We start from the raw sequence: 57,671 nt of genomic DNA on the forward strand, positions 1-57,671 counted from the left end.
CATCTGGATAGACCTGCAGGATCTGCTCAACAATGGCAACATGAGCCTGAACGCCCCCATCCGCAACAACGACATCATCTACGTCCCGGAACGCGCAAACGAAATGGTCTATGTCATGGGTGAGGTCAAGTCGCCCGGAGCCATTCAGCTGCATTCGGGAATGAGCGTGCTCAAGGCCGTCATGATGGCCGGCGGCATGTCGCGCAAGGCAAATGGGGAAAAGGTCTTCATCATCCGTCAGCAGGAGGTCAACGGAAGCGTGGTGGAGGTCAACCTGGAGAACCTGATCGAACAGGCCGACTTCAGCAAGAACTACACCCTCATGGCCGACGACATCGTTTACGTCAGCCCAAGCGGCATGGCGAAGTTCAATTACTCGATCGAAGACATCATGCCGGCCCTGCAGATCATCAACCTGGGAACGTCTGCGGTGAACTCCGTCAATTCAACCATTGTCATCCCGGCTCCTTAGCGGCCGGGATCCCCCTCTGCACATGCTGAAAGATCAGGCCACAGGAAAACCCCTGCCGCTGGGCAAACCCAAAAAGGCGTTCGATGTCTTAGGCTTCGTCAGCCGATACGGACTGTTCATCGTCCTGCTCGGCGGATTCCTCTTCGCCATGCTGACGCCGCTGATCTTCGTCGTCAAGAAACCCTACTATGAAGTCCATGCACTCATGCGGGTCGATCCCATTGTACCGACACTCTTCAGCAGCACCGAGCAATCATCCATCGTGTCTTATTATGCACGGTACATGAATACGACCGCCACGGCGATGACGACGATCGACATCCTGGAGAAATCGTTGACGGCGATGGAGCCGGAAAAACGAGAAGCCCTCTTTCCCAAAGGGCTCCCCATGAAAACCTGTGCGGCAATCCTTCAGGGCATCGTAGCGGTCACTCCTGACGGACGCTCACATGTGCTTGACCTGAAGATATCCGGAAGCAAGCCCGACGGCCTTGCCGAATTCCTCAATGCGCTCATGCAGACCTACATGGAGGAAACCCGAAAAAACGACAACAATTCAAGCACAGAAAGGCTCCGGTTTCTCTACGCGCAGAAAAACGTCATCACCAGGGAAATGTCGACAATCCAGAACGATCTCGACAGCCTGACCAGGGATATCGGCACCTCATCGTTTTCAGAACCCTTCAACTTTGCGGCAAAAAGCAGGGACAACCTTCTGTTTACCTACAACAACGCAATGAATGAACGGCTTTCAGCCGAGGCAGAATACGAAGCGATCCTCAGGACAAACACGGAGCTGAAAAAGATCTCGGTCGAGCCGCTGGTCAATGAAATCGTCCTGAACAGCACAGCCCTTGCAAGTACGGACTCCTGGACCTACCAGCAGCTTCAGCAGATGCGGAGCACCACCGACGGCCTGACAGAAGTCAACCCTGAACGGATTTCCGTCGAAGGGAGAATGCAATCGATGAAAGAGTATGCAACGGATCTGCGCAACGACGTGCGCAAAAATGCCCGCCAGGTCATTATCGGCAAACGGGACATCGAGATGGAAAAATCTCTTATCACAGCAAAAAACACCTACGAGACGAACAAGTCCAGAGAAGACACCCTCCGTCTAGCCATGGACAGGACCGGCAAGGAGGCGCAACGGATCTCGATCGGCATACACAAGGGAGAATACCTGACAGCCAGCTGGCAGAATAAATTCGACCTGCTGAACAACATCGAAAAGCGCATTACGGAAATAGAAATCGAAAAAAAAGCCCCGCTACGCATCTCGGTTCTCTCTGAGGCGCGGACCCCGGGTCAGCCGCTCAAGTCGAACATCAACAAAATCACCCTGATGCTGCTGTTCGGCAGTTTTGGCCTGGTCGGCGCCGCCTTTGCCGCATTCGAGGTCTTTGACGAAACAATCCGCAAAAGCGGGGATATCAAGCAGGCGCTCGGTCATCCCCCGATACAGACCATCGTCAACATCAGAACACCGAATGCCGGAGATGAGATGCGCTACAGCATCGCTCCAGACGACTTCCGCGCACATCAGATCGGCAACCTTGCCATCAAGCTCTATCACGAAAAGGAAGTCGCAAACTCACGCATCATCCTCTTCACCGGAACGGACAAGGGGGTCGGCTCCTCTTCAATTACCGTAAGCTGCGCCAAAGCACTCTCGCAGCTTGCCGAAAAAATCCTCATCATTGACGCAGACCTTGAAGCCGCCCCGGTAGCAGAAAGTGCTGAATTCCAGATCATCCTGCCCGGCCTCTGCGATTACCTCTCGGGCAGCCACTCGCTCGAAGAGAGCATCATCACCACGGAGGGAGAGAACATCGATATGATGTATGCCGGCAACCTTACCGGCAAAGCCATTCCGCGACAGAAAATCCGCGAGCTTTTCGAGCAACTGAAGCAGACCTACGACTTCATCTGCGTCGATGGCGCTCCGCTGCTCGAAAGCCACATGACAGAACATCTGGCCATTCATGCCGATATTGTCGCCCTCATTGCCCTCGGAGACAGCTCCAAATTCAGTGACCTGAAAAAATCGGCAGAGCTGCTTGTCATGCTCGGAGTCCCGACGATCGCCCCGATCCTCAATTTCGGCGGCAACCGCAAAACGCTCTCCGTGGTCGAAATGTTCGACAATCCTCCGGCGCTCCTGAAAAAGTTACTTTCCGAGAAAGTCAGACAGTCCATCAAGAAACAGGCTTTCGGGTTGCAACTGATAGACCGGATCCTCAAAAAAGCAGAACAGTTCGAACAGCAAAAAAAATGATGCGCCAAAACGGCAGAGAGCACGGTACGGGCAAGGAGGCCATTTCGGCAACAACCCCCGACTGGGCAAGAGAACAGCCTTCTCGGGGCAGGTATGAACCCGGAAAGTACCTCCTCGCCTCGATCAGGCGCTACCAGCACCTGCAGAGCACAGGCGCCGCTGGGAAACTGCTTTCGAAACTGGCCGTACTGCAGCATCGATTCTGGAGCGCCGTCTGCGGCGCAGACATTCCCATCAATACGAAAATAGGCGGAGGACTTCTCATACCCCATCCCAACGGAATCGTCATCCATCCTGAAACCCTTATCGGCCCGAACTGCCTCATCATGCAGCAGGTCACCATCGGCACGAACGGCAAGAGCCCCCAGGCTCCCGTCATAGAGGGCCATGTCGATATAGGAGCAGGTGCGAAAGTTCTCGGAGCCGTTCGCCTGGGTGCACATTCGCGCATCGGGGCCAATGCTGTTGTCCTCAAGGACATACCGGCAGGCTCAACAGCTGTCGGCATTCCGGCAGTCCCCCTCACTGAAGCCCCCCCCGAATCATGAGCGGCTCAGGAAACATCCTGGTTCCCGTAGCGTTTCTTTCATGGCCGGTGATTGTCATGATCCTCTATAAGAAGCTGGACAAACGACTGGTGCCGGTCATTGCCTACGTTGCGGGCTGGATGTTCCTGCCATGCGCCGCATACGACATTTTCCTCCTGAAGAACACCAAATCCACGGTGATTGCATACGGCGTCCTTGCCGGAGCATGGATGTTCGACCGTGAACGCCTGCTCAACTTCAACTTCAAGTACTTTGACCTTCCGATGCTCCTGTGGTGCACCGCACCGTTCTTCTCATCCATGGCCAACGGGCTGGGCGCCTATGACGGGCTTTCAGCCGTTCTCTATACATCGATACTCTGGGGAATCCCATACTATCTCGGGCGCGTATACTTCAGCGAAGCCGATGTCCTCAAAACCCTGGCCATAACCATTTTCATCGGGGGGGTCGTCTACGTCCCCTTCAGCTGGTTCGAACTCATCATGAGTCCGCAGCTGCATCGTCTCACCTACGGATTCCATCAGCACAATTTCCTCCAGACCCTCAGGGAAGACGGAGGATACCGGCCCATGATCTACATGCAGCACGGGCTCATGGCAGCCATGTGGATGCTCCTGGCATCCCTGCTCGGGACCTGGCTCTATATGACAAAATCGCTGCCGAAAAAAATACTGTTCATCCCTTCGCCGATTCTGCTCGGAGCGGTGATTGTGACGTTCCTCATGTACCAGTCCATGGCATCCATAACGTTTTTTCTCATCGGAACAGCCGCGCTGCTGGCCGGAAAGAAGCTGAAGAGCCCGGCAGTGCTGCTGCTGCTGCTGCTCATCCCCTATCCTCATCTTTACACACGAATCACCGGCATGTGGGACGGAAGGAACCTGACCGGCTACATCGAAAAGAACATCAGTCCAGCAAGAGCCGAATCGCTGCAGTTCCGCTTCACCAACGAAGACTCCCTCATCAAGAGGGCACTGGAGGGATCGTTTTTCGGATGGGGAGGGTACGGACGCGCTAGGGTCCACAATGAAGACGAGCAAGACACCTCCGTTACCGACGGCATGTGGATCATAACGCTCGGGAACCAGGGCATCTACGGACTGATCTGGATGACACTGGGCATCCAGCTCCCCGCGTTGCTCTTTTTGAGGCGGGTCAAGGCTGAACGATGGGCTTCGCCAGAATACGCCGCCCCGGCAGCAATGTCGGTCTTCATAGCAATCACCATGGTTGACAACCTGCTCAATGCGATGGTCAACCCCATCTACATGGTCTTCACCGGAGGGATATTAAGCTTCGTAACAACAGAGCAGCCCCCATATCGGCTGACGGAGGAAAAAGAAATCAACCTGCTCAAGGATATTGACGTCTACATGAGTAAATTTCTTTCCGACCCGAACAGGTCATCAACGAAATTCCTTACCTGAAAATCATTTACAGTCCATGTCCCTACAGAACAAACTCAAGGCCGCATGGCTCGGCGCACTCCTGCTGCTTATCGCCGCAAGCCTCTCGCAAGGCGTCGACAGCAAGAACGCTTTCGGCCTGGACATACTCTTCCATATCGGCATCTACGCCGTCCTTTCGGCCGTTCCGCTGATAGTACTCAGGAAACGTTTCTCGGCGTTCATCGTCACGCTTGCCGTCGCGCCGCTGGGATTTTTCTTTGAAGCCGTCCATGGTTCGATGACGGGCTACGGTTTCAAGATGGTTGATGCGCTCTACAACAACCTGGGGGTTACGATCGGAGTCGTCGCAGGACTCATCATACGCATGAAACAACACCTCGCACATCGCCAGGATACAAGCGCCTGAATCATGCAAAAAAGCACTGCACCGCCGACGGACGGAAAAAAAAAGGCCGTCTATGTTTTGGTCAGCAACCCGGGTGACCATATCCTTGAAATGGCCCTGCTCTCCATCGCCAGCCTGAAAAGGTTCTCGCCGGGTATTGCGGCGGAAGTGCTGCTCGACCCCGCGACCAACGAGTCGCTTAGCGGAGAACGCTACAAAATAAGGGAACTGGCCGACAGACTAACTGTTGTCGACGAGTCTGATCCGAACCCCATGATCGTCAGCAGGAGCATCAAGACCAGGATGCGTGAATTCGTCACGGGAGAGTTCCTCTATCTCGACTCCGATGCCGTTCCGATCGCCCCGCTTGACGACGCATTCACCAAGGACCATGACATCGCCCTCTGCCTTGACGGCAATGTGAGCACCCCTGCTGATTTTGTCTTTCATGAATTCGAAAGCAAAACGTTCAGGGAGATGGGCTGGCCGTTCCCGGTCTACCCCTACTACAACGCAGGCGTCATGTTCGTGAAGGACAACCCCCGGACACATGAGCTTTTCAGGCGCTGGCACGCCATCTGGCAGAGCTGCCGGCAAAGGGGGCTCTTCAAAGACCAGCCGCCGTTCCATAAAGCCATCGAGGAACCGGGACTCGCCATCAAAATACTTCCGCCCCAGTACAATGCCCTCATCTCGATGTACAACGCAGGCGTCTATAAAGCCCGGATCATGCACTACAGCACCATCCGCTTTGAAGAGCGTGACGACACCATATTCCATGGTCTGGTCAAGGAGATCAAAAAAACAGGACATATCGACCTGGAACCGATTGCGAGACTTTCTAAAACCTGGTACCCCTGGACGGAGCCGTTCCTGAAGAAAGCCCTGGCGGCACGAAGCCTGCCGATAGCCTTGCGCGCACTGCAGGCAAAACTATCCGGAGAACGGCCCCGCTTACGACTGTCATAGAGAGAGGACCCGGCCCGGCCGCCTCTCCGTATGCGAGTCAACTTCATTCCGTAACAACGCCCCCGCCCCCTGAAAACCCCTACCGGAGTGCCTCCCCCGACATGCGTCGCCATGGCATGGATTTTGCGATTCAGCCACTGATTTCATCCGGCCCCCATAACAAAAGCAATAACGCAGGCAGAAAGCATGCACCCCCACCCCCCTGATATCGACTGCATTCTGATTGGCGTCAACTGCTCCAAGACGCTGGCTGCGTGCATAGAGTCAATACAAGCGGCCGACTACCCGGCAGAGAAGCTCCGCATCTGCTATGTTGACGGCGGATCAACGGATGACAGCCTGGAAGTGGCCCGCAGGTACGGGGAGGTACAAACGCTGGCGATCACCCCCGAGTTTCCATCGCCCGGGCTCGGAAGAAACACCGGATGGAAACACGGGTCGGCACCGCTGGTCCATTTCTTCGACTCGGACACCGTCATAGAACCACAATGGTTCCGCCAGGCGCTGAAAGCCATCGATGAAGATGGCGTTGGGGCAGTAGCCGGCCTGCGCCGCGAAAAACACCCTGAACACTCCGTCTACAACTGGATAGGCAACCTTGAATGGAACGGACCCGCCGGTGAAAGCGACTGCTTTGGCGGCGATGTGCTCATCAGGCGAGAAGCGCTTGAGGCAACAGGAGGATATGACGAAGAACTTGTCGGTGGAGAAGACCCGGAACTGAGCCGGCGCATCACCCGCGCAGGATGGAAAATCATGCGCCTGGATGAGCCGATGACCCGGCACGACCTTGCCATGACAACAGTCAGCCAATACCTTCGCAGGGCATACCGCTCAGGATACGGGTTCGGCGCCGTGCGCCATCGTGAGGCTCTTGCGGGAAGCGCGTTCTGGCAATACGAGTATCGGAAAATCACCATCAAGGGAGGAGGATTCACGGCCGCACTGATCCTCAGCATGCCGGCGCTGGCCATCAACTCGCCCATAGCCGGCGCTCTGACAGCGCTGCTGCTTCTTGCAGGCTCGACGCTGCTCTTCATGCCCCGCATTCTCAGGGTCGGACAGTTTATGCGCGAACACAAACTCGACAGAAAAGAAGCAAGGAGGTACGCCTGGCACTGCTCCCTTGTCGTTCTTCCCCAACTTGCCGGAGTTCTCAGGTTCCATCTCGGCAGAATATCAGCCAAACCGCTGCGCAACAAACAGAAGCGACTTGCGACGGCACTATCGGATCAGCTGTCATGAAACAACCAACGACCGTCGCCTATCTGTGCAGCGAGTACCCGGCGGTATCGCACACCTTCATCTACAGGGAAATCGAATCGCTCCGCCGTGCAGGCATGAAGATCCACACGGCAACCATCCGCAAGACATCCAACCTTGAGGTCATGACTCCGGAAGAACAGGAAGAGGCGGCCCGAACCTTCACCGTTCTCTCCCAGCCGCTGATGGGGGCCTTCAGGGCCCATGCCGGAACCCTTGCCCGCAATCCTGGAGGCTACATCCGCATGGCGGCAAAAGCTCTCAAGCCGGCATTCAGCGGCCCGTGCAGCCCCGTCAAAGCCGCAGCCTATTTCGTGGAAGCGGGAATCCTGCTGGGATGGTTGCGCGAACGGGGCGTCACACATGTGCACGAACATTTCGCAAACCCCACGGCCTTCGTCGCCCTCCTGATGAAAACCTACGGAGGGATCACCTACAGCATCTCTGTCCACGGCCCAGACATCTTCTATGAGGTCGATTCAGCGATGCTTGAAGAAAAGGTTCTCCATGCCAGCTTCGTCCGCTGCATCAGCCACTACAGCCGCAGCCAGATCATGCGCATCACCCCGGCGGAAATGTGGCACAAACACCATATCGTCCGCTGCGGTGTCGATCCGGAGCGCTGGACGCCGAGGCCGGAGCCCGACAACGAGATACCACACCTGCTCTGCGTTGGAAGGCTGGTTCCGGCAAAGGGACAGCACACCCTGCTCGAGGCCTGCACGATTCTTGAAAAAGAGAACATACCGTTCCGCCTCACCATGGTCGGAGACGGACCCGACAGGAAGTCGCTCGAGAAATTCAGCCGCCAGCATGGCCTCGAGAAAAATATCACCTTCACCGGAGCCCTTGGCCAGGATCAGGTGCGGGAGCACTATGCCGAAGCGGACATCTTCGTTCTGGCCAGTTTTGCCGAAGGAGTTCCCGTTGTCCTTATGGAGGCAATGGCCAGGGAGATCCCGGTCATATCAACCCGTATCACCGGCATTCCCGAACTCATCGAACACGAACGCAACGGCCTGCTTGCCACTCCCGGAGACACTGCGGACCTTGCCCGCCAGATCCGCATCCTGATTGAAAGCCCCGAGCGGAGGAAGAGCTTCGGTGCGGCAGGAAGGAAAACCGTACGCGAGCGCTACAACCAGCACCTCAACAACAGCAAAATGGTCGACCTGCTGACCCAGGCCGCAACCCGATCATGACGATACCCTCACTGCTCCTTGCCGTGCCTGTCATCCTGACAGCCCTGCCGGCACTCTTTCTGCTGGCAACCACCGCTGCATCGTTCTTTTTCCGGAAAAAAAAGCCGGAAACGAACAGGTTCCTCAATATCGGGGTCCTGATCCCCGCGCATAATGAAGGTGATGCGGTCATGAAAACCATTGAAGGCGTATACGGGTGCGACTATCCGGCCAACCGGCTCGAGGTCTTCGTGATTGCCGACAACTGCCAGGACGACACGGCGGAATACGCACGAAAAGCCGGAGCCAGGGTCTTCGAACGTTTCGATGAAGAGAAACGGGGCAAGGGCCAGGCGCTCGACTGGTTCCTCAATGAGCACAAAGAGAGCTTCCGGGATACCGACGCCATCACCATCATCGACGCCGACGTTACCCCCGATATCAATTACCTCCGCGAAATCAGCGCATCGCTGAGCATCCCTCTCGTAAACATCGTGCAGGGCTACAACGGCGTCAACAACCCGTCGGCAGGATGGCGGCCGGCCCTCGTAGACGCAGCCTTCAACGTCTTCAACCACCTTCGCCTCGCAGGCTCATCCGTCCTCACCGGCTCAGCATCGCTGAAAGGCAACGGCATGGCATTCAGGACCCCGATCCTCGAGCGATACGGCTGGCCCTGCCACTCGATCGTCGAAGACCTGGAATTCACCCTTCAGCTCCTGCAGGACGGCATGGCCGTAGAGTACAACCCCGATGCCATTGTCACCAGCGAAATGGTCACAAGCGCAAAAAATGCCGCAAGTCAGCGGAACCGCTGGGAAGGCGGCAGGTTTTCATTGGTGAGAAGCATGACCAAGCCCCTGCTGCAGCGCTTTGCCGAGACCGGAAACCCGAAAATCCTCTATGCATGGGGAGATCTTGCCATCCCACCGCTCGGCCTTCTCATCCTGCTCTTCATACCCGGCACCGTTGCAGGGGCGATACTCGGGGGAGCATGGGCATGGGCCATTGCCGCCAGCTGGCTGACCGTTCTGCTGTACCTGGTCTCGGCCCAGGTACAGCGCCGTGCACCGCTCACCACATGGCTCGCCCTGTTCGGAGCGCCGGTTTACATCCTCTGGAAAGTCCCGATCTACATAGGAATGCTGTTCAAGAAGAAAAACAACCGCGACTGGGTCAGAACGGCAAGGGAAACGCATCCTGACAACGGGATATAACCGAACGATGCAGATCAAGGCAAAAGAAATGCATCTATGGTGGTGCAGGGTTAACCATCAGCATCATCCGGAAATGATGGCTGAACGCCTTCTTTCGGATGAGGAACGAGCACGCTTCAAGCGTTTGCATGCTGCAGGAAAACGAGCCGAGTTCCTCATGAGCCGGGTGCTGGCAAGAACCGCGCTGTCCCACTATCTGAATATCCCCCCTGAAGAGGTGAACTTCAAGAGAACGCCGTTAGGCAAACCGTCTCTCGATCCGCCATGCCATATCGAGTTCAACCTCTCCAACACCTCGAAACTGGCGGTATGCATAATCAGTGCATCAGGACCGGTTGGCATCGATATAGAACCCCTCGGGCGAGGCGGAGAGATCATGGAAATAGCCGATATCTTTTTTTCCGGAACGGAGCGGGAAGAACTCGCAACGCTCGACCCAAGGAGCCAACCCGAGCGGGCACTATCGCTCTGGACCCTGAAAGAGGCCTTCCTCAAAGCCAAGGGGCTCGGCATATACTCCGAAGCAGAAAAAATTGCGTTCCTGTACCGGGGAACAGGGCGCCCCGGACTGGCCGCAAGCCCGGACATTGAGCCGATGCCTGAACGCTGGCACTTCAAGAACATCGATTTCATGGATCACCGCATCGCACTGGCGGCAACGACGCCGTTTCAGGCCTCGTCGGTTCGTTTTGTCGCCTTGAAGCCCCCGGTCGCGATGCCTGCCGCCTCCGAACAACCATCAATCCTGTGAAGAAAATGACTCCGTACGCCATACCCTCCGGCTTGACCGATGACAAACAGGTGCTGGGAGCCATTGGCATCGTGGCCGTCAACGGCATCGATTTCATCAGGAAAGTCTTCCGGGCCTATGAAGGAGGCAAGCCGCTGGTGGTCCTCCACTCCCGCGATGCGGCGTTGCTGCCGGAAGGCGTTGCCATAAGCGAGATTATGGACGCCACCCCCGGCACCGGCTGGTTCGACGAAAAACATGTCCCCAGAAACGACCATGCCGTTGCACAACTCTCCTTCACTTCCGGAACGGAAGGGAAGCCCAAAGGCATCGTCTTGACGCACAAAAACCTTGCGGACGTAATTGAGCGCCTGCAGTCCGTCATGGAAACAGACCACACCATCAGGGAATATGTCGGCGTTCCCGTTTACTACTCGTTCGGTTTTGGCCGGATCAGGCACTGCTCGGCAGTGGGGGGAAGATCATACATCCCTCCCGGGGGGTTCGACCCTTTTGAAATAGCCGCAATGCTCCAGAACGACGAGATCAACGCCATTTCTGCCGTGCCGTCGTTATGGCGCATCCTGCTTGCGAACCCTGACGTGATCGGAGAGCTCGGCAAAAAGGTCCGCTGGATAGAAATCGGAAGCCAGTACATGTCCCGCAGGGAAAAAGAGGCAATGAAGACGTTGTTTCCCAACGCAAGGATTGTCCAGCACTACGGCCTGACTGAAGCATCAAGGACAACGCTTCTGGATATCTCACGAAGCACGGGAAATGTGCTTGAATCGGTCGGCAGGAGCTACGGCAACACTGAATTCCGGCTGGCCGGTGACGGCAGGATCCAGATTCGGGGTCCCCATGTTGCCGTCGGCAGGACACGTGAAAACGGCATTACCCCGATCACTGATGCCGATGGATGGCTGACGACCAACGACCTTGGGGAAATCCGGGACGGAAACCTGTTTTTTCTCGGCCGCGCCGACGACGCAATAAATTGCGGCGGGATCAAGCTCTTTCCCGAACAGATAGAACCCAAACTCCTCTCAACGCTTGAGCGAGAGGGAGGCATCGCCATCACCAGGGTTCCCGATGAGTTGAGAGGCGACGGGATTCTTATCGTCACTGAAAAAGAATGCGGGATTGATGAATCGCGGATACGAACCGAAGCGATGAAAATCCTCAGCCAGCTCCATATTCAGGCCGGCGATTCGCTGCACTTCATGGAAGTCGAGGCACTTCCGCGGACGGAAACGGGAAAGATCCAGCGCAGACGGCTCACCGAACACTTCATGGCCGACAGGGAATCGAACCCATCGCCAGCCCCCCGAGCCGCTCGCGGCGTGGAGAACAGCGCGCTGAACGGGGAGCAGCAGAAAATCATCGCAGTATGGGAAGAGGTCCTGGGCGTTCATCCGATCCCTCTCGATATGACGTTTTTCGATTTGGGAGGCGACTCGCTCTCTTCGCTTAAAATGATGCTCAGGCTTGAAAAAGCAGGAATACCCAGAACCACGGCCCGGGCATTCATCGAAGGAAAAACAATCGCGGATATCACAGGGAGCGAAACAGGAGAAAGCGGAGAACAAAGCGCCGGAGGTGCGGACGAGCGCAATAACATAGCCCTGACAGCCGACTCCATCAACGCGACAAGGGGGCTGCTTGTGCTGTGGCTCATCGCCATCCATTGGTTGCCGGGTGTGTGGGAACGGTTACCGGGCATGTTCGCCGGCATGAACACCCTCCTCTACCCTGCGTACCGCCTCGGGACTCCCGGCTTTGCCCTCGTCTTCGGCCTCAGCGTCGGATTTTACTACTTCCATCAGCTTGATCACAACCCGCAGCTGGCCCGAAAGAACATACGGTTCGCCCTGCAGCTGATCGGCGGAGGCATCCTGCTTCTTGCGGGCATAAGCCTGACGATCCTGTTGACAAGCGGCAAGGAATTTCCGGACAGGCTGCCGACACACCTGTTCTACTCGGTATTGCTGTACTATCTGCTCGCCGTGGCCAGCATCCCGCTGTGGCACAAAGCCATTTCCGGCTTTCAGGACACAATCACGGCAAGCCTTGCTGCTTCGGCCCTGTTTTTTGCGACCGGCATGTTCTTCAGGGTCATGCTGCCTGACACCGAGTCAGTTGCGGGGGTAAACCTGGTCCTCCTGATGCTCAAAGCCAATTACAATTACTTCACCATGACCGGAACAGTTATGCTTGGAGTGAGCGCCGGCATCCATCTGCGGAAACATGCACAATCAGGCGAGATGGAAAAGCGATACGCATCGACAGGCCTGCTGCTCATGCTTTTCGGACTCATTATCTCCCTTGACAGCGGCAATGGGCAAGAATGGTTTTCAATGCTTGTCCCCCATCTCTGGGCGGTTCAGGTCTATTTCGGCCTTACGCTCCTGCTTCTGTCTGCATTCATGCGTGCCCGCCGGCACATGAACAGTCCTTTCGGGAAGCAGCTCAACAGAATGCTCGGCATCATCGGCATTCTCTCCCTGCCTATGTATGTCGGACATGCAATGGTGATTCCAATAAAAGAGTTGCTCCTCAGCCTGAACCTTGGCTACACGCTCTCACTGGCGATACCCATGATCCTCTTCTTCACGGCCGCAGCGGTCATCATGAACCGCCTCTCCCGCGTCTATGGGGGCGCCGAAAGATAACAGCGGAAGCCGGCGGCGGCAAAAACACATGATCACAGAGCAATGAAACAAAGCATTATCTTCATGACCGGATGCATCGATCCGGGAGGTATGCACATGACCGTGCTGAACGATACGGAAAAAAGAAAAGCCCAGTACCTCGAAGCCATCGGGTTTTATCTGAAAAACTCCGGAATCCCTGTCCTGTTCGTTGAAAATTCAGGGAATGACATTTCCGGCGCATTCCCTCGGGAAATCAGAGAGAACAAGCTTGAAATCATTACCTTCCAGGGCAACGATTACGACAAGAAACGTGGCAAGGGATATGGGGAGATGCTGATCATCGAAGAGGCGCTCCACTCTTCCAGACTATTCCGACAGGCGGAATTCATCTTCAAGGTGACCGGCCGCTACAAGGTGCTCAATATCGCCTCATACATCGCAGCCCTGAATCAGGGGCAGAAAACCCCCGACATGATGATCAACCTGGAGCCGGGCCTTGCGCTTGCCGACTCCCGATTTTTCGGCGCAGTTCCCCGTTTTTTCGAAGAGCTGCTCATCAGCTACCGCCCGCAGATCGATGAACAGACCTTCATGTTTTTTGAAAAAGCCCTGGCAAATGCAGTCCATGAAGCGATCATTCTGGGCTTGAACTACATTCCCCTGCCCCACTACCCGAGGCACTCGGCCGAATCCGGTACCGGAGGAGGCGTCTACAACGACTCCTGGAGCAGATGGCTTCTCAAGGAGGCCCTCCTGCAGTGGCAGTACAGGATACAGAATGCCTTCCGTCTCTATGGCTCCTGACCGGACCGCTTCTATTCATGCAACCTCATGAGCACCCATGAACTTTTTTGATCATTTCGACAGAGTCGCCGTCGTCAACCTTCCGGAAAGGACCGACAGAAAAAAAGAAACCCTTGAGGAGTTCCGTCGTGCGGGATGGCAAGTGCCGGACGGCAGCGATGTGTTTTTTCCGGCTGTCCGCCCCGAAACGTCTGACGGGTTTCCGTCGAAAGGCGCAAAAGGCTGTTTTCTCAGCCACCTCGAGATCCTCAAACAGGCAAGGGCTGAACGGCTCGGCGCGATCCTCTTGCTGGAGGATGATATAGCCTTTGCCAGGAACGTTGAGGCCGCGGGCAGGAATATCATGGAACGCCTTGAGGGCAAGAACTGGGATTTCCTATACTTCGGGCACGAACATCCCGATAGTGCAAAGCATCGGCCCGGACTTGAAACCACTACGGACCCGCTTCGACTCACCCATTTCTATGCCGTCAACAGCTCGTGCATGGACCGGTTCATCGACTTTCTTGAAACCGTGCTGCAGCGGCCTGCAGGTCACCCGGACGGGGGGCCGATGCATTACGACGGAGCCATCTCGACGTTCAGGGAGCAGAATCCGGACATTATCACCTATATCAGCTGGCCAACCCTCGGATTCCAGAGAAGTTCGCGCACGGACCTCCTCGAGCCCTCCGTATGGGACCGATGGAAAGTGCTTGCGCCGATTACGGCAATGGCAAGAAAACTAAAAAACGCGCTGTACAGGATCAGCACGTAACGGAAGGGCCGGAAAAGAGGGTATCGACAGAATACAGCAAAAGATCCATGAAAATAAAGATCATAAACAGGGAAAAGATCCACAGAATCCTTGCCATGCTTTCCGGCAAAGAACGGAGAATGAGTTTGGTGATCCTCGCCATGATGCTCTTCAGTGTCGTGCTGGAAACCCTTGGGGTCGGCATGGTCATTCCAGCCCTTGCCCTCTTTACAGAAAAGGATATTGCGACGAAATACCCTTTACTCCAACCCGTTTTCGAGTTTTTCGGCAACCCTGACCAGATAACCGTGGTCATTGGCGGCCTCGGCGTGCTGTTCTTGATTTATTCTGTCAAGGCCTCATTCATGCTTCTCATGCTTTGGCAACAAAACCGATTCCTCTTCTCCATCGGTGAACGACTTTCAAAAAAGCTCTTCAGCATCTACCTCCAGCAACCCTACACATTCCATTTGCAACACAACTCCGCACAGCTGATACGCAATGTGACCAGCGAGGTTGAGGTCTTTGCCAACAATGTGCTGAAACCTATTATGGAGCTGACGATTGAGTCGCTCACCATTCTCTGCATCTTTACCCTGCTGGTTCTCGTCGAACCGTTCGGGACCCTGAACATCATTCTTACCCTTGGATCCGCCAGCCTGCTCTATGTCCTCCTGACGAAGGGCAGGGTTGCCCGATGGGGATCGGCCCGCATGTTCCACGACGGCCTCCGCATGCAGCACTTGCAGCAGGGGCTCGGCGGCATCAAGGACGTCAAGATCCTTGGCAAGGAAAACTACTTCCTCGAACAGTACGGCTACCACAACAGCGCAGGGGCAAGAGTAAGGAAACTGAACACGACCGTGCAGCAGATGCCCCGCCTGTGGCTTGAACTGCTCGCTGTTGCAGGACTGATTGTCCTGGTATTGAGCATGCTCTCGCAAGGACTCTCGATTGAGGCCATCATTCCGAACCTCGGTTTTTTTGCCGTGGCCTCTTTCAGGATGATCCCATCCGTAAACCGCATCCTCATGGCCCTGCAGGCCCTTCAGTACTGCCTGCCGGTCATCGATATCATCGGCAATGATTTTTCCCTGCCGAACCCCCAGCGAAAAGAGGCCGGCAACACGGTCGAGTTCCGTCATGACCTGCGCGCCGAAAGCATCTCATTCACCTATCCGCAAGCCACCCGGCAGACCCTGCACCAGATCAGGCTCACCATCACCAAGGGGGAGTCGGTCGGCTTTATCGGCCCGAGCGGTTCAGGGAAAAGCACCCTTATCGACATCATCCTTGGACTGATTATCCCCGACAGCGGAAGTATAACCGTAGACGGGAGAAACACGGCCGACGATCTGCGTTCATGGCAGAACATGATCGGCTACGTTCCTCAATCCATCTACCTGACAGACAACGATCTGGCGCATAACATCGCCTTCGGCCTTCCCGATGAGGAAATAGAGATGGAAAAGGTTAAAAAAGCCGTTCGCGCCGCCAATCTCGAAACATTCGTCAATGAACTGCCCGAAGGACTTTCAACCTTTGTCGGCGAACGAGGCGTCCGCCTTTCCGGAGGGCAACGGCAGCGTATAGGCATCGCCAGGGCCCTCTACCATGACCCTGAAATCCTTGTACTCGATGAAGCGACCAGTGCCCTGGACACCCTGTCGGAAACTGCGGTCATGGATGCGATAAAAGCCCTCCAGGGCACCAAGACCGTCATGATCGTCGCACACCGTCTGACAACAGTCGAACACTGCGACCGGATCTATCGGCTCGAACAGGGAACCATTGCCGCTGAAGGGTCTCCGGCAATGATGCTCCAAGAGAGCGCACCATAGAAGCAACTCCATCAACGCGCCTACTGAACCACTGCAGCATATGAAAATCAGCGTTCTCCATGCAGGCCTTGCAGAACCGCACGCAGGATGGATTGCCGTCGATGAATTCGGCGGAATCCTTGCAAAGCTGTTCAACGCCGAAATCCTTTCAACAAAAAAAGCCTCCGGCTCCGGACTGCGCGGCCTTTTCAATGGAGGGAAAAGGTACGAAGCGGCAAAAACCGATGGCGGAGACGCCCTGATTGTCATTGCCCGCCAGCCTGGCGGGCTCTCCATGATCAACGGCATCAAGGACTGCCGAAAAAAATTCGACCGGATTTTCGGTGTTGTCACTGACTCATATTTCCATGCCGGATATATGGAAGAGAGTGCCCTCTACGACATGATTACCGTTACAGCACATGAAGACGTAGCGTTCCCGCAGGAGAAGTTCGGCATCAGGGTTGAACAGATGTACCAGGGAGCCGACTGCCTGCAATGGGCGCCACGGTCTGCAAAAAAGAGGGAAATCGACATCATCGGCTTCGGGCGCATCCCAAAAAACTACCATAGCGCGTTCACCCGTACGTTCCATAGCCCTGACTCCCCCTATCTCTACCTGCACTCCCCTCTCGGAAACCTTACCGGGGAGAGCGTACCCATTGAACGAGGGATGCTTTTCAAGCTGCTGCATCGCACGCGCATGTCACTGGCATTCAACCTCTTTGTCGATACCGAAGGAAATCGGCCGCGATCCATGATGGTGACCAGCCGATGGATGGAATCACTGCTGGCGGGCTGTATCGTTGCCGGGAAAAAACCCGTCTCGAGAATGGCCGACGAGATGCTGTTCTGGCCGGAAGTCACCGTAGAGCTGTCGGACAACCCCGGAGAAGCCACAAATGAACTCAAACAGATACTGGCCGACAACGACCGCCTTGAAGTACAGCGCAGGATCAATATGGCAAACATGATCCGGCACCACGACTGGCGCCATAGAATCACCGACTTCTGCACCATGACAGGCCTTCCCCGCCCTGCAACCCTGCCGGACGACATTGAACGACTCGAAGCGCTGGCAGAGCAAACGATGAAAAACTGAACAAAGCCCTCGAATCGGGAACAACAATGCAGCCGCGCCCTTTTGATGCGTTTTTTCCTTGAACAGCAACTGCCTGCCCGCAAGCAAATCGTGCCCATAGCAAACAAGGCCGAGGCAGACGGTGCCGGGCTCATGAAGCGATCCACGACAACGGCATCGGATTCCAGCCAAACCGTTCATAAATCGAATCACTGGCTGAAGGAGATTCGATAAAACAGGCAAAAAAACGGGAAACGCGATGCCTGAACGAATCATTCTCGCAGAATGAAGGCTCAGCAGCTCTTACAATGAGAGAAACCCCCTAAAGGCGGGCAACTCAACGCCAGGGCCACAAAGGATCCGACGTAAGCATTGCTGCATGGCACGCTTCTTGCGATATTGCACTTGCAGGGCGGAACAAGACACGCTGCGCCCGGATAATAACTGACCCCCCCCCAATGGCAATCAACTATCGCGCCGACATAGACGGACTCAGAGCCGTTGCAGTTCTGGCCGTCCTTTTCTTTCATACAGACATCCCTGGCTTTTCCGGCGGCTATGTCGGCGTGGATATATTCTTCGTTATTTCGGGTTACCTCATCACACTCATCCTCCTCAAAGAGATCGACCGGCAGGATTTTTCAATTGCCCGTTTTTATGAGCGGAGAATCAGAAGGATTTTCCCGGCGCTGTTTCCTATGCTGGCCTTCGTTATTCTCGTCGGCTCGTATCTGTTCGATGCAAAGGCATTCAAGGAACTGGGCCAGGGCGTTCAGGCAACCACGCTTTTTGCCTCAAATCTTGATCTGTTCTGGTTCAAATCCGACTATTTCGCCGCCCCTTCATTGCAGAAACCCCTCCTGCACACATGGTCGCTGGCGGTCGAAGAGCAGTTTTACATATTCTTTCCTCTTGTGCTTCTGTTCATTTCGAGATATCTGCAGCGACGCTACCTCCTCTGGATCATACTTGCGAGCCTTCTTTCCCTTGGGGTCAGCATATGGGGCATTCATTACAAACCCTCTCCGACATTCTATCTCATGCCCACGAGAGCATGGGAACTCCTTGCAGGCTCCCTGCTCGCCCTGGGTATTGTTCAACAGGCCCCCTCACCGAGAATAAGCAATGCCCTCTCCCTTTTCGGGATTGCCCTGATTGGCTACAGCATAACCATGTATGATGATTCAACCCTTTTTCCCGGCTATAACGCCATCGCACCGGTCCTTGGCGCCTGCCTGATCATTGTTGCCGGCGGGGGCGCTCAGATGCCTTACCTCAATACCGTTCTGGCTCTTCGCCCGATGGTCTTTATCGGACTGATTTCCTATTCACTCTATCTCTGGCATTGGCCGCTGGTAGCCTTTGGCAAGTATGTCCTGATGAGACCCTTTACCGGATATGAAAGCCTTGGCGTAATTGTCACCTCATTGGTAGTTGCAACGTTTTCATGGAAGTATATCGAGCAGCCGTTCCGCGGGAAACAGATGATGCTGCCAGAAAGGAAACAGCTTTTTGCCGCAGCCGCAGCCGTCATGATTTTTTTTGCCGGTTTCGGGCAGCTTGTTTTCCGTCAGGACGGAATGCCTTATCGGTCGCCGGAAGCGAACAATGCGATGATGGATATAGCAACTGACCCCATCTGGTCTCAATTCGAGGAAAATGAAACGTTTTTGCATGGGTTAAAGGATGGCAATACGCCGAGAACCATCGGGGCAAAGAACGTCAGGCCTTCATTTGCCCTCTGGGGCGATTCCCATGCAGGCGCTCTGGTTGGGGCACTATCGATCAAGGGTGAGGAATTCGGTGTTTCGGGCTACAATCTGGCTCATGGCCATGCATTGCGGCCCCTTCTGGGCATAAAAGGGATGTCGACATATGATTACGGAATCGACGAAACCGAGCAGAACAGAAGCGTCATTGATTTCCTTGGCGCCCACCCCGAAATCAAAGTGGTTATTCTTGCCGGTATATGGGGAAGGCCTTCCGAAATCAGGGATGCAACCGGAGAATATGACGAGTCTGCCTCCTTCGAGGAACTCTTCAGGGCCGGCCTCTTCAGGACGGTAAGCGCACTGGATGCTCTCGGCAAAAAAGTTGTCATCGTAAGGGACGTCCCCCACCTGAAAGATTACCCGAACAAGCTGATCTGGATGAGCGTGAGAATGCATGAGGAGCCTTGTTTCAGGAAAATCGCTTCAGACCGGAACGCCTATGAGGAGATGAACAGATTTCCTGAAATGGTTTTTGCCGAGCTTCAGGAGAAATTCGACATCACCATTATCAGCCCGCAGGAGCTCCTTTTCGACAACGAGGACAAAGCCATAGTGGCACGCGAAGGACAAGTCCTCTATATGGACGTAAGCCACTTATCCACCTATGGATCCGCCACCGTTGCCCCAGCATTCGATGATGTGTTCCAACACATCATCACTCTTGGCATGAATACTGATTCTCGCCTTTCGATGGCCAAATAATGTCGCTGTTGCGGCAAGTGCAATTCATACTGATGACGGCTAGACACGACATTGCCGATCCTGACCTTTCGAGTGAACCCAGTCAGCCGCTAAACCGAAAGAAATTATCGCGACACGGAACAAAAACATGAACGATATGACTGGAACGAGTGGCCGTAGGCAGACATCAAAACGAAACCACTGCCGCAGGCACTCAAGCCTACAACCCGACGTCACTTCCGCAAGGGACCGCCGATTAACCGCAGCACCCCGGATGGGATTTCACAAAAGGCAGCTCGATGCCGCGCCAATCAGAGGAAATCATGGAAGCCCCCTCTCAAAATGAGAGCCCGCCTCCTTCATATTGCCGCCGCACCCATCGCAAGAGAGCCGATACCCCGGGCAAAAAGCCCGTCATTACAGGTAACGTACAAATATGATAACGTGGCACCCTTTATGCATGCAGCCAGTTGAACGGCAACAGTATCGCAGTAAAACATCAGAGACAAACCAGTCGTGCATACCCCCATTAAAGAAAAAGGCCTGAAGCAGTCAACGCTTCTCAACGTCCGAATCGACAGCATCACCGAGGCCCAGCTGCTGAACAATCTTCAGAGCGGGATGCTCGTCACACCGAACATCGATCACCTTGTCCACCTGCAGAAAAACAGAGCGTTTTACGATGCCTATCAGTCAGCCGACTGGGTTGTCTGTGACAGCCGTATCCTATACTTCCTCTCGAAGCTGCTTTCCGTGCCGCTTCCCGAGGCGATTCCCGGCTCGAGCTTCCTCAGCTCGTTCTATATGCACCATAAGAACGACGCCGACTGCAAGATCTTTCTTCTCGGAGCAGCAGAAGGGGTTGCCAGAAAAGCCATGGAGAACATCAACCGGAAAGTCGGAAGAACGATCGTCATCGGAGCCCGTTCTCCTTCATTCGGCTTCGAGAAGAACGAGGCGGAATGCGATGCAATCGTCGAACTCGTCAACCGCTCCGGAGCCACGGTGCTTGTCGTCGGTGCCGGCGGCGTGAAACAGGAGATCTGGCTTGCGCGCTACCGGGACCGCATGCCCGGAGTCAAGCTGTTCATGGCCCTTGGAGCGACCATCGATTTCGAGGCGGGCAATGTCAGCCGCGCCCCCAAAGCAATCAGGAAAATCGGCATGGAGTGGTTCTACAGGCTTTTGATGGAACCAAAAAGAATGTATAAACGATACCTTCTCAATGATCCCGTTTTTTTCCGGCATTTCGCCAGACAGCTAGCGGGAACTTACAGCAACCCGTTTGCCGCGACACAAGCGTAACCCCCCACACGCAATGACACACGAAGCCATCCGGAATGCGATACCGAGGCATATCGCAGGAAAGTTTAACCTCCCGGCCCTCATGGTCGCAGGACTCCTGGCGTTATCGAGTCCGGCCGGGGCATATGCAGACGAAGATTGGACCTATGCCAACCCTTACGGGCTGGATATTGCCGGCGACGTGCAGGACGCCGCTTCAGACGAGGCGTCCGTCACGTTCCAGGAAAACTACCTGCCGACGCTCTCCAGCTGGATCAACAGTAATCTTAAGGAGACCAGCAGCGTCAACGATCTGTCGGGCATCAGCCTCGACCCCTCACAGCTCTACCTTTCGACTGCTTCCGATGTCAGGGTCTATTTCGTCGGTGAAGGAGCCGGCTACTGGAATACGCTCGGCTTCACCACGGATGCCATAGAGAGTGCAATCGGGGATGGCGGGGAAATCATCTTCCCGAACGCCTCGACACAATCCTCATACCTCAACGGCACGGACGATCCGGCAAGGACCTATGACACCCCGCTGCTTCCCGGTGACTTCGTCGACCTCGGGACATTCGACGCAAATACCCAGCTCGATTTCTTCCTCATCGCCCAGGGAGCGCTCCTCAGTTCCACGACGTCGCAGCTCTATTCAACCGACTCGTCGCTGAACCTTGACGGGATTGCGCATGTCATCTCCTACGCCATTGCCGACAGCCCGTACCTCCTGATCGGCTTTGAGGATATGTGGAACGGAGGTGACAAGGACTACAACGACCTGCTCTTCGCAATCGATATCGGAACAGCGAACGTCGCGGCCCTGACAACGGCTCCCGAACCCTCGACCCTGTTCATTCTTGGAACGTTCCTCCTTGCTGTTGCCTATCTGCACAAGAGACAACAGCGACAAACCGCCATATGACGGGCATAACCCCCTATGATCATGGAGACCATCATCACGCGCCCGGACAACGCCAGCCTGCAAACCGACAGAAGGATTATCGGGATTGCGTCTTTCTTCCGCAAAGCGACAAGCGCAGCTGCGGCCGCAGCGATGCTGCTGGCGGCGCCACTCTCCGGAACAGCCTTTGCATGGCCGTTCGATATCGCAGAGTTCGGAAATGACATTCCCGACTACCTCGAAGTACTCAACGACGTAGCACAAACGGAGTACGAAAGCGGCGATCTTGTCAGCATTGATCCTGCCAGACTGCTCATAACCACCGACTACGACAACGGCGGAGCCTACTTCCTCGGTAGAGGCGTCACCAATGCGACTGCGGCGACATTGGAGTACAGCATCGACGGCGCCGCCGCTGAAGAGCTGTTCACAGTCAGCAGCAATGTCTTCTCCAAGGATTATCAGGTGCCTGGGGAGGAGTTCTTCAGCATAAACAACGGCCAGCTCGCTGCCGGATCAGCCCTCGAGTTCATCACATCATACAACGAAGGATTCGATTTTTCCACGATGGCCGGCAACGCCCTTGCCTACGCCATTGCCGACAGCCCCTGGCTCCTCGTCGGATTTGAGACAGGGTTCGGCGATCAATTTGACGATCTGGTTCTTGCCGTCAACATTGGAGTTGAGAACGTGGCGGCATTGACAACCGCGCCCGAACCCTCAACCGTTCTGATTCTCGGCACTTTCCTGCTGATGATCGTCTATCTGCGCAACAGGCAGCTGACCCCGGCCGCCAAGAACAACCGTGCATGAAAAAGAGATGGGCATTTCGGATCATCATTGCCGGGGGCCTGGTCTTGTTGACCGCAGGCCTCCTTTATTTCGGTTTCACCGGCATCAGCGACTTCGTCAGGAAAACACGAAATGAACAGGCATTGAATGAAGCCGGAAACCTGCTGGAGGAGGGCCGGCTGGCACAGGCATTCGACATCATCAGAATGCATGACCGCTCACTTCCCGACACGCAGAAAAAATGGCTCCATCTTGAAATTGAGGCCTTGCATAAACTCGGCAACATCGGCCGCCTCCAGGCCCTGTTCGCAAAAGACCCCAGAGCCTTCGAACAGCATGAAGAGGCATCGATGATGATGTGCCGGGCGCTGCTGGCTAGGGGTGAACTCAAGGAATACCAGGCTCTGCGTCAAACATGGGAAAACCGTAAAAGCCGTCCCGGAATCTGGTTTGCTCTCGATGTCGACGCACTGCTCATCCAGGGAGACCGGGCCGGTGCCATCAAGCTGCTGAAGGAACACTCCCTCGAGGGGGAAGCCGATGCGGCCCGGCTTACCCGGCTCGCCATCCTGACCGCCCCCGGAAACATGCCGGATGCCTGGAGGCTTCTTGAACAGGCATACCGAATAGCCCCCAGAAACCCCGACGTCCGCTCATTCCGCGGCCAGATCCTGGAACGGATGGGCCGTCGCCAGATGGCTCGCGTGGAGTATGTCGCCGCACACCTGGCCATGCCGGAAAACCCGCTCTACCGCGAACAGCTTGCTGAATTCTACCGGCGGGGAGGGCAGCTCAAGCTCGCCCTACAGTCATGGTCGAGAGACCTCAACGACCACTCAGCGGATTTCATCAGGCTGAAAGCGCTCTTCTGGAGCAAGATGGCGGCACCAGCCACGATCGAAAAGGCCGATAAAGCAGACCTGTTCGGACAGCTGACGCCAGTGGTCCTCTATCTGCAAGAGCTTCCCGAAGGCGTATACTGGGACGAAAAGCGGTACAACTCGGAAGTCAACGCCCGTGAGGCGTTTATCGAACAGCGCCAGGAGATCTTCTGGCTCCGTATAGTGCAACTGCTCAAAGACGGCGAAGAAGAAAACGCCTACAACCTGATCCTCTCCCATCCCTTCAAACGCTCATCCTGGAACCCCGATATCGAGCGGGCCATCGAACAGGTTCTCGCCTTCCGCCTCGAACACCCGCAGCCGATCGACATCGACTCGTTTTTTTCCGCCCTGCAAAAAGGCCGCAGGCGCCACCAGCTCTTCACCCAGCTCGAGAGCATGGCCAATGGAGGGAAATCATCCCCCGAGCTCGCCCGCCTCATGAAAAGCCGGGAAGCCTTCGCTGCCGTCTTCATGGCGGGAGGCTGGATTGAAGCCGCCCTGCAGCTGCACGCCATGGAAAAAATACCCGATGATTTCCCCGACTGGGTCGCTTACGGGATGACACAGTCGCTTCGTTTCAACCGGGGAAACAGTGAAGCCCTCGCATTTGCCCGCAAACAGCCCGAAACCGAAAGCCTGAAGCTGCTCTCCGCAGAGCTCATGCTGGCAAACAACGAAGCCGATGCCGGCATTGCCGAACTCGAAACGCTTACCAGCCGAAATTCGGCAATAGGCTATCGGGCCGCCTGGCTGTTGAGCCTTGCTCGACTGGAGAAGAAAGAGCCCCAGAAAGCCAGAGCAGCCCTGGAAAGCCAGCCGGCGCTGAGCCAGAGTACGGCGGGCCGGGAGATCCGTGCACGGATCCTGCTCGCCGAAGGCAAAACCGCCGAGGCGCGTGGCCTTTACGAAAGCATCGCCGATGCGTCGAATGAGGCAAGAGGCTACCTCGCAAAAGTGGCATTCCGTGAACAAGAGTTGGAAAAGGCCAGAAAACTCACCCTGGAACTGCAACGGGAATTTCCCGACAACATGCAGTTGAGGAGAAACCTCATGACCATCGAAAAAGCTGAAGCGGACAGGTCAAAATGAGCAAACGCGATATTCCCGTCATCATGCTTCTGGCCCTGATGGCCGCCTTCATCTGGTTGCGTGACCTCTCCTGGACCGACCAGCCTGCAGACAGCCTGCCGATACTGCTCTCCCTTCCCCTGTTCGTGTGGCTCGGGGCCCCCTGGAAACTGCAGCCAGGCCCCCTCAGGCTTTCATCGAAAGGGCTGATCCTCATCATGACAAGTCTCGTGACCGGAGTGGCAACAGGGTGGAGCCTCATGCTTGCCGTCGGATGGACTGCCCTGCTCTGGATCTGGTTATCGGCCAGGCTTGCGCCTGAAGGGCGACAGCGTGTCCGAAAACTGCTGATCCTGCCACTGATGGCATTCCCGTGGTTGCTCCTTGACGCGCACGCTGTGGGGTGGTGGTTCCGGCTCTCAGGCAGCTGGGCGGCCGGGGAGTTTTTCTCCCTGATCGGCTTCAATGCAGTGCACGAAGGGACACGGGTGCTGGTAGAGGGCCTGCCCATCGATGTCAGTCCCGCCTGTTCCGGCATCAACGCCCTGCAATCGATGCTCATTGCAGGTTCGTCGCTTGCCTACATCATCCTTGGCCACCACCCGGCCTACTGGCTCAACCTTCCCCTCCTCATCGTCATCTCCTGGATTGCCAACACGCTGCGCATCATCACCATCACCTTCGCAGCGCTCGTCGTCTCGCCGGAATTCGCGTCCGGAGTGTTCCACGGGTGGGGCGGCTGGAGCGTCCTGCTCCTCATGTTCGGCCTCAGCTGGGTCCTGTTCACCCTGCAGCGCAACACCCTCATAGAGAAATCCGCTCGGCAATGACACCCGGCCACCGAACAACAGGAGCAAGAGCGGCCATTACGCTCTGGAGCCTCTGGCAGGCCCGCGACCTTCTGGGGGCATGGCAACATTCCGGATACGACCGATACGGATGGCTGGTGCTGCTGGTCTGGTGCGCGCCCCTTTTCATCTTCCGCCTCTCCGGGAAGCCGCAGAACATCGCAGAATCCCAGGACATGCGCATGTTGCCGATAGCGCTGCTGCTCACGCTGGCCGGTCAGATCGGATCACTGCACATACTCCAGCACGCCGGCCTGGCGGTGGCCCTGGCAAGCTGGCTCCCTTTCTCGCCCCTGCAGTTGCTCTGGACGCTCTCCGCGCTGACCTGGATGCCCGCCTACGGCTGGATCGGCAGCAGACTTTTTTACGAGCACATCCTCACGGCAAGAATGCTGCCGGCCGTTATGATATCGGGCGCTTTTGCCCTCATGCTTGCAAACAGAAAAACAAAGACAACGTGAACAAGCGCGAAAACATTATGCTTTGGATGGCACTCGTCGCGGCGATGATTTTCGGAACGGCAGTGGAATGGCACGGCCCGAACGTCTCAAGGAATCAGATTGCGGCACTGCCTTCCGAAGGATATGCGTTTTCGAGCCGCGCCATCCCGCTCTCCCCCGAGGAAACCGAATTCTATGGCCAGGCCAGGGTGATGAAACGGCTCTACCGGTGCAGAAGCGATGCGTTCATCCTCATCGCCCTTGACGGCTCGGCCAACCGTCACGCCGTCCATGATCCGCTCTACTGCCTCAAGGGCAGCGGATGGGAAATCACGGACAGAAGAGCGCTGGCCGTCGATGGCGGAACGGCCGAACGCCTCACGCTCTCCGGTCACGGAGAGCGCAGGCAGGCTGTCTTCTGGTTTTCAGACGGCTTTTCCCGCCATCCCTCCGTTCTCCGCTACTGGCTGCAGACCACGCTCCGCAGAATGACCTTCGGCCGGTCCGGCAACGAACCGGTAATGGTGATCCTCCAGTCGGCAGGCAATGAACCGCCTGACTGGAGGATGCTGCTCGACCGATGCCTGTTCCTCTATGAGATCTAGGTTCAGCCTGCACCTACAATGGCAGCGACAGGGTAAAGACAGTCCCTCCTTCAGGAGGACAGTTGAACGTAAGGGTTCCCCCGTGCTTCCGAACGATATCGAACGAGATGCTCAGCCCCAGGCCGGTACCGAGCCCCTGATCTTTAGTTGTAAAAAACGGGGTATACACTTCGCTTCCGATCGATTCATCGATGCCCGGGCCGTCATCACCCACGCTGCAATACACCCATCGGGCATCGTACCAGGTTGTGATGATGACGGATCCCGGACTGCTCCGCTGCTGGGACTTGATGGCCTGCAAACTGTTCAGGATCAGATTCAGCAACACCTGGCCGATCTGCGAGGGATTGCATTCGACCTCGGGCACCGTTGCGGACTCCACCCGCAGATCGGCAACCCCCTTGCTTTCATGTGCGGCAAGCATCACGGCATCCTGAACAACCCTGTTGATGTCCGATAAAATGCGGGTATCGGTGATGCTCTTGAACGAGAGACTCCGCATACTCCTTGTAATGCCAGTGATGCGCTCGACCCCCTGGCGTGTCGCGGCAAGCTGCTTCGGCAGATCGACAAGGAGGCCATCAAGGTCAAGAGCGTGCTCCATGCTCCGGATCTTTCCGGTCAGTTCAGTCGACTGCCCCGCCCGCTCGACACCTTCAAGCAATTCACGATAGTGTCCAAGAAGTGCCGCAAGCTCCGTGTAGTCAGCCTCAAGGCTCGAAACGTTGAGGCTGATGAAATTGAGCGGGTTGTTGATTTCATGCGTAATGCCAGCAGCAAGCTTGCCGATCATCTCCATCTTGCTGGCGTGCTCAATCTGGGCGTGCAAAGCCTTCTGGCGATCGAAAAACAGCTTGTTCTCAATAATGTCCCATGCCTGGTCCCCAATGGCTGAGACCCATCTGGCATCCTCTTCCGAATAAGGCTCTTCCTTGTTTCCAACCCCCAGTATCGCCTTGACGACGTTGTCGCGGATAATGGGAACGACCAGCTCACGAACTACCTCCGGATGGCCCTCGGGAATCCCCTTTCTCCCGGGAAGCGTATGATAGTCGTTATGAATCACCGCCCGTTTCTCCTTCACGGCATCAGCCCAGACGCCGGGATTGCGCGGTGAATGTGAAGCGCCTCCCTTCATCCGGCAGCGAGACTCTGCCGTCCGTGTCGACCATGCCTGAGGAAGGACATAGCCCTGGACTTCATCGATAAAATGGAAAAAACCCATCGAACTGCCGGTCCAGCGTTCTGCCTCGTCGATCGTTTCCCGTAGAATCCTGCCGACGGGTACGTTGTGCGCCAACTGCACCTGTGCAAGGCGGAAAGCGGAAAGACGCTCGAAATGTCCGAGAAGAACATCCTTCCTTTCCTGGGCTTCGCATCGCTGTTTTTCGAGCTCCATGGCATAAAGATGCAACGCGACAGCGTCGGCAAGATCGACAAGCAGTGCCTGCTCGATATGATCGGAAACGTACTTGGCCGGAACGGAGACCGTCAACCAGCCATAGGTTCTCCCGTCATGGGAAATCTGCACACACAGGCCGCCACGCCCGGCATACCCCTTCGAAAGCGGACAGGCGCTGCAGCTCACCGCAGGCGTATCGATGATCTGAAGCCCGTTCTGAATGAGTGCCTGGCGAGCACAATCGGGCATCCGGCCCTTACGAAGCAGTACGTGCATTTTTGCAAACCGCTCCTCCTTGAATCCTGCGTGGAAGACCTCCCCGTCAAGAAGACCATCATCACCGACAAGCGCAATCCATGCGTTGAAGACGCCCTGCTTGTCGACCAGCTCTCGGCACACGGCCCCAAGCAGTGCCTCACGGCTTTTTGCCCGGGAAAGGTATTTGTTGATGCTCAAAAGGGCCGCGCCAACCCTGTTTTTATAGGACACGTCACCTAAAGCATCCTGACGACCCTCACTATAGGAAAACACCAGCGCAACGGCTTGAAGGGCATCGTGCTCTTCGACGGTAAACTGATGCGGCTCGCCGGAAAGCATCATGATACAGCCGCTCTCTTCCCCGCGGAAGCTTACCGGAATGCTGACGACATGCTCAAGGCCGAAACGGCTGATCGCCCAGCGCCGCATCGCCTCACATCCGGCATCCTTCGGCAGGCACTCTCCAATGAGAGAGGTTTCGATATTGTAGCCGGAAGCCAGATACCCCTCATCCGTAGAATTCTTGTAGCGGAAATACAGGGCAACCCGGCTGCCGCTCAGTTCGCAGACCTTGCGGCTCAGCACCCGGAGATTTTCAGAGAATGAAGGAGTCAGCTCAGAGAGGACGTCCTGCAGAAAAGTGTAGCATCGCCTTCTGGAGCCATCGAATACAAGGGTATTGGACATGAAATGGGGGTTGGACCGTTACATCATTCGAGACCGGCGCCGGAGGCTGTTTTGGAAAGAGGCAAATCGACACGGAACACCGATCCCTTGCCGATTTCGCTCTCGACTGCAATGGAACCGTTGTTTTTCCCGATAATCTCCCGCGAAATGGACAGGCCGAGGCCGTATCCGTCATTCTGAATACCGGTGCGCTGCACACGGTAAAACCGGTCGAAAATATGCGGCAGGTCTGCCGCGGAAATGCCAATGCCCGAATCACGGACCTCCACGCTGACCACCGAGTTCAGTCGATCGACGAAAGCCCTCAGTTCGACACTACCCTCCGCAGGCGTATGCATCAAGGCATTGTCGACAATATTTATCAGCGCCCTCTTTACGGCATCGGGCGCCACGAAAGCGTTCAACCCATCATCTTTCAGGTTCAGGCGCAGGACCACCCTCTTCCGTGCGGCGGCATCAGCCAATCCGCCCACCAGCTCTTCGAGCAATCCGCCGATGTCGACAAGGCGACGCTTATCAAGCGATGCGGATCCCTTGATGCGCGAAAGAGAAAGCACGTCCTCGACCAGCGAGGAAATCTTCAGGGTCTCGACGTTGAGAATGGAAAGGAACTCCTTCATCTGTTCGGTGTCAATGACCGTCGAATCCTGTCGAAGGATATTGCTGAAGCCAAGGATGCTGAAGAGCGCGGTACGCAGCTCATGGGAAAACGTGGCAATGAACTCTTCCGTCTGCCGGATTGCTGTTCGGTAGCCCTGCATGGCTTCGAGAACGCCCGTAACGTCCCGAGCGGCAAGATGGATGAACGCCTCGCCATCGATCACGTGCCTGCCAAGATCGACATGGAGATCGACCGTGACGCCATCAAGCCTCCTGCACTGCCACTCCACAGAGGCGGCCTCGCCATCCTCGACAGCCTTCAGCAACGCCAGCGCTTCCTGATATTCATCGCCTGACTCGCCACCCCCGAACACAAGAAACGAGAGGATGTCCTTCCCCGCAAGACACTCGGGAGCGGTACAGCCGAAAAGCGAGAGGGCAAGGGTATTTGCATAAACGACCTCCCTGCCCTGCTGCAACCACATGGCCGTCGGGGCACCATCGAAAAAAACACGGCAGGATTCAGGGAAAACTTCCTTTGGCATAACAGTCCTTTCATTGAAACGTTTCCGAAGAGGCCACGGCGATAGGCACATGAAGCCAGATCGAACGTGCCGCACAAGTTAACAAAACAAGGCAATAACGATGCCAATATGACGCCATTCCCGATCAGCAAGCCATAGCCCGGCATTTTGCCGCCATTCCGGGAGGTCGCAACAAGGAGAAACCGCTCTCAGCATGCAAGCGATGTCGTAAAGGAGACTCTCATTGAGAGAGAATTCCTTGGACCCCGGAAAAAACAGTTTCCTCTTAGCGCTCTGCAGCGTATCATATCACTCATACCCGAACACCAATAACGAAACCCCATGACCGGGATGATGATACAGCCTCAGCAGACAGTGGTCTATACCGGTGAAGTGGCGACAACCCGATCAGGGGAGATCCTGATCTCAAGCCCGCTCGGTTCATGCATCGCCATCTGTGCATACTGCCCCGGAAACCGCGTCGGCGGGCTGGCTCACGTCATGTTGCCGGGCCACCCACCATCGGCTGCGACGACCGACAGAAACCGCTATGCCGGTCATGCCCTGAAAACGCTCTTGAACGACATGCGGGAAAAAGGAGCCGAACCCGAAACCCTGCGAGTCTGCCTCATTGGTGGTGCCAATGTCCTCAAGCGTGAACATGACACGATCCACATCGATAACCTGCACTCCCTGACGGCAATCCTTGAAAATGCGGGAATTCCGGTCTGCTGCAGTTCGACGGGTGGATTTGAACGGATGATCGCACGCCTCGACACGCAAAACGGAATCCTCTTCCAGAGCATCGGCAACAGCCCGGAAACGCGACTTTTCGACTTCCACTCAACCCATTGAGCCCTGAACCTGCATTTCCATGCCCGCCATACGCAGGCCGCATTTAGGTTTTTACCTTTAGAGAGCCTACATTGAAAACAGAATAGCTTAGGCGATCCGCCCTATCTGTAAAAAAAATTGCCCCATGCGGCCATGTCAAACAAAACCATCCTGCTCGTAGAAGACGAGCCCCACACCAAACGGCTGATATCGTACCTGCTCTCAACCAACGGCTTCAAGGTGCTGCTTACTGAAAACGGCAAAGAAGCGCTCGAGGTCTGTTCTGAAAACACCCCGGACCTGATCCTTTCGGACGTCATGATGCCGGTCATGGACGGGCTGGAACTTCGCAGGAGAGTCCTTCAGGAGGACCGGCTGAAGGATATCCCCTTCGTGTTCCTTTCAGCCAGGGCCCAGACCCATGAAATCATCAATGCCGAAAAGCTCAAGCCAAGCGCCTACATCACAAAACCCGTCGAGCCCGACGAAATCACAAGCATCATCAACAATATCCTTGATGAAAAAAGCCCCGCCGCCGGCCATGGCATAGCGGAAGCCTGAACCGGTCACCGGCAGGCAATATGCGGGTAAGATCCGGTAAAGATCGGGACGGCCTCACGCACCGACCATTGCGGTAAAAAAGGACATCGACTGCTGCAGGCAGCCGAAACTGTGCTGCTCGACGGGAGGCTCGAGCATGAGGCGGCAGAGGATGAAGCGGCCGGAAACGGTCGAGAGCTGGAGCACGCCGACGGCCGACCCGACGCCGTAGACCTTCCCGTAGAGGCCGGGTTTCGAGATATCCCTGATCTCCCTGACCTCACCGTATATCTTCTGCATATCGGAGGCCGCCTCCATGAACTCCCGGTGCGCCCCGTCCGGCCGGATCCGGATATCTATCCCCTCCATCCCCCTGTCGTAGACGAAGACCGTCCCGCGCAGCCGCGGCCCCTCGTAGGAGACGCTCACGCCGAGCCCCGGATTCTCCACCTCGTTGTCGATCATGCCGGTAAAATGGAGCCAGCCGAGTTCGTAGGGCAGGGAGAGCCCGACCCGCTCCCCGAGCCAGATCATCGCGATGGGGCTCCTCTCCCCTGCAGGCACTGCTTTCGAGAGGTCGAAATACATCGAACGCGTCTCCGTAAAAACCTGCTCGCCCTCCACCCGCTTCACCTCGTAGCTCAGCTTCTCCAGAGGGCCGTAGAGCCCCTTGACGACCTCTTTCGAAATCGAATTCCAGTAAAGCCCGAGCTTCGTGGAGAGGGCGTGGACGACCTCCATTTCGATCCTCGAGGCCGCATGGGGATCCCCGACATCGATGATCACGGGATCATCCGGCTCCATGCCCGACCCTCCCGAAATGGGAAGGTCGCGGCCGGTCGCGTTTTTTATGATCTCTTTCAGCATCTCCGCCCGTTCAGCCCCGTCCGTTCACTCCGCAATGCCGTAATACTCCCGGTACCACCGAACGAACCGCCTCACGCCCTCGTCCACCGTCGTCGAAGGCTGGTACGCGACGTCCTCCTTCAGCTGCTCGACGTCGGCGTAGGTGTCCGGCACATCGCCCGGCTGGAGCGGAAGCATCTCTTTCTCGGCAGTCCGGCCGAGCTCGCGCTCGAGTGCCCCGATGTAATCCATCAGCTCCACCGGGTTGCTGTTGCCGATGTTGTACACCCTCCACGGCGCGCGGCTCGATCCCGGATCGGGCTTCAGGCCCGACCAGTCCGGGTTCGGACGGGCCACATGGTCGAGGGTGCGGATGACCCCCTCGACGATGTCGTCGATGTAGGTGAAGTCGCGGCGATGCTTGCCGTAGTTGAAGACCTTGATCGGCTTGCCCTTCAGGATGGCGTCGGTGAAGAGGAAGAGCGCCATGTCGGGCCGGCCCCAGGGGCCGTAGACGGTGAAGAAACGGAGCCCCGTCGTCGGCAGCCGGTAGAGATGGCTGTAGGTATGGGCCATCAGCTCGTTGGCCTTCTTGCTGGCCGCGTAAAGGGAAAGAGGGTGGTCGACATTGTCGTGCACCGAGAAGGGCATGGTCTCGTTGGCGCCGTAGACCGAACTGGAGGAGGCGTAGACCAGATGCTCGACGTTATGGTGGCGGCAGCCCTCGAGGATATTGATGAAGCCGACGATGTTGCTCTCGATGTAGGAGTGGGGGTTCTCGATCGAATAGCGGACTCCTGCCTGCGCGGCGAGGTTCACGACCCGGTCGAACTTCCCCTTCTCGAACAGCTCCTCCATCGCAGAGCGGTCGGAGATGTCCGCCTTGACGAACTCGAAATTCTCGTGCGGGGTCAGCTTCCCAAGGCGCGCCTCCTTCAGCGACACCTCGTAGTAGTCGTTCATGTTGTCGACGCCGATCACGCGGTCACCGCGTTCGAGAAGCCTCCGGGATACGCCGGAGCCGATAAATCCGGCTGCGCCGGTCACCAGTACATGCATTGCAGTCCAGTCGTTAGTCGGTTGTACCCCGATAAACGAGGCAAAAAAACAGGCAGTTTTAAGTATAGGGACAAACACGGGTTCGTACAAGGCAATAATACCCCGCCCCCTGAAGGGAAGAATCTCTTCGAAAATGTAATTTTTTAGGTGACAAAAATCGATTTCCGTAAAAATTTAAGTATATAGCAGGTAGCATCAAGAAAAAGATCGAGAAGCAACCGAAAGACCGACATGAAGCGTTTTTTTGACGCATACGATGCCGAAGCATCCCGGTATTACGACGAGGTGATCGCCCGGGAGGGCGGAGCCAGGTCCCACTACGAAAAGCTGCTCCGCCGATTCGCCATGTTCTCCCACGAGGACGTCAAGACGCGCCGGGAGATGGCAAACATCTTCTTCCGCAACCAGGGCATCACCTTCACGGTCTACGGCCTCGAGGAAGGCATCGAGAGGATCTTTCCCTTCGACCTCATCCCGAGGATCATCCCCTCCGCGGAGTGGTCGCTCATCGAGCGTGGGCTCACACAGCGCATCACGGCACTGAACCTCTTTCTCTACGACATCTACCACACGCAGAAGATCCTGCGCGACAAGGTCATTCCGGCGGAACTCGTCCTCGGCAGCCCGCATTTCCGCCGGGAGTTCGTCGGCGTCACCCCGCCGCTCGGAATCTACGTCCACGTCGTCGGCAGCGACATCATCCGGGACAGGGAGGGCCGCTACCTGGTCCTCGAGGACAACCTCCGCACCCCGAGCGGGGTCTCCTACATGCTGCAGAACCGCCAGGCGATGAAACGGGCCTTCCCGGTACTCTTCAGCCAGTACAAGGTGCGCCCCGTCGAAGATTACCCGCAGGAGCTGCTGCGCACCCTGCAGGAGGCAAGCTCCTCCGTTCCGGGAGATCCGAACGTCGTCGTGCTTACACCCGGCATCTACAACTCGGCCTACTTCGAACACAGCTTCCTGGCCCGCCAGATGGGCGTCGAACTGACCGAAGGGCGGGATCTTGTCGTCAACGACAACATCGTCTACAAGCGGACCACGCGCGGCCTGGAGCGGGTCGACGTGATCTACCGCCGCATCGACGACGCCTTCCTCGACCCGCTCTGCTTCCGCCCCGACTCGAAGCTCGGGGTCGCAGGCCTCATCAACGCCTACCGCAAGGGCAACGTCACGCTCGCCAACGCCATCGGCACCGGCATCGCCGACGACAAGGTCATCTACAGCTTCGTGCCGAAGATGATCAGATACTACCTCGGCGAGGACCCGGTGCTCGAAAACGTGCCAACCTGGCTGCCGGGCAATCCCTGGGAGATGAAGTACATCCTCGAACACCTCGGGGAGCTGGTGGTGAAATCGGCAAACGAGTCCGGCGGCTACGGCATGCTGGTCGGCCCAGAATCCACCCTCGAAGAGCAGGAACGCTTCAGGGAGCTGATCGTCTCCAACCCGCGCAACTACATCGCCCAGCCCACCATCTCCCTCTCGCGCCACCCGAGCGTCCTCAACGACTCGGAGCTCTACGGCTGCCACATCGATCTTCGCCCCTACGTCCTGACGGGGAAAAAGACCACGATCGTGCCGGGCGGGCTGACCCGCGTGGCGCTCAAGCGGGGATCGCTCGTCGTCAACTCCTCGCAGGGCGGCGGCAGCAAGGACACCTGGGTCGTCGACGAATAAACGCAACCGAACCAAACACTCACGCCATGCTGAGCCGTGTCGCCGAATCGCTTTTCTGGATGAGCCGGTACGTCGAACGTGCGGAAAACACCGCCCGCTTCCTCGACGTCAACTTCAACCTCCTGCTCGACCTCAACCGCATCACGACGGTCGAGAGCCCCGAATGCTGGATCGCCCTGATACTGGTGACGAGCGACCGGGAGCGCTTCGAGAGCGCCTACGGGGACTACGGCGCCGAGCCGGTCACCGACTACCTCGTTTTCAACCGCCAGAACCCGAACTCCATCATCTCATGCATCGGCATGGCCAGGGAAAACGCCCGGAGCGTGATCGAGAGCATCTCGAGCGAAATGTGGGAACAGATCAACAACCTCTACCACTACCTCCAGTCGGCCACCCCGCAGAGCGTGCAGAACGACCCGTTCAGCTTCTACCGCGAGATCAAGAACGCCTCGCACCTCTTCCAGGGCATCACCGACAGCACCTTCCCGCGCAGCGAGGGGTGGGACTTCATGCAGGTGGCCAAGTACCTCGAGCGGGCCGACAACACCGCGCGCCTCGTCGACGTCAAGTACCACATGCTCGAAACGACCCGCCAGGAGCACGAAGAGGTCGTCAGCCGATCGGTCGACATCATCGAGTGGATGGCCGTCCTGAAAAGCTGCAGCGCGCTCGAAGCGTTCCGAAAGCGCTACCTTGCACGCATCGAGCCCCGCAGCATCATGGAGTTCCTCATCCTCGACCGCAGCTTCCCGCGCAGCATCAACTTCTCGGTCTGCGCCGCCAAAGAGGCGCTCTGGCGGCTTTCGGGAGGATCAGGAGGCCGCTCCCTCAACAGCGCCGACCGGCTCATCGGAAAAATGGAGGCGGAATTGAGCTTCACGACGATGGACGACATTTCCGACACGGGCCTCCACCACTACCTGGAACGTCTCGAGCGGGGAATCAGGGAGGTCGGCGAAGAGGCGCACCTGACCTATTTCGCCTCCCACACCCCGGAGATCGAACCATTTCCCGATAAGGACAGGAACCTCCCGGCCACCCGAAGGAAGGCGGAGTGGCGGGAGGCCCAGCAGCAGCAACAGCAGGCATACTGCCCGTAACAGGAACACCCCATGATACTCAAGGTCGAACACCGCACCATCTTCGAATACGATGCGCCCATCTACGAGACCGCTACGGAGGTGCGCCTGCATCCCCATACCGGACAGGGCTCCACGCAGCGCTGCACCAGCTTCACCCTGCAGGTGGATCCGCCCGCCCCGATCTTCGAATACACCGACTTCTACGGCAACCGGGTCCACCACTTCAACCTCCTCCGGAGCCACAGACGGGTCGCCATCCTCGGCACATCCGTCGTCGAAACCGGAACCGCAAGGAGCGGAAGGGAGGAGCACGAAGAGATCCTCCTGCTCGACTTCCTCGCCGAAAGCCGCTTCGCGCACTTCGATCCCGCCGTGCGGGAGTTCGCCGCCGGCATCCCTTCAGCCGACGGCCCCGAAGCGCAGGCCGAGGCCCTCTGCCGCAAGATCAACGACACCTTCACCTACGAGCCGGGAGCGACCGACGTACACAGCACCAGCAGCGTGGTCATGGCCCTCGGACGCGGCGTCTGCCAGGACTTCGCCCACGTGATGCTCGCCGGCTGCCGCAGCCTCGGCCTGCCGGCCCGCTACGTCAGCGGCTACCTCTTCGGCGGCAGCACGCCGGAAGGGCACGACGAGGCCAGCCACGCCTGGTGCGAAGTATGGTGCGGCACGGAAAAAGGGTGGGTCGGCATGGACCCGACACACAGCACCATCATGGCCGACGAGCGCTACATCAGGATCGGCTCCGGCCGCGACTACGGTGACGTCCCGCCGGTGCGCGGCACCTGGAAAGGCAGCGCCACCGAAACACTTGGAGTATCGGTACGGGTAAGCTCTTTATCGTAAAATACGGCCAACAGAAAAAAACCGGCCCAGAGACGCTTCCGCCACACACAAACGGAATCGCCACCCGGGCCGGTTTCAGCTAACAGGGAACCTTCTCTGGCGCAATCAGAACGCGCTGTAAAGCATCAGGGTCGTAAGGTTGTCACCCGCTGCGGCAAGAGATGCATCATACGAGTAGAAGCTGTGGTTGACCTGCAGGGTGACGTTCTTTGCCGGCATATAGTTCAAACCAAGCGTAACCGCATCTTCGGCATCGCTCGCTGAAGCTCCGCTGCTGGCGTTTCTGTATGCCGCACCGACCGTGAGCTTATAAGGTATGACGCCGAGTTCGGCAGCCAGTGTCAGTGCGGTCTTGTCCCCCGCCGTATTCGTATTGTACACATTGGTATCACCGGCGGAGCTTGCCGCTGCGGAACCATAGGTGACATAGACGCCAAGGGGCAGTTTCCCGACATTGCCCTGGGCCTGTGCGTCGAGCGCCCAGACATCCGCACTTGTCGGTGTCTCTGTGCCAGCAACTTCCAGCTTCGAACTGCCGTTCCACAGCTGGAATCCCGCAGCGAGGTCCCATCCCCCGACCGTCGGAGTCACTGCTCCGCGGAGGTAGCTGAGCATCTCTCCCGACGAAAATGCTGGATCGGCATTGGAAGCCCGCTGCACATAGGGCGCATAGGTCAGGAATCCCAGCTTGTTGTAGAGTGCGAATGAGGCGCCAGTCGCCTGTGTCGCAGTCCCGAGATACTGCTGGGCAGAGGTTTCATTCCGATGTTCGAACGCCCGGTTGAAGCGCACCGCACCGGTATTGAGCAGCTCGAAACCGTACGAAGGCCCCTGAGCGTCCGTCGTGAACGGAACGATATTGGCGACGATGTCGGGAGTCGGCTCGAAAACGAAGGGCATCTTGAAGGCGGCGAAAACCCCGTTGGTCGCAACATTGGCCAGGTTCAGCTCTGCCTGGAAGCCGATATTCTGGGCGACCCGTCCGCCGACCGAGAGAAATGCCTCATCGGGAATCTGGAACTCACCGTCATTGAGCATCCCTGGAGTCCCGGTCGTGGCGCTTCCGTTTCTCTTCTGGTACCTGAGTTTGCTCACCAGTCCGAAATTAAGGGTCGAGGGAATGGAAAGATTCTTGTCCTCAATGGTTTCCTGGGCGCCCTTCATCGTGTATCCCCTGACCTTGAACTCGCGACCGAAGGCATTGAGCATGGGATAACGCTGGAAGTGGCAGGCGGCACAGGACATACCCGTCTGCCGGGCGAAAACCGGCGTTGCCGAAACCTCGGTCGGCGTCGCAAACAGCAGGGCCGAGACCGCACCGCCCGCGAGCACGCGATACAGATGTTTAAACTGCATAAAATTCTCCTTGTGGTTGGTTGTGGTTGACAATAAGGGAACGGGTTCCCTCAAAGCTCTTTCAGCGGCTCTTGCTTACCATGAATGCAACAGCATCAGCCACGTCCGTATCGGTCAGCGACGAGCGGCCGCCACGCGCCGGCATACCATTGAAACCATTGAGTGAATGCGCTACCATGAGGTCGAAGCCCCCGGCAATCCTGTCGACCCATGCGGCTTTATCTCCGGGCTTCGGAGCGCCCATGATGCCGCTATTGTGGCAGGTAGAACAGGTGGAACCGTAGATCGACTCCCCCCTGGCCAGGTCATGCTCCGCTGCCAGCGCAGGTTCGGCAAGGGGAAACGACTGGGAAAGGGAAAAGGCCAGCGCGAACGCGGCTGAAGCGCGAAGTATTCTCATGGCTTATATGGGGTCTGGTTAATGGGGAAACTCGACTGTGAAGCAACATCGCCACACTTCGACCGGGCCCAGAAGATTAACAATCGTTAATATCCGCCCGAATAAAAAGGCCGGAAAACAGCAGTTGCCGGCATTGAGTTAACAGCAATATAACAATCGTTAATAATACTACAAAAAAAAAGGAGCACTACCCACTCCATGCACTGCGGAGCAGCGCCCATGAAGGCATATCGTCCTGTTTGATTTCTCTTTTCGGGTGGTTACCTTCAGTGGTAGCAAGAACAGCCCCCCCAGAGAGAGAGACAGAGCACCACCCCCATGAGCTTCCGCCTAGAGACAACCGACCCGCGCTCTGCCGCCCGCACCGGCACCCTTTCGACCGGGCACGGCGAAATCCGCACCCCCGTCTTCATGCCGGTCGGCACCCGGGCGAGCGTCAAGTCGGTAGAGCCGCACGAGCTCCTGGAGCAAGAGGCCCAGATCATCCTCGCCAACACCTACCACCTCTACCTGAAGCCCGGCAACCACATCATCGCGAAAGCCGGCGGGGTGCACCGCTTCATGGACTGGCAGGGGCCGCTGCTTACCGACAGCGGAGGCTACCAGGTCTACTCGCTCTCGGAGCTCCGCAAGATCACCGAAGAGGGGGTGGCCTTCAAGTCCCACCTCGACGGCTCGATGCTGCAGTTCACGCCGGAGAACGTCGTCGACACCCAGCGCATCATCGGCAGCGACATCATGATGCCCCTCGACGAGTGCCCCTCCGCCACCGCCGAGCGCGAGTACATCCGAAAGTCGGGGGAGCTCACCATCCGCTGGGCCGAGCGGGCGCGTCGCCGCTTCCTGCAGACGGAGCCGCTCTACGGCCATCCCCAGATGCTCTTCGCCATCACCCAGGGCGGCACGCACGCGGACCTGCGCACCATCTCGGCCAAAGCCCTCGTCGAACTCGACTTCGAGGGCTACGCGATCGGCGGCATGGCGGTCGGTGAACCGGCCGAGGAGATGTACCGCATCCTCGAGCTCTCACACACCATGCTCCCCGAACATAAGCCCCGCTACCTGATGGGGGTCGGCACCCCGGAGAACATCCTCAACGCCATAGAACGCGGCGTCGACATGTTCGACTGCGTCATCCCGACCCGGGAAGGCCGGAACGGCCGGGTCTATACCAGGAAGGGAAAGATGAACCTCCGCTCGGCCAAATACGCCGAGGACTTCCGCCCCCTGGACGAGGGGTTCGAAAGCCACGTCTCCGGCCACTACAGCCGCGCCTACATACGCCACCTCCTCAACGTCGGCGAGATCCTCGGCCTCAAGCTCTGCACCCTGCAGAACATCGCATTCTTCATGTGGCTCACCCGCACCGCAAGGCAAGAGATCGAGAAGGGCTCGTTCCTCGAGTGGAAGGCGGCCGTGCTCGAAGAGTTCAACCGCGGGGAGGCCTGAGCCATGGACACCGGAGCCAAAACCACGGTCTTCCTGCTCACCCTCGGCTGTTCGAAGAACACCGTGGACTCCGAACGGCTGCAGGCGCAGGCGGAGGCAGCGGGCGTGCGCTTCACCGAGCAGGCCGGAGAGGCCGAAGCGATCCTCATCAACACCTGCGGCTTCATCGAGGACGCCAAGGAGGAGTCGATCGCCGAGATCCTCTCTGCCGTCGAACTGAAGGAGGCCGGCACGGTCCGCAAGGTCTACGTCATGGGATGCCTCACCGAGCTCTACCGCAATGAACTGCAGGAGGAGCTGCCGGAGGTTGACGGATTCTTCGGCACGCGCGAACTGCCGGCCGTGCTCGAGGCGCTCGGCACCCGCTACCGCCTCGAGCTCCACGACCACCGCTCGATCAGCGAACCCCGCCACAGCTCCTACCTCAAGATCGCCGAAGGGTGCAGCCGCAGCTGCTCCTTCTGCTCGATCCCCAAAATCCGCGGCCGCTACCAGAGCCAGAGCATGGACCAGCTCCTGCGCGAAGCGCGCCTGCTGCAGGAGAAGGGGGTGCGGGAGCTCAGCCTCATCGCCCAGGACATCACGCTCTACGGCGTGGACCTCTACGGCAGGCAGATGCTCAACGAACTGCTCCTGCGCCTCTCCGACATGGGCTTCGACTGGCTGCGGCTGCTCTACGCCTACCCGCTCGGCTTCCCGCTCGAGGTCATCGACACCATGCGCCGGAGAAAGAACGTCTGCAACTACCTCGACCTGCCGCTCCAGCACGCCAGCGACCCGCTGCTCCGCTCCATGAACCGCGGCATCACCGGCGGGGAATCGCGCCGGCTCATCGAAGAAATCAGGGAGCGCAACCCCGAGATCCGGCTGCGCACCACCATGATCGCCGGCTACCCCGGCGAGAGCCGACGCGAGTTCGAGGAGATGCTCCGCTTCGTCGGCGATGTGGGATTCGACCGGCTCGGGTGCTTCCCCTACCGCCACGAGGAGCACTCCCCCGCCTACCGGCTCCGGGACGACGTGCCGGACAAGGAGAAGGAGGAACGGGTGCGGGAACTGATGGAGCTGCAGGAGGGAATCGCCGAAAAAAAGAATGCCGCCTTCGAAGGAGAGGAACTCCGCATCCTCGTCGACCGCGAGGAAGAGGGAGAGGAGGGCCTGCTCCTCGTCGGACGCACGGAATATGACGCGCCGGAAGTCGACAACGACTGCCTGCTCGATCCCGCCGGCCTCACCGCCCTGCCGGGAACCTTCGTAAAAGCGCGCATCAGCGCCTCCGACGCCTACGAACTCCACGGCACCCTCACCGCCGCGGAGGGCTGAGGGCCCCCGACCGAAGGGCTTTTTCGTCAATTTTGACTATATTTGCCGCTGGTCCGCCGACACACGGCGAACCGTGGAAAGAAACGCCCGGCAAGCGGCGCAAACATGAGGAATGGAACGAGCAGTCGAACAAAAAGAGCACTCACTCATCTTCCTGACCGGCTTCAGCGGTTCGGGCAAGTCGACCATCGGCCCGCTTCTTGCCAACTCGCTCGGCTACGAGTTCCTCGACGTCGACCAGGAGGTCGAACGCCGGACGGGCAAATCCATCACTGCGATCTTCTCCGATGAGGGGGAGGCGGCCTTCAGGGAGCTCGAGCTCCAGGCGATCAGGTCGGTCGCAGGAGAGCGGGAGAAGGTGGTATCGCTCGGCGGCGGCGCCCTCGAGTACGACCCTTCGCACGAGTTCATCAGCCGGGCCGGCACGCTGGTCTACCTGAAATCCTCACCCTCGAGCCTGGCCCGACGCCTCGTCAACAAACGCGACCGGCCGCTCCTCAGGGCCGAGGGAGGACGACGGCACAGCCGCGAAGAGCTCGAGGAGAAGATACGGCTGATCCTCGAGGAACGGGAACCCCGGTACCTGCAGGCGGCCGTCACCGTCCATACCGACCAGAAAAGGATCGGCTCGACGGTCGAGGAACTGACAAGGAAAATAGAACGGCTCGTGCGCAAAGCCTCGGCAGCGGACGCCCAACATCAACAGCAGCAGAAGTGAGCACCATCATCGTTTCGGGCGCGGCGACGGCCGGCCTCAGGGAGCGGTTCCGGGCCCATGGCCTGAAACAGAAGACCGTCGTCCTTTTCGACACCAACACCCGAAAGCTCTTCGGCGAGAAACTGCTTTCCGCCATGAAGGCCGAAGGGTTCACCGTGCTCGAACTCACCGTTCCATCGAGGGAGAACTCGAAAAGCTTCAGCACGGCCTTCAAGCTCTACGGCCGGATGATCGAGGCCGGAGTCGACCGCAGCTGGAACCTCCTGGCTGTCGGCGGCGGCGTGGTCGGAGACCTCGGAGGATTCATCGCGGCGAGCTACTACCGCGGCATCCCCGTCATCCAGCTCCCGACCACGCTCCTGGCCATGACCGACAGCTCGATCGGTGGAAAGGTGGCCGTCAACCACCCGCTCGGCAAGAACCTCATCGGATTCTTCCACCTCCCCGAACTGGTGCTGATCGACCCATCCTACCTCCGCACCCTGCCAGCGCGGGAGATCTACTCCGGCCTGTCGGAAGTGGTCAAGTACGGCTTCATCGCCGACCGGGCCATGTTCGAGCGGCTCGACGAACACTTCGAAGAAGTCACAGCGCTCGAAGAGCCATACCTCACCGAGGCTGTCCGGCGGAGCGCCGAGATCAAGGAGGCGGTCGTCGAGGCCGACTTCCGCGAGATGAGCGGACTGCGCGCCACCCTGAACTTCGGCCACACCTTCGCGCACGGGCTCGAAAAGCTCGCCGACTACCGTTTCATCCGCCACGGCGAGGCAGTCACCATCGGCATGGCCTGCGCCCTCTCCCTTTCAAACCATCTCGGCTACCTCGATGAAGCCTCGCTCGAACGGGGGCTCGCACTCATCCGGAAGTTCCGCTTCCCCCGGGGACTCGTCGAGAAGCGCTTCCTCAGCATCGAGGCACCCGTGCTGCTCGAGAATATGCTCTCCGACAAGAAGAAGCTCGACAGCAGGCTGCGGTTCGTGCTGCTGCGCGCGCTCGGCGAGGCGTTCCTCCTCGAAGAGGACGTCGAGGACCGGGAAGTCCTGAGGGCGATTGAATCGGCAAAGGATTTTTTCAGGAACCCGCGCTCCTGTTGAGCTCGAACAGGTAGGCCGCCCCCCGCAGCACCGCGTGGGGATCCAGCAGCACCTCCTCCTCCAGCATCGGAACCAGGAGCCCGGCGTTGCCGCCGGTCGCCACCACCAGCACGTCCCGCTCCCCGTGCTCTCGCTCGAGCTCCCGGCGGATCCGCCGCAGGAGCCCCTCGACCTTGCATGCACCACCCCATACCACCCCGCTCCTGATGCAGTCGACGGTAGAGCGGCCCATGAGCGAACGGGGCCGGTCCAGCTCCACCTTCGGCAACAGCGCAGTCCGCTCGTGCAGCGCCGAAGCCGTCAGCTCGAGACCCGGCATGATGAGCCCCCCGAGATGGACGTTCCCTCCGGAAAGCACGTCGAAGGTGATGGCCGTACCGATGTCCAGGGCGATGACGGCCCGCCCCTTCCCGAGCATGCAAGAGCGGGCCAAAAGCGCCAGGCGGTCGGCGCCGATGGCCGATGGGGGATCGTAGCCGAGGGCGAAGGGAAGGGAGAGGGAGGCGTCGAGCCGGAGGACCCTTCCGCCGAGAACCTTGCCGAAGAAGGCGGCAAGCGCGTCGCCGGCCCCGGGAACAACGGAGCTCACGACGGCGTCCCGAAGGAAGGGGTGCTCGGCCAGAAACGGGGCGAGAAACTCTCCGGCGGCTTCCGGAGAGGAGAGTCCGGCGGAGGAAAGCTGCAGGGAATCACCCACCTCGCCCCCGGCGAGAACGGCAATCGCGGTCGTCGTGTTGCCGATTTCGGCAACGAGAAGCGCCGGAAAGGAGTCGCAGGCCGTCGTCTCCATTGCGAACACTACCGGAGCTCTGCCTTGACGCCGCTTCTCGAGGAGAGCTCGTCGAGGAACCGCCGATAGTCCGGCAGCTTTTCGGTCACGTAGACGGAGTCCCGCCCGGTCGGTGTTTCGGCCACGATGAAGATTTTCGGCGGAGGATTGTAGGTCACCGCCTCCTGGCGGATAGCCCTGATCTCCGAAAGAGGAAAGGAAACGACACGCCCCTTCCGGTCGAGGTACTGCATACGCTCGCCCTCTATGCGCACCGAGTCCCCGTCCTGGCCGTGCTCGGCCGAAAACTTCGTATTGTAGTACATCGGCAGGCCGAGCGTCACGACGAAGAGCATGAGCATCATGGCCGTCTTCCAGAAACAGCCGAGGTTGATGGCGTAGGTGAACCTGCCGTAGCGAAAGAAGAGCCCCCAGCCGAGGGCAAGAAGGAACATGGAGAGAAACCATGTCCCGTAATAGTAATAGTCCAGCCAGACGGCGGGGTAGGTCATGGGGTACTGGAACGCTTCGGCCATGTCGGAAGGGTATCTGGTGTTCGTGGATGCTGGTGCGACTCTGAAAATAAAGCTTAACTTCCGCAGTGCAATAAAACAAGAAAAAGAGAGGCAAAAGGAGGCCGCCGGAATGAAGTCATACCACAAAGAGCTCTACTTCAACATCCCCGAACGGATGGGCTTCCGGAACATCACCCCCGAGGTCGGGGAGGCGCTCCGGGAAAGCGGGATCCGCGAGGGGCTCTGCCTCGTCAACGCCATGCACATCACCGCCTCGGTCTTCATCAACGACGACGAGCCGGGCCTGCACGAGGACTACAAGCGGTGGCTCGAGGAGCTCGCTCCGCACGAACCCCTCAGCCGCTACCGCCACAACCGCACCGGCGAGGACAACGGCGACGCCCACCACAAGCGCCAGGTGATGGGGCGTGAGGTGGTCGTGGCCGTCACGAACGGCACACTGCACTTCGGCACCTGGGAGCAGATCTTCTACGGCGAGTTCGACGGGCGGCGCCGCAAACGGGTGCTCGTCAAGATCATCGGCGAATAGCGCTCCCCTTCCTCAGCCGATCCGCAGGAGGAAGCGCTTCACCGCGGCCACGAACACCTCCGGCTGCTCCTCCTGCGGAAGGTGGGCGCAGTCGTCGACCACCTCCAGCTCGGCGCCGGGAAGCTCCCGGCCGAGCCGGAGGCTCTCCTCCACCTGCACCGTCTGGTCGTGCCTTCCGGTAACGACGAGCGAAGGCACCCCGAGCGAGGGGATCCGTTCTGCCAGGTGCAGATGATGGGTCTCCAGGAACACCTCCCAGAAGGCTCTCGGCCATGCGCCCTGCATCATGTCGGCGCGGTAGGCGGAGAGCGTCTCGGCCGGAAGTCGGGCTGGATCGTGCCAGAAGCTCCGGAGCAGGCGGTCGAAAAACCGGCTGATCATGAGACGCATGAGGCCCGAAAAGAGCGGGCTTGCCGCCTTCAAGAGCGGCTTCACCACCCGGGGAACGCCGCTGGCGGCATAGGCGCTGTAGATCATGGCGTCGACGAGCACCAGGGCGGAAACGCGCTCGGGATGGCGCAGCGCGGTCAGCATCGCAAGCGTTCCGCCGGTGGAGTTGCCGACGAAGACGGCGCGATCGACGCCGATGTTCCCGAGCAGCTCGGCCAGCATGTCGCTCTGCGCCTCCGGGGCGTAGCTGACGTTGCCGGTGCGTGAAGGCAGGGGCCTGGAGGTCTCTCCGAACGCGGGACGGTCGACGGCAATCACCGTCGCCGATTCCGAGAGCGGCTCCATCACTCGGCGCCAGGAGCGCATGGAGAGGAAGCTCCCGTGCAGGAGCAGGAGATAGGGCGGCCGGCCGCTCCCGGCGACCCGGCAGTGCACCCTGAATCCCCGGCACTCGACCTGCGAGTCGCCGGCCTTGAGGGCAAAACCCATACGGAGAAAAGAATTACTGGTTTGGGGAAGCTCTGGGTCCAAAGGAAACATAATGAAAAAAGGCCCGGGATGCGGGCCTTTTTTCGTATGAACGCTACACTCTTCCGATCAGTGGTCGAAGAGCATCTCCGAGTAGGTCGGAAGCTGCCAGCGGCTGCGGTCGACCATGAGCTCGAGGCGGTCGGCCACTTCGCGGACCCTGACCATGAAGGGCAAGAGGGTGTCGGCGCAGAAGTCTGCCTGCTCGAACTCGCCCTCGATCGTCTCGAGCCTGGCGACCAGTCCGTCAAGTTCGCCCGTGAGGTCGATGAGCTGCGAGAGGTTCTCGGCGAGGGTCTTCAGGTGGCCCGCCTGGCTCTGGAGGGCGGCCTTCGAAAGGCCGATCTCGTCAGCTGCCGAGAGCAGGTTGTTGAAGGAGCTGCCGATGTCGCCCTGGTACTCCGAGACGTCGGGGATGACGAGGGTCTTCAGCATGAGCTGGAGGGTGCGCGCCTCGATGTCGACGCCCTTCACATACCGCTCGAGGCGGATGTTGAGGCGGGACTCGATCTCGGGGACGCTGAGCACGCCGTACTTGACGAAGACATCCTGCACGTCCTTCTTCTCGAGGGTGCGCAGCGCCTGCGGGGTGTTCTTCAGGTTCGGCAGTCCGCGCTCCTTGGCAGCCTGCTGCAGCGCATCGCTGTAGTTGTCGCCGGGGTAGCGGATCGCCTTGGTGGCCGTGATCTCTTCGCGCAGGGTCTCGAGCACTGCGGTATCGCGGTCCTTGCCGCCCTTCATCTTGGCTTCGATCGCGTCTGCCATCTCATCGACGGCTTCGGCCATGAGGGTGTTGAGCACCATGTTCGGCACGGAAACGGCCTGGCTGGAACCGACGGCGCGGAACTCGAACTTGTTGCCGGTGAAGGCGAAGGGCGAGGTGCGGTTGCGGTCGGTGTAGTCCTTGTTGACCACCGGAACCTGCGAGAGGCCGAGGTTGAGGACCTGCTTTTCGGTCTTCAGGTCGATCTTGCCGCTCTCGATCGCGTCGAGCACGCGCTCGAGCAGGTCGCCGAGGAAGACGGTGACGACGGCCGGAGGAGCCTCGTTGGCGCCGAGACGGTGGTCGTTGCCGATGCTGGCGATCGACATGCGGAGCACGTCGGAACGCTTGTAGACGCCCTTGAGGACGGCGACGAGGAAGACGAGGAACTGGATGTTCTTCTCGGGGGTGTCACCCGGATCGAGCAGGTTGATGCCGGTATCGGTGCCGATCGACCAGTTGTTGTGCTTGCCCGAGCCGTTGATGCCGGCGAAGGGCTTTTCGAGGAGCAGGAGCGCGAATCCCTTCTTGTCGGCGATCTTGCGCATCACCTCCATGATGAGGAGGTTGTGGTCCGCGGCCACGTTGGCCTCTTCGAAGAGCGGAGCGATCTCGAACTGGTGCGGCGCAACCTCGTTGTGGCGGGTTTTGGCGGGGATGCCGAGCAGGTAGAGCTCGTGCTCGACATCCTGCATGAACTCAAGGACGCGGTCCGGAACGGAGCCGAAGTAGTGGTCTTCGAGCTGCTGGCCCTTCGGCGGCAGGGCACCGAGCAGGGTGCGGCCGCTCATGACCAGGTCGGGGCGCTCGGTGTAGAACTTCTTGTCGATGAGGAAGTACTCCTGCTCGACGCCGGCGAAGGTCTTGACACGGGAGACGCCGGTGGTGCCGAGAACCTCGAGAAGGCGGATGGAGGACTTGCTGACGGCGTTCATGGACCGCAGCAGCGGCGTCTTGGCATCGAGTGCCTCGCCGTGATAGGAGATGAAGACGGTCGGGATGCAGAGGGTCACACCGCTGCCGCCTTTCATGAGGAAAGCGGGGCTGGAGGGATCCCATGCGGTATAGCCTCGGGCCTCGAAGGTGGTGCGCATGCCGCCGGAGGGGAAGCTCGAAGCGTCGGGCTCGCCCTGGATGAGCTGCTCGCCCGAGAAACGCTCGATAGGCGTTCCGTCGCGGTCGATCGAGAGGAACGCGTCGTGCTTTTCCGCCGTCGAGCCGGTCATCGGCTGGAACCAGTGGGTATAGTGGGTGGCGCCGTTGTCCATGGCCCACTCCTTCATGCCGTGGGCAACGGCCCCGGCGATATCCTCGGTCATGTCGCGACCGGATTTGATCGTCTCCTGCAGTGCGCTGAAGACCTCCTTGGGAAGCCTGGAACGCATGGCCTTCTGGTCAAAGGTCATCGACCCGAAATAGGTCGAAACTACATTCTTATTCTCGATGCTCAAGAGAACCTCCTTGTTGGTTTGCTTGGTGTTGCCTGTCGTCTGAATGCCTGTTGTTCTATGGTATCGGGACCCCCTGCTACTTCCTCGACTTCTTCTCGTCGTAGGTGATGAGCACCTGGCGGTCCTGAAGGTTTTTGCGGATGATGTCCGCGTTGATCTTGCGCGTCTTCTTCAGCTGGGAGAGGACGAAGCTCGTATTCGTGCTCATCACTCCCGGCCAGCTCTGGATGCGCGAGAGGAACTTCTCGAGCGAACCGGTGTTATGGGTCATGACCCGGAGGATGTGCGATCCCTCGCCGGTAACGGAGAAGCACTCCATGATCTCGTCCTCTTTCATCACATGCTCCATGAAGGACTTGTAATGCTTCGAAGAATCCACCCGCACCCGCACGAACGCCTGGATGTCGAAACCAAGCTGGCGCTCGTTGACCTCCGTCGTGAACCCCTCGACGATGCCGTTCTTCTGGAGCTTGTCCAGGCGCTCGCTGACGGAAGGGATCGAAAGTCCGACGATCTCTGCCAGCTCGCTCAGCCGGATCCGCCCGTTGGCCCCCATGGACTCGATGATTTTCAGGTCGATCAGATCAAGATGTCCCGACATAATGGAAGCGGATTTAATTCGAATTTGTAAGAAAATTACACAATTCTAAGAAATAAGCAACGCTTTTCTTAAAAAGACATCATATTATCGCAATATTCCTTAAAAAATTTAGGGGCGGCCGATTCATACTGCAGCCGACGGGGAACGGGAGGGTGGCGTATCGGGTTGTTTCGTATTGCTTTCCTTCCCGTGATTGTGCAATTTATTCAATTCGCAGCAAGAGTCCGCCCTAAAAAACGAGACACATCCCCCACCAGCAATGAGTACCCACCAGGAAGAGCTGCCGGATCGGCGCCCCGACGAGATCAAGACCATCGAAAAGAACGGCTACCCGGAACCCGCCCCGAGGGTGGCGGCAGAAGACCTGCGTTTCGTCGTCAGGGAAAGCCTGAAGCTCGGACTGCGAATGATTTCCGAGATCGACAGGGCTCTCAGGGCGCTCACCCGCTGAAAAAGTCCCGAAGCGGGATCATGCGACATTCCGAAATGCCGCCCTAAATCCCTATATTCACGTGTGAATTGCAGTAGCAGGGGGGAAAAGCGCCTCCATCACTGAAGTTTCCATCCATCAAAGAAGAGCAGCAGAACGGTGAAAATAGCCATATTCGGTGCAGGAGTCGCTGGACTCTCGGCCGCCATAGAACTTGTCGACAAGGGCCACAGCGTTGAACTCTACGAAAAGCGCAAGGTGCTCGGAGGAAAAGTCTCCGTCTGGAAAGACAGCGACGGCGACTCCATCGAGTCCGGCCTCCATATCGTCTTCGGCGGCTACACGCAGCTGCAGTCCTACCTGAAACGGGTCGGCGCCGCAGAGAACTACGCATGGAAGGACCACGCCCTCATCTACGCCGAAGAGGGCGGCGCCCAATCCTCCTTCCGCAAGGCCAACCTCCCGAGCCCGTGGGCCGAGGTGGTCGGCGGCCTGCAGGCCGACTTCCTCACCATGTGGGACAAGATCTCGCTCATCAAGGGCCTCTGGCCGGCGCTTGCCGGAAACGAGGAGTACTTCCGCAGCCAGGACCACATGACCTACTCCGAATGGCACCGGCTGCACGGAGCCTCGGAGCACTCCCTCCAGAAACTCTGGCGGGCCATCGCCCTGGCGATGAACTTCATCGAGCCGAACGTCATCAGCGCCCGGCCGATGATCACCATCTTCAAGTACTTCGGCACCGACTACGCGGCCACCAAGTTCGGCTTCTTCCGCAAGAACCCCGGGGAGTCGATGATCGAGCCGATGCGCCAGTACATCCAGAGCCGGGGCGGCAGGATATTCGTCGACGCGCGCCTGAGCCGCTTCGAGCTCGAAGACGACGGAAGCATCAAAAGCGCCGTGCTGCGGGACGGCCACACCATCGAGGCGGACGCCTTCATCTCGGCCCTGCCGGTCCACAACCTCAAGAAGATCCTCCCGGACGAGTGGCTGCGGCACGACTACTTCCGCAACCTCCACCAGTTCACCGGAAGCCCGGTCATCAACTGCCAGCTCTGGTTCGACCGGAAGATAACCGACACCGACAACCTCATGTTCTCGGAAGGGACCACCTTCGCAACCTTCGCCGACGTCTCCATCACCTGCCCGGAGGACTTCCAGCAGGGAATGGGCACGGCAAACGGCGGCAGCGTCATGAGCCTGGTGATCGCCCCGGCCCACCAGTTCCTCGACATGCCGAACCACGTCATCACCGAACTGGTTATGAAAGACATCCGCAGCCGCTTCCCGAAATCGCGGGATGCAGAGCTGCTCAAGTCGACCATCGTCAAGATCCCGCAGTCGGTCTATAAGGCGGTGCCCGACGTCGACCAGTACCGCCCCGACCAGCTGAGTCCCGTCAGGAACCTCTTCCTCGCCGGCGACTACACCGACCAGCACTACCTGGCCTCAATGGAGGGCGCGGCGCTCAGCGGACGGCAGGCGGCCGAAAAGCTGATGGCCAAGTTCGGGGCATAGGAACCGGGGAAGCATGAGCAGGGCGGCATCTTTTTATTGAATCCGCCCTATCAAGGACTTGGTGAAGGGATTGCGTATATTGCAACAACGACTATCAACACCAACAACCATCCATAAACCTTACAGCATCATGGCAGCAGAAGAGCTCAACAAACCGGCAGCTCCGGCGGCACCGGCGAAGCCGGCAACCACCCAGGGCGACAATGTCGGCAACGGCGACATGGCCAATCTTATCGGCAACGTGGGCGTACTGATCGACTCGACCATCGAATCGATGCAGGGCGTCTTCAACACGGTCAGTTCGGCCACCGGCCAGCTGATCGAAGGCGTCACCTCGACCATGAACTCCGACCAGGTCAAGGAGATGATCAATACCGTCAGCTCGGCCACGGGCCAGCTCGTCGACGGCGTCACCACCACCATGAACTCCGACCAGGTCAAGGACATGCTCAACACCGTCAGCTCGGCTACCGGCCAGCTCGTCGACGGCGTCACGGCCACCCTGAACTCGGAACAGGTGAAAAGCTCGTTCCAGGAGCTCGGCAAGCTCTGGACGAACATCCTCGAGAACCTGAACACCACCGTCCAGACCGGCCAGGTGCAGGACCTGTTCAACAACGTCAGCGCAGGACTCGGCCAGCTGATGGGCGGCGTCATGCCCGGCGCAATGACGATGGGCGCAGCCGGCGACAAGGTGAAAAAGGAGATCCAGCAGATCCCCTTCTCGCAGAAAGAGAGCACTCCGGCACCGACACCGGCACCGGCAGCTCCAGCAGCACCCGCAGCACCTGCAAAGCCCGTCCCCGGCAGGAAAAACTGAAGAACGCCCCCCCCCTAGTACCCCGCCGTCGAAGCGGCGGGACTGATTGCTGAAAATCCCCCGAGATCCCCCAAGTGGGGGGTTTTCAGCTTTTCTGTACCGGAAACCCTCCCCCGGATCGAGAAGGAACACCGTAGTGAAAAAGACATACCCTTACCTCCCGACGGCAGCTTCAGGCGCCCCGAAGGAGAAGCACTCCGTACTCGTAGCCGACGACGACGAGACGTCGCGGAGGATCTTCAGTCATTTCGTGCGGAAAATGGGCTACGAGGCCCTCGTCGTCAATGACGGAATGGAATCCATCGACGCCATCAGCACCCACTCGCCCGACGTCGTCCTGCTCGACATCAACATGCCGGGAAAGGACGGCTTCGAGGTGATGCGCTTCATGAAATCGCAGAACATCACCGTCCCCGTCATCATCATCACGGCATCGCACGAGATCCCCCAGGCGGTCAAGTGCATCAAGCTCGGCGCCTACGACTACCTCACCAAGCCGCTGAACGTCGACCGCCTTGAAATCGTCATGCGCAACGCCCTTGCGGGTTCGGCGCTGCAGGGCGAAGTCCGGACCCTCAAAAAGGAGCTCAAGAGCCGCGACGTCTTCCGCCAGATCATCGGCCGCAGCCGCAGCCTGAAATCGGCCATGGACCAGGCCATGCAGGTGATGGAAACCGACCTGAACGTCCTCATCCTCGGGGAGAGCGGCACAGGCAAGGAGCTTTTCGCGCAGGCGATCCACCAGGGAAGCCGCCGGAGCCGGGGGCCCTTCGTCTCGGTCAACTGTGCGGCCATATCGAGCTCGCTGGCCGACAGCATCCTCTTCGGACACGCCAGGGGATCCTTCACCGGCGCGACCACCGACCACACCGGGTTTTTCGAACAGGCCGACAAGGGCACCATCTTCCTCGACGAGATCGGAGATATGGACAGGGACATCCAGGCAAAAGTACTCAGGGTGATCCAGGAGAGGAAGATCCGGCGGGTGGGAGAAAAAAACGAGCGGGCGGTCGACTTCAGGGTCATTTCGGCAACCAACCGCAACTTCACCGATGCCATCCGCACCAACCGGTTCCGCGAGGACCTCTACTACCGGCTCGAGGAGTTCCCGCTCTACCTCCCTCCCCTCAGGGAGCGTCCCGACGACGTCCCGCTCCTGGCCAGCCACTTCCTCGAGGAGTTCGCCAGCGCCAACAGCATCGGGAAAATCAGCTTCAGCGACGAAGCGCTCGAAGGCTCGAAGAGCTACCAGTGGCCGGGAAACATCCGCGAGCTCAAGAACGCCGTCCAGCGTGCGGCCGTCACCCGGAAGGGAGAGATAATCGAAACGCTCCGCCCGCTCCATTCGCACGGGGCCGGAAGCGCAGCCGCAATAGAGGGCGGCGTCAATGCAGGCGGAAGCGTCCGGCAGCCGGGCGCTCCGGACCAATCGGGCCACAGCCCCAACATGCAATCATACTCGCTCGAGGAGCACGAACGGGAAGCCATCCTGAAAGCCTACAAGGCTTCGAACGGCAACCTCACCAAAACCGCACGGATACTCGGCATCGGACGGGCGACCCTCTACCGCAAGCTCGACAAGTTCGGCCTGGATTACCTCAAAACCGGCTGAGGGCGACGCGTCACCGGCGCGCCGTTCCCGTATGGCCGAATCCGCCCTCTCCTCTCTCCGTTGCGCCGAGTTCGTCGACCTCATCGAAAGCGACATGCTCGACACGGGCGACGACCATCTGCGCGATACGGTCGCCGTGGCTAACGAGGAACGGCTCCGTGCCGTGGTTTATGAGGATCACCTTCACCTCTCCCCGGTAGTCGGCGTCGATCGTGGCCGGAGTGTTCGGCAGCGAGATGAGACTGCGCAGGGCCAGGCCGCTTCGCGGGCGCAGCTGTGCCTCGTACCCCTCGGGTAGCTCGATGGCCAAACCCGTCGGGATCAGCTCGGCCGTGCCGGGCCGGACCGTGACGGGAGCCTCGAGGCAGGCCGAGACGTCCATGCCGGCGGCATGGCGTGTGGCATAAACGGGCAGAAAGGCTTGTTTGTTAAGCCGCACAATCTTTACTTTCAGCATCTGCAGTACTTTTTTTTATGAGGGAACCCTCCCGCGGCCCGTGGCGCCGCCCGGAGGAACCCGGGACCAGTAAGCAATATACGATGCAAATCGAAAGTGACGGCCGGGGCGTCTACGCGCTCGCCTTCGGCGCCCATCCCGACGACGTGGAACTCTCGTGCGGGGCGACGCTGCTGAACATTATCGGCGAAGGCCGCCAGGTCGCCGTCTGCGACCTTACCCGGGGGGAGATGGGCACGCTCGGCACCCCCGAAAGCCGCCGCAGGGAAGCCGAGGCGGCCGCCAGGGCGATGGGCTACCTCGAGCGGGTGCAGCTCGACCTCGGAGACTCGAAGCTGTTCTATACCGAAGAGAACCTCCACGCCGTCGTCTCGGTCATCCGCCGCTTCCGGCCGGCGGCACTCTTCTGCAACCCTCCCGACGAACGCCATCCCGACCATGTGAAAGCCTCGAAGCTGGTCTCCGATGCCTGCTACTACGCCGGGCTCCGCCAGCTGAAGACCACCTTCGAAGGCAAGGAGCAGGAGGCGCACCGGCCCCGGCACCTTTTCCACTATATCCAGTACCGGGACCTTCCGCCGGACATGATCGTCGACGTCTCCCGAACCTTCGAAGCGTCGCGCAGGGGCGTCCTCGCCTTCGCCTCGCAGTTCTGGCAGGAGGGCGACCCTGACGCGCCGGCCACCATGATCAAGCGCAAGGAGTTCCTCAGCGGCCTCGAAGCCCGCGCCCGCGCCCTCGGCGAACAGATCGGCGCGCTCTACGGCGAAGGCTTCCTCCTCTCCGCCGTCCCTGCCGTGCACTCCTTCACGGCATGCTTCCCCGACCATTAACCGCCTCCCCCATGAAGAGAATCCTCACCGCCCTCCTTGCCATGCTGCTCCTGCAGGGCGCCCTCACCTCATGCCGCCAGAACAACGATGCGGCCCGCAGGGAGAGCGTCATCGCGGCAGTTTCGGCCGACTTCGACTACCTCAATCCGCTGCTCATCCAGCTCTCGCTCTCGCGCGAAGCCTGCACGCTCATCTACCCCTCGCTCGTCAAGCCCTCCTATGACGGAAAGAAGGGCGAGATCACCTTCCTGCCCTCAGCCGCCGAGCGCTGGGAGTTCTCCCCGGACGGCCGCAGCGCCACCTTCCACCTGAAAACGGACGCCGTCTGGGAGGACGGAGAGAAGCTGACCTCCGACGACTTCAGGTTCTCCTACGGCCTCTACGCGAACCCCGCCGTGGCCAGCACGCGCCAGCACTACCTCGGGGATCTGCTCCTGAAAGAGGACGGCACCCCCGACATCGAACGCGCTGTCCAGACCCCCGACGACTCGACCCTGGTGCTCCGCTTCCGCCGACCGCTCTCGCCGGCGATCATCCTCGACCACTTCAACGATCTCATGCCGGTGGCCGAACACCTCTTCCGAAACTACCGCCCCGAGGAGATCAGGAGCAGGGCGGCCGAAATCCCCGTCGTCGGAGCCGGCCCCTACCGCGTAGCCCGCTGGGACCGCCAGCAGAAGCTGGTGCTCGAATCAAGTTCGACCTCGACCCTGCCGCACCCCGCGGCGACCCGGCAGCTGATCTTCCTCATCGTTCCCGAGTATACCACCCGCCTGGCGATGCTCCGTTCGGGCCAGGTCGACGCCATGCTCTCGGCGGGCGGCATCAACCCGAAGGATGTGGCGGATCTCGAGCGCACGGCCGAAGGGGTCGTCATCCGCCCGGTGAAGGACCGCTACTTCGACAGCATCGTCTGGCTGAACATCGACGGCGCGGCCTGGAGGGAACGCCACGCAGTCGAGCCCAACCCGCTCTTCGGAGACAGGAGGGTGCGCCGCGCGCTCACGCTCTCGATCGACCGCCAGTCGATCATCGACGGGTTCATGGGGCCCGACCATGCCGAAATCGTCAATACCTCGCTCTCCCCCGCCTACCGCCACATCGCCGACACCTCGCTCGACCCCTACGCCTACGATCCCCGGAAGGCCTCGGAGCTGCTGGCCTCGGCCGGCTGGACGCCCGGACCGGACGGCATCCTCCAAAAAGACGGCCTGCGCTTCTCCTTCGAGCTTGCCGCACCGGTCGGCAACCCCAGGAGGAACTATGCGGCGACCATCATCCAGCAGAACCTCCGCGACATCGGCATCGAATGCCGGCTCCGCTTCGACGAGAGCCTCATCTTCCTGAAGAACCAGAACGAGTTCCGCTACGAGGCGGCCCTCTCGGGCCTTGCCGCCGAAACCCTCCCCTTCCAGCTGATCATCTGGGGGTCGGACTTCGAGAAACGCCCCTTCAACTCCTCGGCATTCCAGAGCGAACGGCTCGACCGGGTCATCGAAGCGCTCAGCGGCCCGACCAGCCCTGCACGCGAGCTGGCGCTCTGGCGGGAGTACCAGCAGATCCTGCACGACGAGCAGCCGCGCACCTTCCTCTACTACTACGACGAGCTCGAAGGATTCAGCCGAAGGGTGGAGCATGCCGACGTCAACCTTATCTCCACGCTCTGGAACGCCTATGACTGGACGCTGCGCTGAAGCGTTTGGCCAAGGGATATTTTCATCGAATTGCTATATTTCCATGCATTTTCGGGGGGCGGAGCCCAGGCGCCCGCCCCCGTTTCTCTACCCGTGAACCCCTTCAGCCCTATGCCCCGTTATACTCCCGAGCAGCTCGCCCGCCGCAACGCCTCCGTCTGGACGACCGTGCAGGCCATCCTGGCACCCATCCAGTTCCTGATCTTCCTCGGCGGCGTCACCGTCACCTACCTCTACAAGTACGACATCTGGATCGACAACTTCGCCTGGGTCACCTTTTTCGTGACCCTGAAGACCTTCATGCTCTTCCTCATCTTCATCACCGGAGGGTTCTTCGAAAAAGAGGTCTTCGGCGCCTTCGCCTTCGCTCCCGAGTTCTTCTGGGAGGACTTCGGCAGCTCCATCGCCATGGTGGTGCACGTCTCCTACTTCGTACTTTTCTACATGGGCTTCGACCACTCGATCCTCGTCTGGACGGCACTGGCCGCATATCTCAGCTACCTCGTCAACGCGGCCCAGTTCGTCATCCGGCTGATACTCGAGAAGCGGCATGAGAAGAAGGTGAAAGCCGGAGGGGCCGCATGAAACCGAACATGACATCGAAAGCGATCGTCTTTACGGGCGTCCGCCAGATCGAGCTGAGGGAAGTGTCGCTCAAGCCGCTCTCCTCGACCGACGTGCTCGTCGAAACCTGGTGGTCCTCCATCAGCACCGGAACGGAGAAGATGGCCTTCAACGGGCTCATCCCCTCCCCGCCCTTCATTTTTCCCTTCATTCCCGGCTACGAAACCGTCGGCCGCATCAGGGAGGTCGGCGGCCACGTCAACCAGGAGCTCGTCGGCAAATTCGCCTACATCGCAGGCTCGTTCGGCTACGAGGGCGTCAACGCCGCATTCGGCGGGGCGTCGCAGTTCGTCGCCTGCCCGGTCGAGAGCCTGACCGTGCTCGACGGCATCGAGAACCCCCAGTGCGGCATCGCCCTGCCGCTCGGCGCGACGGCCCTGCACATCGTCGACCTCGCCGAGGTCAGGGGCAAGAAGGTGCTGGTGCTCGGCCAGGGCGCCGTCGGCCTCCTTGCCGCCGAACTGGCCAAGCTCATGGGAGCGGAGCTCGTCGCCGCGACCGAACCGTCCGCAAACCGCCTGAAGCACTCCCCCGCCGACATCAGGATCAACCCCGAGACCGAGGATGTCTCGGCCGCCCTCGCCGGC

The 57,671-nt window shown here is 58.8% G+C and carries 53 protein-coding genes (2 of these 53 only partly in view); 41 read left to right on the forward strand and 12 right to left on the reverse strand.

All coding sequences use genetic code 11. The annotated features are described in order from the left end of the window. From E0L29_RS01305 to E0L29_RS11475, 23 genes are all read left to right on the forward strand, one after another. Positions 1 to 472, forward strand: the 3' portion of a protein-coding gene (locus E0L29_RS01305; protein WP_242664235.1) for an SLBB domain-containing protein. 590 nt of this gene lie to the left of the window's left edge; the window shows 472 of its 1,062 coding nt (coding positions 591-1,062); its start codon lies off the left edge, out of view; the stop codon is at positions 470 to 472. Positions 473 to 494: 22 nt separating this feature from the next. Continuing rightward, positions 495 to 2,750, forward strand: a complete 2,256-nt coding sequence (locus tag E0L29_RS01310) for an AAA family ATPase (protein WP_131353735.1) — start codon at positions 495 to 497, stop codon at positions 2,748 to 2,750. After that, positions 2,750 to 3,298: a serine acetyltransferase gene (locus E0L29_RS01315; protein ID WP_131354679.1), complete on the forward strand. Its 549-nt coding sequence runs from the start codon at positions 2,750 to 2,752 to the stop codon at positions 3,296 to 3,298. The genes E0L29_RS01310 and E0L29_RS01315 overlap by 1 nt, the downstream gene beginning before the upstream one ends. Continuing rightward, the gene (locus E0L29_RS01320) at positions 3,295 to 4,725 is read left to right on the forward strand and encodes a hypothetical protein (protein WP_131353737.1); all 1,431 of its coding nucleotides are present in this window, start codon (positions 3,295 to 3,297) and stop codon (positions 4,723 to 4,725) included. Before E0L29_RS01315 ends, E0L29_RS01320 begins: the two co-directional genes overlap by 4 nt. A gap of 16 nt (positions 4,726 to 4,741) precedes the next feature. Beyond that, the gene (locus tag E0L29_RS01325; protein ID WP_131353739.1) at positions 4,742 to 5,113 is read left to right on the forward strand and encodes a hypothetical protein; all 372 of its coding nucleotides are present in this window, start codon (positions 4,742 to 4,744) and stop codon (positions 5,111 to 5,113) included. A gap of 3 nt (positions 5,114 to 5,116) precedes the next feature. Continuing rightward, the gene (locus E0L29_RS01330) at positions 5,117 to 6,061 is read left to right on the forward strand and encodes a putative nucleotide-diphospho-sugar transferase (RefSeq protein WP_131353741.1); all 945 of its coding nucleotides are present in this window, start codon (positions 5,117 to 5,119) and stop codon (positions 6,059 to 6,061) included. Between the two features lie 186 nt (positions 6,062 to 6,247). Next, positions 6,248 to 7,306, forward strand: coding sequence for a glycosyltransferase (locus tag E0L29_RS01335; RefSeq protein WP_131353743.1), 1,059 nt, complete (start codon positions 6,248 to 6,250; stop codon positions 7,304 to 7,306). Further along, positions 7,303 to 8,526 (forward strand): glycosyltransferase, encoded by a 1,224-nt coding sequence (locus E0L29_RS01340; protein ID WP_131353745.1) that lies wholly within the window; start codon positions 7,303 to 7,305, stop codon positions 8,524 to 8,526. The genes E0L29_RS01335 and E0L29_RS01340 overlap by 4 nt, the downstream gene beginning before the upstream one ends. Next, positions 8,523 to 9,722, forward strand: a complete 1,200-nt coding sequence (locus E0L29_RS01345; protein ID WP_131353747.1) for a glycosyltransferase family 2 protein — start codon at positions 8,523 to 8,525, stop codon at positions 9,720 to 9,722. Before E0L29_RS01340 ends, E0L29_RS01345 begins: the two co-directional genes overlap by 4 nt. 7 nt (positions 9,723 to 9,729) lie before the next feature. Beyond that, a complete protein-coding gene (locus tag E0L29_RS01350) occupies positions 9,730 to 10,473 on the forward strand; it encodes a 4'-phosphopantetheinyl transferase superfamily protein (protein ID WP_131353749.1) in 744 nt (247 codons plus the stop codon). 164 nt (positions 10,474 to 10,637) lie between these two features. Continuing rightward, the gene (locus E0L29_RS01355; RefSeq protein ID WP_165498792.1) at positions 10,638 to 13,124 is read left to right on the forward strand and encodes an AMP-binding protein; all 2,487 of its coding nucleotides are present in this window, start codon (positions 10,638 to 10,640) and stop codon (positions 13,122 to 13,124) included. 42 nt (positions 13,125 to 13,166) lie between these two features. After that, positions 13,167 to 13,910, forward strand: coding sequence for a hypothetical protein (locus E0L29_RS01360; RefSeq protein WP_131353753.1), 744 nt, complete (start codon positions 13,167 to 13,169; stop codon positions 13,908 to 13,910). 37 nt (positions 13,911 to 13,947) lie between these two features. Next, positions 13,948 to 14,667, forward strand: coding sequence for a glycosyltransferase family 25 protein (locus E0L29_RS01365; protein ID WP_131353755.1), 720 nt, complete (start codon positions 13,948 to 13,950; stop codon positions 14,665 to 14,667). A 47-nt stretch (positions 14,668 to 14,714) separates the two neighbouring features. Next, positions 14,715 to 16,487, forward strand: a complete 1,773-nt coding sequence (locus tag E0L29_RS01370) for an ABC transporter ATP-binding protein (protein ID WP_131353757.1) — start codon at positions 14,715 to 14,717, stop codon at positions 16,485 to 16,487. Between the two features lie 40 nt (positions 16,488 to 16,527). After that, on the forward strand, positions 16,528 to 17,568 hold the full coding sequence (locus E0L29_RS01375; RefSeq protein WP_131353759.1) for a glycosyltransferase: 1,041 nt from the start codon (positions 16,528 to 16,530) through the stop codon (positions 17,566 to 17,568). A 437-nt stretch (positions 17,569 to 18,005) separates the two neighbouring features. Beyond that, positions 18,006 to 20,021: an acyltransferase family protein gene (locus tag E0L29_RS01380; RefSeq protein ID WP_131353761.1), complete on the forward strand. Its 2,016-nt coding sequence runs from the start codon at positions 18,006 to 18,008 to the stop codon at positions 20,019 to 20,021. A gap of 495 nt (positions 20,022 to 20,516) precedes the next feature. Further along, positions 20,517 to 21,305 carry a WecB/TagA/CpsF family glycosyltransferase gene (locus E0L29_RS01385; protein WP_207387743.1) on the forward strand — a complete coding sequence of 263 codons (789 nt, stop codon included), beginning with the start codon at positions 20,517 to 20,519 and terminating at the stop codon, positions 21,303 to 21,305. Between the two features lie 82 nt (positions 21,306 to 21,387). After that, positions 21,388 to 22,206 carry a DUF4114 domain-containing protein gene (locus tag E0L29_RS01390; RefSeq protein WP_165498793.1) on the forward strand — a complete coding sequence of 273 codons (819 nt, stop codon included), beginning with the start codon at positions 21,388 to 21,390 and terminating at the stop codon, positions 22,204 to 22,206. A gap of 21 nt (positions 22,207 to 22,227) precedes the next feature. Next, positions 22,228 to 22,998 (forward strand): hypothetical protein, encoded by a 771-nt coding sequence (locus E0L29_RS01395; protein WP_131353765.1) that lies wholly within the window; start codon positions 22,228 to 22,230, stop codon positions 22,996 to 22,998. Next, positions 22,995 to 24,950: a tetratricopeptide repeat protein gene (locus E0L29_RS01400; RefSeq protein WP_131353767.1), complete on the forward strand. Its 1,956-nt coding sequence runs from the start codon at positions 22,995 to 22,997 to the stop codon at positions 24,948 to 24,950. Before E0L29_RS01395 ends, E0L29_RS01400 begins: the two co-directional genes overlap by 4 nt. After that, entirely contained in the window at positions 24,947 to 25,759 is an 813-nt protein-coding gene (locus E0L29_RS01405) for an archaeosortase/exosortase family protein (protein WP_131353769.1), read from the forward strand. Before E0L29_RS01400 ends, E0L29_RS01405 begins: the two co-directional genes overlap by 4 nt. Further along, on the forward strand, positions 25,756 to 26,238 hold the full coding sequence (locus tag E0L29_RS11470) for a hypothetical protein (protein ID WP_165498794.1): 483 nt from the start codon (positions 25,756 to 25,758) through the stop codon (positions 26,236 to 26,238). Before E0L29_RS01405 ends, E0L29_RS11470 begins: the two co-directional genes overlap by 4 nt. Before the next feature lie 17 nt (positions 26,239 to 26,255). Then, positions 26,256 to 26,822 carry an exosortase-associated EpsI family protein gene (locus E0L29_RS11475; protein WP_165498795.1) on the forward strand — a complete coding sequence of 189 codons (567 nt, stop codon included), beginning with the start codon at positions 26,256 to 26,258 and terminating at the stop codon, positions 26,820 to 26,822. A 13-nt stretch (positions 26,823 to 26,835) separates the two neighbouring features. Here E0L29_RS11475 and E0L29_RS01415 read toward each other — a convergent pair whose 3' ends face one another. Both E0L29_RS01415 and E0L29_RS01420 read right to left on the reverse strand, forming a co-directional pair. Continuing rightward, positions 26,836 to 29,169 carry a GAF domain-containing protein gene (locus E0L29_RS01415; RefSeq protein WP_131353773.1) on the reverse strand — a complete coding sequence of 778 codons (2,334 nt, stop codon included), beginning with the start codon at positions 29,167 to 29,169 and terminating at the stop codon, positions 26,836 to 26,838. Positions 29,170 to 29,192: 23 nt separating this feature from the next. Then, entirely contained in the window at positions 29,193 to 30,314 is a 1,122-nt protein-coding gene (locus E0L29_RS01420; RefSeq protein ID WP_165498796.1) for a HAMP domain-containing sensor histidine kinase, read from the reverse strand. 330 nt (positions 30,315 to 30,644) lie between these two features. Here E0L29_RS01420 and E0L29_RS01425 point away from each other — a divergent pair, with 330 nt between their 5' ends. Further along, positions 30,645 to 31,148 carry a chemotaxis protein CheD gene (locus tag E0L29_RS01425; protein ID WP_165498797.1) on the forward strand — a complete coding sequence of 168 codons (504 nt, stop codon included), beginning with the start codon at positions 30,645 to 30,647 and terminating at the stop codon, positions 31,146 to 31,148. Between the two features lie 132 nt (positions 31,149 to 31,280). After that, positions 31,281 to 31,688: a response regulator gene (locus tag E0L29_RS01430; protein ID WP_131353779.1), complete on the forward strand. Its 408-nt coding sequence runs from the start codon at positions 31,281 to 31,283 to the stop codon at positions 31,686 to 31,688. Between the two features lie 54 nt (positions 31,689 to 31,742). On the opposite strand, the gene E0L29_RS01435 is transcribed toward E0L29_RS01430, so the two are convergent. Beyond that, a complete protein-coding gene (locus tag E0L29_RS01435) occupies positions 31,743 to 32,534 on the reverse strand; it encodes a hypothetical protein (protein ID WP_131353781.1) in 792 nt (263 codons plus the stop codon). 24 nt (positions 32,535 to 32,558) lie between these two features. Further along, the gene (locus E0L29_RS01440) at positions 32,559 to 33,572 is read right to left on the reverse strand and encodes an NAD-dependent epimerase (protein ID WP_131353783.1); all 1,014 of its coding nucleotides are present in this window, start codon (positions 33,570 to 33,572) and stop codon (positions 32,559 to 32,561) included. 231 nt (positions 33,573 to 33,803) lie between these two features. Between E0L29_RS01440 and E0L29_RS01445 the strand changes: the two genes are divergently transcribed. The 3 genes from E0L29_RS01445 to E0L29_RS01455 are packed head-to-tail and all read left to right on the forward strand — an operon-like array spanning position 33,804 to position 37,186. Next, positions 33,804 to 35,252: a circularly permuted type 2 ATP-grasp protein gene (locus E0L29_RS01445; RefSeq protein ID WP_131353785.1), complete on the forward strand. Its 1,449-nt coding sequence runs from the start codon at positions 33,804 to 33,806 to the stop codon at positions 35,250 to 35,252. A gap of 26 nt (positions 35,253 to 35,278) precedes the next feature. Then, a complete protein-coding gene (locus tag E0L29_RS01450; RefSeq protein WP_131353787.1) occupies positions 35,279 to 36,355 on the forward strand; it encodes an alpha-E domain-containing protein in 1,077 nt (358 codons plus the stop codon). Positions 36,356 to 36,367: 12 nt separating this feature from the next. Then, positions 36,368 to 37,186, forward strand: a complete 819-nt coding sequence (locus E0L29_RS01455; RefSeq protein WP_131353789.1) for a transglutaminase family protein — start codon at positions 36,368 to 36,370, stop codon at positions 37,184 to 37,186. 105 nt (positions 37,187 to 37,291) lie between these two features. On the opposite strand, the gene E0L29_RS01460 is transcribed toward E0L29_RS01455, so the two are convergent. Continuing rightward, positions 37,292 to 38,575, reverse strand: coding sequence for a hypothetical protein (locus tag E0L29_RS01460; RefSeq protein WP_242664237.1), 1,284 nt, complete (start codon positions 38,573 to 38,575; stop codon positions 37,292 to 37,294). Positions 38,576 to 38,603: 28 nt separating this feature from the next. After that, entirely contained in the window at positions 38,604 to 38,942 is a 339-nt protein-coding gene (locus tag E0L29_RS01465; RefSeq protein WP_131353791.1) for a c-type cytochrome, read from the reverse strand. 318 nt (positions 38,943 to 39,260) lie between these two features. On the opposite strand from E0L29_RS01465, the gene tgt reads away from it, so the two are divergent. From tgt to aroB, 4 genes are all read left to right on the forward strand, one after another. Beyond that, positions 39,261 to 40,391, forward strand: coding sequence for a tRNA guanosine(34) transglycosylase Tgt (tgt, locus tag E0L29_RS01470; protein WP_131353793.1), 1,131 nt, complete (start codon positions 39,261 to 39,263; stop codon positions 40,389 to 40,391). A gap of 3 nt (positions 40,392 to 40,394) precedes the next feature. Further along, complete coding sequence (gene rimO, locus E0L29_RS01475) at positions 40,395 to 41,714, forward strand: 30S ribosomal protein S12 methylthiotransferase RimO (RefSeq protein WP_131353795.1); 1,320 nt, start codon at positions 40,395 to 40,397, stop codon at positions 41,712 to 41,714. 112 nt (positions 41,715 to 41,826) lie between these two features. Beyond that, on the forward strand, positions 41,827 to 42,432 hold the full coding sequence (locus E0L29_RS01480; protein ID WP_131353797.1) for a shikimate kinase: 606 nt from the start codon (positions 41,827 to 41,829) through the stop codon (positions 42,430 to 42,432). Further along, positions 42,429 to 43,526 (forward strand): 3-dehydroquinate synthase, encoded by a 1,098-nt coding sequence (gene aroB / locus E0L29_RS01485; RefSeq protein ID WP_131353799.1) that lies wholly within the window; start codon positions 42,429 to 42,431, stop codon positions 43,524 to 43,526. Before E0L29_RS01480 ends, aroB begins: the two co-directional genes overlap by 4 nt. Here the strand turns inward: aroB and E0L29_RS01490 are convergent. Together E0L29_RS01490 and E0L29_RS01495 are read right to left on the reverse strand one after the other, a co-directional pair. Then, positions 43,504 to 44,316 carry a type III pantothenate kinase gene (locus tag E0L29_RS01490; RefSeq protein WP_131353801.1) on the reverse strand — a complete coding sequence of 271 codons (813 nt, stop codon included), beginning with the start codon at positions 44,314 to 44,316 and terminating at the stop codon, positions 43,504 to 43,506. The genes aroB and E0L29_RS01490 overlap by 23 nt on opposite strands. A gap of 8 nt (positions 44,317 to 44,324) precedes the next feature. Then, entirely contained in the window at positions 44,325 to 44,831 is a 507-nt protein-coding gene (locus E0L29_RS01495) for a hypothetical protein (protein WP_131353803.1), read from the reverse strand. Between the two features lie 109 nt (positions 44,832 to 44,940). On the opposite strand from E0L29_RS01495, the gene E0L29_RS01500 reads away from it, so the two are divergent. Next, complete coding sequence (locus E0L29_RS01500; protein WP_131353805.1) at positions 44,941 to 45,360, forward strand: secondary thiamine-phosphate synthase enzyme YjbQ; 420 nt, start codon at positions 44,941 to 44,943, stop codon at positions 45,358 to 45,360. 12 nt (positions 45,361 to 45,372) lie between these two features. Here the strand turns inward: E0L29_RS01500 and E0L29_RS01505 are convergent, their stop codons facing one another. The 3 genes from E0L29_RS01505 to E0L29_RS01515 form a co-directional block, all read right to left on the reverse strand. After that, positions 45,373 to 46,239, reverse strand: coding sequence for an alpha/beta hydrolase (locus tag E0L29_RS01505; RefSeq protein ID WP_131353807.1), 867 nt, complete (start codon positions 46,237 to 46,239; stop codon positions 45,373 to 45,375). Between the two features lie 108 nt (positions 46,240 to 46,347). Then, on the reverse strand, positions 46,348 to 48,492 hold the full coding sequence (locus E0L29_RS01510; protein ID WP_131353809.1) for a glutamine synthetase III: 2,145 nt from the start codon (positions 48,490 to 48,492) through the stop codon (positions 46,348 to 46,350). Between the two features lie 76 nt (positions 48,493 to 48,568). Next, positions 48,569 to 49,093 (reverse strand): Lrp/AsnC family transcriptional regulator, encoded by a 525-nt coding sequence (locus tag E0L29_RS01515; RefSeq protein WP_131353811.1) that lies wholly within the window; start codon positions 49,091 to 49,093, stop codon positions 48,569 to 48,571. A gap of 259 nt (positions 49,094 to 49,352) precedes the next feature. Between E0L29_RS01515 and E0L29_RS01520 the strand changes: the two genes are divergently transcribed. The 4 genes from E0L29_RS01520 to E0L29_RS01535 all read left to right on the forward strand — a co-directional run bounded on the left by E0L29_RS01520 (position 49,353) and on the right by E0L29_RS01535 (position 53,476). Beyond that, positions 49,353 to 49,544: a hypothetical protein gene (locus E0L29_RS01520; RefSeq protein ID WP_131353813.1), complete on the forward strand. Its 192-nt coding sequence runs from the start codon at positions 49,353 to 49,355 to the stop codon at positions 49,542 to 49,544. 138 nt (positions 49,545 to 49,682) lie between these two features. Continuing rightward, entirely contained in the window at positions 49,683 to 51,044 is a 1,362-nt protein-coding gene (locus E0L29_RS01525; protein ID WP_131353815.1) for an FAD-dependent oxidoreductase, read from the forward strand. 130 nt (positions 51,045 to 51,174) lie between these two features. Beyond that, the gene (gene csmH / locus E0L29_RS01530; protein ID WP_131353817.1) at positions 51,175 to 51,864 is read left to right on the forward strand and encodes a chlorosome envelope protein H; all 690 of its coding nucleotides are present in this window, start codon (positions 51,175 to 51,177) and stop codon (positions 51,862 to 51,864) included. 136 nt (positions 51,865 to 52,000) lie between these two features. Continuing rightward, positions 52,001 to 53,476 carry a sigma-54 dependent transcriptional regulator gene (locus E0L29_RS01535; RefSeq protein WP_131353819.1) on the forward strand — a complete coding sequence of 492 codons (1,476 nt, stop codon included), beginning with the start codon at positions 52,001 to 52,003 and terminating at the stop codon, positions 53,474 to 53,476. Between the two features lie 10 nt (positions 53,477 to 53,486). Here the strand turns inward: E0L29_RS01535 and dut are convergent, their stop codons facing one another. Then, entirely contained in the window at positions 53,487 to 53,933 is a 447-nt protein-coding gene (gene dut / locus E0L29_RS01540; protein WP_131353821.1) for a dUTP diphosphatase, read from the reverse strand. Positions 53,934 to 54,016: 83 nt separating this feature from the next. On the opposite strand from dut, the gene bshB1 reads away from it, so the two are divergent. The 4 genes from bshB1 to bchC form a co-directional block, all read left to right on the forward strand. Continuing rightward, positions 54,017 to 54,766 carry a bacillithiol biosynthesis deacetylase BshB1 gene (bshB1, locus tag E0L29_RS01545; RefSeq protein ID WP_131353824.1) on the forward strand — a complete coding sequence of 250 codons (750 nt, stop codon included), beginning with the start codon at positions 54,017 to 54,019 and terminating at the stop codon, positions 54,764 to 54,766. Between the two features lie 11 nt (positions 54,767 to 54,777). Then, complete coding sequence (locus E0L29_RS01550) at positions 54,778 to 56,460, forward strand: ABC transporter substrate-binding protein (protein WP_131353826.1); 1,683 nt, start codon at positions 54,778 to 54,780, stop codon at positions 56,458 to 56,460. A gap of 111 nt (positions 56,461 to 56,571) precedes the next feature. Further along, positions 56,572 to 57,045 (forward strand): 2-vinyl bacteriochlorophyllide hydratase, encoded by a 474-nt coding sequence (gene bchF, locus E0L29_RS01555; RefSeq protein WP_131353828.1) that lies wholly within the window; start codon positions 56,572 to 56,574, stop codon positions 57,043 to 57,045. Between the two features lie 8 nt (positions 57,046 to 57,053). Then, positions 57,054 to 57,671, forward strand: partial view of a chlorophyll synthesis pathway protein BchC gene (gene bchC, locus E0L29_RS01560; RefSeq protein WP_131354688.1) — the 5' portion only. 384 nt of this gene lie beyond the right edge of the window; the window shows 618 of its 1,002 coding nt (coding positions 1-618); it begins with the start codon at positions 57,054 to 57,056; its stop codon lies off the right edge, out of view.

Source organism: Chlorobium sp. N1 (assembly GCF_004332115.1).
Classification (GTDB): Bacteria; Bacteroidota; Chlorobiia; order Chlorobiales; family Chlorobiaceae; genus Chlorobium.

Bases quoted from the DNA above. Each gene is read 5' to 3' on its own strand.
- E0L29_RS01310 (WP_131353735.1), top strand. From the start codon at position 495: ATGCTGAAAGATCAGGCCACAGGAAAACCCCTGCCGCTGGGCAAACCC.
- E0L29_RS01315 (WP_131354679.1), top strand. From the start codon at position 2,750: ATGCGCCAAAACGGCAGAGAGCACGGTACGGGCAAGGAGGCCATTTCG.
- E0L29_RS01320 (WP_131353737.1), top strand. From the start codon at position 3,295: ATGAGCGGCTCAGGAAACATCCTGGTTCCCGTAGCGTTTCTTTCATGG.
- E0L29_RS01325 (WP_131353739.1), top strand. From the start codon at position 4,742: ATGTCCCTACAGAACAAACTCAAGGCCGCATGGCTCGGCGCACTCCTG.
- E0L29_RS01330 (WP_131353741.1), top strand. From the start codon at position 5,117: ATGCAAAAAAGCACTGCACCGCCGACGGACGGAAAAAAAAAGGCCGTC.
- E0L29_RS01335 (WP_131353743.1), top strand. From the start codon at position 6,248: ATGCACCCCCACCCCCCTGATATCGACTGCATTCTGATTGGCGTCAAC.
- E0L29_RS01340 (WP_131353745.1), top strand. From the start codon at position 7,303: ATGAAACAACCAACGACCGTCGCCTATCTGTGCAGCGAGTACCCGGCG.
- E0L29_RS01345 (WP_131353747.1), top strand. From the start codon at position 8,523: ATGACGATACCCTCACTGCTCCTTGCCGTGCCTGTCATCCTGACAGCC.
- E0L29_RS01350 (WP_131353749.1), top strand. From the start codon at position 9,730: ATGCAGATCAAGGCAAAAGAAATGCATCTATGGTGGTGCAGGGTTAAC.
- E0L29_RS01360 (WP_131353753.1), top strand. From the start codon at position 13,167: ATGAAACAAAGCATTATCTTCATGACCGGATGCATCGATCCGGGAGGT.
- E0L29_RS01365 (WP_131353755.1), top strand. From the start codon at position 13,948: ATGAACTTTTTTGATCATTTCGACAGAGTCGCCGTCGTCAACCTTCCG.
- E0L29_RS01370 (WP_131353757.1), top strand. From the start codon at position 14,715: ATGAAAATAAAGATCATAAACAGGGAAAAGATCCACAGAATCCTTGCC.
- E0L29_RS01375 (WP_131353759.1), top strand. From the start codon at position 16,528: ATGAAAATCAGCGTTCTCCATGCAGGCCTTGCAGAACCGCACGCAGGA.
- E0L29_RS01380 (WP_131353761.1), top strand. From the start codon at position 18,006: ATGGCAATCAACTATCGCGCCGACATAGACGGACTCAGAGCCGTTGCA.
- E0L29_RS01390 (WP_165498793.1), top strand. From the start codon at position 21,388: ATGGTCGCAGGACTCCTGGCGTTATCGAGTCCGGCCGGGGCATATGCA.
- E0L29_RS01395 (WP_131353765.1), top strand. From the start codon at position 22,228: ATGGAGACCATCATCACGCGCCCGGACAACGCCAGCCTGCAAACCGAC.
- E0L29_RS01400 (WP_131353767.1), top strand. From the start codon at position 22,995: ATGAAAAAGAGATGGGCATTTCGGATCATCATTGCCGGGGGCCTGGTC.
- E0L29_RS01405 (WP_131353769.1), top strand. From the start codon at position 24,947: ATGAGCAAACGCGATATTCCCGTCATCATGCTTCTGGCCCTGATGGCC.
- E0L29_RS11470 (WP_165498794.1), top strand. From the start codon at position 25,756: ATGACACCCGGCCACCGAACAACAGGAGCAAGAGCGGCCATTACGCTC.
- E0L29_RS11475 (WP_165498795.1), top strand. From the start codon at position 26,256: ATGCTTTGGATGGCACTCGTCGCGGCGATGATTTTCGGAACGGCAGTG.
- E0L29_RS01415 (WP_131353773.1), bottom strand. From the start codon at position 29,169: ATGTCCAATACCCTTGTATTCGATGGCTCCAGAAGGCGATGCTACACT.
- E0L29_RS01420 (WP_165498796.1), bottom strand. From the start codon at position 30,314: ATGCCAAAGGAAGTTTTCCCTGAATCCTGCCGTGTTTTTTTCGATGGT.
- E0L29_RS01425 (WP_165498797.1), top strand. From the start codon at position 30,645: ATGATGATACAGCCTCAGCAGACAGTGGTCTATACCGGTGAAGTGGCG.
- E0L29_RS01430 (WP_131353779.1), top strand. From the start codon at position 31,281: ATGTCAAACAAAACCATCCTGCTCGTAGAAGACGAGCCCCACACCAAA.
- E0L29_RS01435 (WP_131353781.1), bottom strand. From the start codon at position 32,534: ATGCTGAAAGAGATCATAAAAAACGCGACCGGCCGCGACCTTCCCATT.
- E0L29_RS01440 (WP_131353783.1), bottom strand. From the start codon at position 33,572: ATGCATGTACTGGTGACCGGCGCAGCCGGATTTATCGGCTCCGGCGTA.
- E0L29_RS01445 (WP_131353785.1), top strand. From the start codon at position 33,804: ATGAAGCGTTTTTTTGACGCATACGATGCCGAAGCATCCCGGTATTAC.
- E0L29_RS01450 (WP_131353787.1), top strand. From the start codon at position 35,279: ATGCTGAGCCGTGTCGCCGAATCGCTTTTCTGGATGAGCCGGTACGTC.
- E0L29_RS01455 (WP_131353789.1), top strand. From the start codon at position 36,368: ATGATACTCAAGGTCGAACACCGCACCATCTTCGAATACGATGCGCCC.
- E0L29_RS01465 (WP_131353791.1), bottom strand. From the start codon at position 38,942: ATGAGAATACTTCGCGCTTCAGCCGCGTTCGCGCTGGCCTTTTCCCTT.
- tgt (WP_131353793.1), top strand. From the start codon at position 39,261: ATGAGCTTCCGCCTAGAGACAACCGACCCGCGCTCTGCCGCCCGCACC.
- rimO (WP_131353795.1), top strand. From the start codon at position 40,395: ATGGACACCGGAGCCAAAACCACGGTCTTCCTGCTCACCCTCGGCTGT.
- E0L29_RS01480 (WP_131353797.1), top strand. From the start codon at position 41,827: ATGGAACGAGCAGTCGAACAAAAAGAGCACTCACTCATCTTCCTGACC.
- E0L29_RS01490 (WP_131353801.1), bottom strand. From the start codon at position 44,316: ATGGAGACGACGGCCTGCGACTCCTTTCCGGCGCTTCTCGTTGCCGAA.
- E0L29_RS01495 (WP_131353803.1), bottom strand. From the start codon at position 44,831: ATGGCCGAAGCGTTCCAGTACCCCATGACCTACCCCGCCGTCTGGCTG.
- E0L29_RS01500 (WP_131353805.1), top strand. From the start codon at position 44,941: ATGAAGTCATACCACAAAGAGCTCTACTTCAACATCCCCGAACGGATG.
- E0L29_RS01505 (WP_131353807.1), bottom strand. From the start codon at position 46,239: ATGGGTTTTGCCCTCAAGGCCGGCGACTCGCAGGTCGAGTGCCGGGGA.
- E0L29_RS01515 (WP_131353811.1), bottom strand. From the start codon at position 49,093: ATGTCGGGACATCTTGATCTGATCGACCTGAAAATCATCGAGTCCATG.
- E0L29_RS01520 (WP_131353813.1), top strand. From the start codon at position 49,353: ATGAGTACCCACCAGGAAGAGCTGCCGGATCGGCGCCCCGACGAGATC.
- csmH (WP_131353817.1), top strand. From the start codon at position 51,175: ATGGCAGCAGAAGAGCTCAACAAACCGGCAGCTCCGGCGGCACCGGCG.
- dut (WP_131353821.1), bottom strand. From the start codon at position 53,933: ATGCTGAAAGTAAAGATTGTGCGGCTTAACAAACAAGCCTTTCTGCCC.
- bshB1 (WP_131353824.1), top strand. From the start codon at position 54,017: ATGCAAATCGAAAGTGACGGCCGGGGCGTCTACGCGCTCGCCTTCGGC.
- E0L29_RS01550 (WP_131353826.1), top strand. From the start codon at position 54,778: ATGAAGAGAATCCTCACCGCCCTCCTTGCCATGCTGCTCCTGCAGGGC.
- bchF (WP_131353828.1), top strand. From the start codon at position 56,572: ATGCCCCGTTATACTCCCGAGCAGCTCGCCCGCCGCAACGCCTCCGTC.